At 67.8% G+C, this 56584-nt stretch carries 50 protein-coding genes and 1 pseudogene (2 of these 51 only partly in view); 24 read left to right on the forward strand and 27 right to left on the reverse strand.

Annotated elements, in window-relative coordinates; translation table 11 throughout:
- The 3 genes in view from G432_RS16450 to G432_RS16460 are tightly spaced (at most 20 nt apart) and all read right to left on the reverse strand, a layout consistent with a single transcriptional unit that may run on beyond the window.
- Positions 1-372, reverse strand: partial view of a spinster family MFS transporter gene (locus tag G432_RS16450; protein ID WP_015459947.1) — the start only. It extends 882 nt beyond the left edge of the window; 372 of the gene's 1254 nt are visible here — the first part of the coding sequence; its start codon is at positions 370-372; the stop codon falls past the left edge of the window.
- Positions 369-1253 (reverse strand): alpha/beta fold hydrolase, encoded by an 885-nt coding sequence (locus G432_RS16455; protein ID WP_015459948.1) that lies wholly within the window; start codon positions 1251-1253, stop codon positions 369-371. Before G432_RS16455 ends, G432_RS16450 begins: the two co-directional genes overlap by 4 nt.
- A 20-nt stretch (positions 1254-1273) precedes the next feature.
- A complete protein-coding gene (locus G432_RS16460; RefSeq protein ID WP_015459949.1) occupies positions 1274-3655 on the reverse strand; it encodes a TonB-dependent receptor in 2382 nt (793 codons plus the stop codon).
- Positions 3656-3765: 110 nt separating this feature from the next.
- Here G432_RS16460 and G432_RS16465 point away from each other — a divergent pair, with 110 nt between their 5' ends.
- The 7 genes and pseudogenes from G432_RS16465 to G432_RS16485 all read left to right on the forward strand — a co-directional run bounded on the left by G432_RS16465 (position 3766) and on the right by G432_RS16485 (position 11380).
- Complete coding sequence (locus G432_RS16465; protein ID WP_015459950.1) at positions 3766-4398, forward strand: TetR/AcrR family transcriptional regulator; 633 nt, start codon at positions 3766-3768, stop codon at positions 4396-4398.
- A 153-nt stretch (positions 4399-4551) separates the two neighbouring features.
- A complete protein-coding gene (locus G432_RS16470; RefSeq protein ID WP_015459951.1) occupies positions 4552-6870 on the forward strand; it encodes a membrane-bound PQQ-dependent dehydrogenase, glucose/quinate/shikimate family in 2319 nt (772 codons plus the stop codon).
- A 45-nt stretch (positions 6871-6915) separates the two neighbouring features.
- A pseudogene (locus G432_RS24135) lies at positions 6916-7127 on the forward strand (PA0069 family radical SAM protein); the annotation flags it as partial.
- Between the two features lie 66 nt (positions 7128-7193).
- Entirely contained in the window at positions 7194-7610 is a 417-nt protein-coding gene (locus G432_RS23370) for a hypothetical protein (RefSeq protein WP_144062068.1), read from the forward strand.
- 67 nt (positions 7611-7677) lie between these two features.
- A complete protein-coding gene (locus G432_RS16475; protein ID WP_041864967.1) occupies positions 7678-8745 on the forward strand; it encodes a PA0069 family radical SAM protein in 1068 nt (355 codons plus the stop codon).
- An 86-nt stretch (positions 8746-8831) separates the two neighbouring features.
- Positions 8832-10532: a tetratricopeptide repeat protein gene (locus tag G432_RS16480; protein ID WP_015459953.1), complete on the forward strand. Its 1701-nt coding sequence runs from the start codon at positions 8832-8834 to the stop codon at positions 10530-10532.
- On the forward strand, positions 10529-11380 hold the full coding sequence (locus G432_RS16485) for a 4-(cytidine 5'-diphospho)-2-C-methyl-D-erythritol kinase (RefSeq protein WP_187294065.1): 852 nt from the start codon (positions 10529-10531) through the stop codon (positions 11378-11380). The genes G432_RS16480 and G432_RS16485 overlap by 4 nt, the downstream gene beginning before the upstream one ends.
- Positions 11381-11611: 231 nt before the next feature.
- On the opposite strand, the gene G432_RS16490 is transcribed toward G432_RS16485, so the two are convergent.
- A complete protein-coding gene (locus G432_RS16490) occupies positions 11612-13447 on the reverse strand; it encodes a DUF885 domain-containing protein (protein WP_236626802.1) in 1836 nt (611 codons plus the stop codon).
- A gap of 95 nt (positions 13448-13542) precedes the next feature.
- Between G432_RS16490 and G432_RS16495 the strand changes: the two genes are divergently transcribed.
- Positions 13543-14289 (forward strand): enoyl-CoA hydratase/isomerase family protein, encoded by a 747-nt coding sequence (locus G432_RS16495; protein WP_015459956.1) that lies wholly within the window; start codon positions 13543-13545, stop codon positions 14287-14289.
- Complete coding sequence (locus G432_RS16500; protein WP_015459957.1) at positions 14286-15011, forward strand: N-formylglutamate amidohydrolase; 726 nt, start codon at positions 14286-14288, stop codon at positions 15009-15011. Before G432_RS16495 ends, G432_RS16500 begins: the two co-directional genes overlap by 4 nt.
- Here G432_RS16500 and G432_RS16505 read toward each other — a convergent pair.
- Positions 15001-15411: an EVE domain-containing protein gene (locus G432_RS16505; protein WP_015459958.1), complete on the reverse strand. Its 411-nt coding sequence runs from the start codon at positions 15409-15411 to the stop codon at positions 15001-15003. The genes G432_RS16500 and G432_RS16505 overlap by 11 nt on opposite strands.
- Positions 15412-15660: 249 nt before the next feature.
- Here G432_RS16505 and G432_RS16510 point away from each other — a divergent pair, with 249 nt between their 5' ends.
- Positions 15661-18030 (forward strand): TonB-dependent receptor, encoded by a 2370-nt coding sequence (locus G432_RS16510; protein WP_015459959.1) that lies wholly within the window; start codon positions 15661-15663, stop codon positions 18028-18030.
- A gap of 42 nt (positions 18031-18072) precedes the next feature.
- Here G432_RS16510 and G432_RS16515 read toward each other — a convergent pair whose 3' ends face one another.
- Positions 18073-18453: a nuclear transport factor 2 family protein gene (locus G432_RS16515; RefSeq protein ID WP_015459960.1), complete on the reverse strand. Its 381-nt coding sequence runs from the start codon at positions 18451-18453 to the stop codon at positions 18073-18075.
- Positions 18454-18551: 98 nt separating this feature from the next.
- Between G432_RS16515 and G432_RS16520 the strand changes: the two genes are divergently transcribed.
- Together G432_RS16520 and G432_RS16525 are read left to right on the forward strand one after the other, a co-directional pair.
- Positions 18552-19706 carry an acyl-CoA dehydrogenase family protein gene (locus G432_RS16520; protein ID WP_015459961.1) on the forward strand — a complete coding sequence of 385 codons (1155 nt, stop codon included), beginning with the start codon at positions 18552-18554 and terminating at the stop codon, positions 19704-19706.
- 3 nt (positions 19707-19709) lie between these two features.
- Positions 19710-20846 (forward strand): acyl-CoA dehydrogenase family protein, encoded by a 1137-nt coding sequence (locus tag G432_RS16525; protein WP_015459962.1) that lies wholly within the window; start codon positions 19710-19712, stop codon positions 20844-20846.
- A 152-nt stretch (positions 20847-20998) separates the two neighbouring features.
- Here G432_RS16525 and typA read toward each other — a convergent pair whose 3' ends face one another.
- Both typA and G432_RS16535 read right to left on the reverse strand, forming a co-directional pair.
- A complete protein-coding gene (gene typA / locus G432_RS16530; RefSeq protein ID WP_015459963.1) occupies positions 20999-22819 on the reverse strand; it encodes a translational GTPase TypA in 1821 nt (606 codons plus the stop codon).
- Positions 22820-22927: 108 nt separating this feature from the next.
- Positions 22928-24559, reverse strand: a complete 1632-nt coding sequence (locus G432_RS16535) for an alkaline phosphatase family protein (protein WP_015459964.1) — start codon at positions 24557-24559, stop codon at positions 22928-22930.
- A 95-nt stretch (positions 24560-24654) separates the two neighbouring features.
- On the opposite strand from G432_RS16535, the gene G432_RS16540 reads away from it, so the two are divergent.
- The 3 genes from G432_RS16540 to G432_RS16550 are packed head-to-tail and all read left to right on the forward strand — an operon-like array spanning position 24655 to position 28752.
- Entirely contained in the window at positions 24655-26724 is a 2070-nt protein-coding gene (locus tag G432_RS16540) for a protein-disulfide reductase DsbD family protein (protein ID WP_015459965.1), read from the forward strand.
- Positions 26725-26759: 35 nt separating this feature from the next.
- Positions 26760-27365, forward strand: coding sequence for a thioredoxin family protein (locus tag G432_RS16545; protein WP_015459966.1), 606 nt, complete (start codon positions 26760-26762; stop codon positions 27363-27365).
- 16 nt (positions 27366-27381) lie between these two features.
- Positions 27382-28752, forward strand: a complete 1371-nt coding sequence (locus G432_RS16550; RefSeq protein ID WP_015459967.1) for an amidohydrolase family protein — start codon at positions 27382-27384, stop codon at positions 28750-28752.
- A gap of 36 nt (positions 28753-28788) precedes the next feature.
- Here G432_RS16550 and G432_RS16555 read toward each other — a convergent pair whose 3' ends face one another.
- The 9 genes from G432_RS16555 to G432_RS16595 form a co-directional block, all read right to left on the reverse strand.
- Positions 28789-29166: a VOC family protein gene (locus G432_RS16555; RefSeq protein ID WP_015459968.1), complete on the reverse strand. Its 378-nt coding sequence runs from the start codon at positions 29164-29166 to the stop codon at positions 28789-28791.
- A 109-nt stretch (positions 29167-29275) separates the two neighbouring features.
- On the reverse strand, positions 29276-29878 hold the full coding sequence (locus tag G432_RS16560) for a DUF3800 domain-containing protein (RefSeq protein WP_015459969.1): 603 nt from the start codon (positions 29876-29878) through the stop codon (positions 29276-29278).
- Between the two features lie 84 nt (positions 29879-29962).
- Entirely contained in the window at positions 29963-31909 is a 1947-nt protein-coding gene (gene ftsH, locus G432_RS16565) for an ATP-dependent zinc metalloprotease FtsH (protein WP_015459970.1), read from the reverse strand.
- An 81-nt stretch (positions 31910-31990) separates the two neighbouring features.
- Positions 31991-32935, reverse strand: coding sequence for a tRNA lysidine(34) synthetase TilS (gene tilS, locus G432_RS16570; protein WP_015459971.1), 945 nt, complete (start codon positions 32933-32935; stop codon positions 31991-31993).
- 31 nt (positions 32936-32966) lie between these two features.
- A complete protein-coding gene (locus G432_RS16575) occupies positions 32967-33884 on the reverse strand; it encodes a YbgF trimerization domain-containing protein (RefSeq protein ID WP_015459972.1) in 918 nt (305 codons plus the stop codon).
- 132 nt (positions 33885-34016) lie between these two features.
- A complete protein-coding gene (locus G432_RS16580; protein ID WP_144062069.1) occupies positions 34017-34895 on the reverse strand; it encodes a helix-turn-helix domain-containing protein in 879 nt (292 codons plus the stop codon).
- A 123-nt stretch (positions 34896-35018) separates the two neighbouring features.
- Positions 35019-37295 carry a phosphoenolpyruvate--protein phosphotransferase gene (gene ptsP, locus G432_RS16585; RefSeq protein WP_015459974.1) on the reverse strand — a complete coding sequence of 759 codons (2277 nt, stop codon included), beginning with the start codon at positions 37293-37295 and terminating at the stop codon, positions 35019-35021.
- A gap of 82 nt (positions 37296-37377) precedes the next feature.
- The gene (locus tag G432_RS16590; protein ID WP_015459975.1) at positions 37378-38688 is read right to left on the reverse strand and encodes an ATP-binding protein; all 1311 of its coding nucleotides are present in this window, start codon (positions 38686-38688) and stop codon (positions 37378-37380) included.
- Between the two features lie 25 nt (positions 38689-38713).
- Entirely contained in the window at positions 38714-39427 is a 714-nt protein-coding gene (locus G432_RS16595) for a response regulator transcription factor (protein WP_202192052.1), read from the reverse strand.
- Between the two features lie 281 nt (positions 39428-39708).
- Here G432_RS16595 and G432_RS16600 point away from each other — a divergent pair, with 281 nt between their 5' ends.
- Positions 39709-39966 (forward strand): YjhX family toxin, encoded by a 258-nt coding sequence (locus G432_RS16600; RefSeq protein ID WP_041864968.1) that lies wholly within the window; start codon positions 39709-39711, stop codon positions 39964-39966.
- Positions 39967-39979: 13 nt separating this feature from the next.
- The gene (locus G432_RS16605) at positions 39980-40480 is read left to right on the forward strand and encodes a GNAT family N-acetyltransferase (RefSeq protein ID WP_015459978.1); all 501 of its coding nucleotides are present in this window, start codon (positions 39980-39982) and stop codon (positions 40478-40480) included.
- A gap of 97 nt (positions 40481-40577) precedes the next feature.
- Here the strand turns inward: G432_RS16605 and G432_RS16610 are convergent, their stop codons facing one another.
- From G432_RS16610 to G432_RS16620, 3 genes are read right to left on the reverse strand one after another with little or no spacing between them, the layout of a single operon-like run.
- The gene (locus G432_RS16610; protein WP_015459979.1) at positions 40578-41378 is read right to left on the reverse strand and encodes an SDR family NAD(P)-dependent oxidoreductase; all 801 of its coding nucleotides are present in this window, start codon (positions 41376-41378) and stop codon (positions 40578-40580) included.
- 4 nt (positions 41379-41382) lie between these two features.
- Positions 41383-42279, reverse strand: a complete 897-nt coding sequence (locus G432_RS16615; protein ID WP_015459980.1) for an NAD-dependent epimerase/dehydratase family protein — start codon at positions 42277-42279, stop codon at positions 41383-41385.
- 29 nt (positions 42280-42308) lie between these two features.
- On the reverse strand, positions 42309-43136 hold the full coding sequence (locus tag G432_RS16620; protein WP_015459981.1) for an SDR family NAD(P)-dependent oxidoreductase: 828 nt from the start codon (positions 43134-43136) through the stop codon (positions 42309-42311).
- Positions 43137-43258: 122 nt separating this feature from the next.
- On the opposite strand from G432_RS16620, the gene G432_RS16625 reads away from it, so the two are divergent.
- Positions 43259-43615 carry a winged helix-turn-helix transcriptional regulator gene (locus G432_RS16625; RefSeq protein ID WP_015459982.1) on the forward strand — a complete coding sequence of 119 codons (357 nt, stop codon included), beginning with the start codon at positions 43259-43261 and terminating at the stop codon, positions 43613-43615.
- Between the two features lie 21 nt (positions 43616-43636).
- Here G432_RS16625 and G432_RS16630 read toward each other — a convergent pair whose 3' ends face one another.
- From G432_RS16630 to G432_RS16640, 3 genes are all read right to left on the reverse strand, one after another.
- Complete coding sequence (locus G432_RS16630; RefSeq protein ID WP_015459983.1) at positions 43637-44578, reverse strand: SDR family oxidoreductase; 942 nt, start codon at positions 44576-44578, stop codon at positions 43637-43639.
- Positions 44579-44730: 152 nt separating this feature from the next.
- Positions 44731-46170, reverse strand: coding sequence for an AMP nucleosidase (locus tag G432_RS16635; RefSeq protein ID WP_041864969.1), 1440 nt, complete (start codon positions 46168-46170; stop codon positions 44731-44733).
- A gap of 78 nt (positions 46171-46248) precedes the next feature.
- Positions 46249-46731 carry a peroxiredoxin gene (locus G432_RS16640; protein WP_015459985.1) on the reverse strand — a complete coding sequence of 161 codons (483 nt, stop codon included), beginning with the start codon at positions 46729-46731 and terminating at the stop codon, positions 46249-46251.
- Between the two features lie 134 nt (positions 46732-46865).
- On the opposite strand from G432_RS16640, the gene G432_RS16645 reads away from it, so the two are divergent.
- The 3 genes from G432_RS16645 (at position 46866) to G432_RS16655 (ending at position 49773) form a co-directional block, all read left to right on the forward strand.
- Positions 46866-47426, forward strand: coding sequence for a YqgE/AlgH family protein (locus G432_RS16645; protein WP_015459986.1), 561 nt, complete (start codon positions 46866-46868; stop codon positions 47424-47426).
- A 138-nt stretch (positions 47427-47564) separates the two neighbouring features.
- A complete protein-coding gene (gene ahcY / locus G432_RS16650; protein WP_015459987.1) occupies positions 47565-48974 on the forward strand; it encodes an adenosylhomocysteinase in 1410 nt (469 codons plus the stop codon).
- Positions 48975-49146: 172 nt separating this feature from the next.
- A complete protein-coding gene (locus G432_RS16655; RefSeq protein ID WP_015459988.1) occupies positions 49147-49773 on the forward strand; it encodes a trimeric intracellular cation channel family protein in 627 nt (208 codons plus the stop codon).
- Between the two features lie 56 nt (positions 49774-49829).
- Here G432_RS16655 and sppA read toward each other — a convergent pair whose 3' ends face one another.
- Positions 49830-51716 carry a signal peptide peptidase SppA gene (gene sppA, locus G432_RS16660; protein WP_041865507.1) on the reverse strand — a complete coding sequence of 629 codons (1887 nt, stop codon included), beginning with the start codon at positions 51714-51716 and terminating at the stop codon, positions 49830-49832.
- Positions 51717-51977: 261 nt separating this feature from the next.
- Between sppA and groES the strand changes: the two genes are divergently transcribed.
- Positions 51978-52265, forward strand: coding sequence for a co-chaperone GroES (gene groES, locus G432_RS16665; RefSeq protein ID WP_015459990.1), 288 nt, complete (start codon positions 51978-51980; stop codon positions 52263-52265).
- A gap of 55 nt (positions 52266-52320) precedes the next feature.
- Positions 52321-53961, forward strand: coding sequence for a chaperonin GroEL (gene groL / locus G432_RS16670; protein ID WP_015459991.1), 1641 nt, complete (start codon positions 52321-52323; stop codon positions 53959-53961).
- 115 nt (positions 53962-54076) lie between these two features.
- Here the strand turns inward: groL and G432_RS16675 are convergent, their stop codons facing one another.
- The 3 genes from G432_RS16675 to G432_RS16685 all read right to left on the reverse strand — a co-directional run bounded on the left by G432_RS16675 (position 54077) and on the right by G432_RS16685 (position 55792).
- Positions 54077-54286: a hypothetical protein gene (locus tag G432_RS16675; protein ID WP_015459992.1), complete on the reverse strand. Its 210-nt coding sequence runs from the start codon at positions 54284-54286 to the stop codon at positions 54077-54079.
- Positions 54287-54480: 194 nt separating this feature from the next.
- The gene (locus G432_RS16680) at positions 54481-54723 is read right to left on the reverse strand and encodes a hypothetical protein (protein ID WP_015459993.1); all 243 of its coding nucleotides are present in this window, start codon (positions 54721-54723) and stop codon (positions 54481-54483) included.
- A 145-nt stretch (positions 54724-54868) separates the two neighbouring features.
- Positions 54869-55792, reverse strand: coding sequence for an MlaA family lipoprotein (locus G432_RS16685; RefSeq protein ID WP_015459994.1), 924 nt, complete (start codon positions 55790-55792; stop codon positions 54869-54871).
- 113 nt (positions 55793-55905) lie between these two features.
- Between G432_RS16685 and G432_RS16690 the strand changes: the two genes are divergently transcribed.
- A protein-coding gene (locus tag G432_RS16690; RefSeq protein ID WP_015459995.1) for an ArsR/SmtB family transcription factor crosses the window boundary here: on the forward strand, positions 55906-56584 show its 5' portion. Its footprint extends 284 nt past the window's final position; the window shows 679 of its 963 coding nt (coding positions 1-679); it begins with the start codon at positions 55906-55908; the stop codon falls past the right edge of the window.

Raw genomic sequence — 56584 nt, forward strand, 5'->3', positions numbered from 1 at the left:
GATGAGGGCGTAGGACGGGGCGACGCCGCCCGCCTCGCCGATGCCCACGCCCAGCCGGGCGATGAAGATGTGCCAGAAATTCTGCGCGAAGCCGCAGAGCGCGGTGAAGCCGCTCCAGCAGATCAGCGAAAGCGTGATGACCCAGCTGCGGCGCGTGCGATCCGCCAGCCAGGCGAGCGGCACGCCGAGGGTGGAGTAGAGGAGCGCGAAGGCGACGCCGCCGAGCAGACCCATCTGGCCATCGGACAGGCCGAGATCGTGCTGGATGGGGGCCGCCAGGATGGCCAATATCTGCCGGTCGACGAAATTGAAGATGTAGACGACCAGCAGCATCGCCAGCACGACATTGGGCCGGGACGGCTTGGCGTTCATATCGATCCGTCCGGCAGGCCGCGCAACCAATGTTCGATCGCATCGAGCGCGGCCGGCTCGTCGAGCAGGGGCGCATGCCCCCGCGACGGCACCTCGACATGGGCGAACGGCCCGTCGTGGCGGCGCGCCATCTCCGCGACGGTGGCGGGGGAAAGAAGGTCGGAAAGGGCGCCGCGCACCACGAGCACCGGCGTGGCGGACAGGGCATCCCAGAGCGGCCAGAGATCGGGCGGGATCGTGCCGGGCTCGTCGCCGCCGATGCTGCCGGCGATGGCGGGATCGTAGGCGAAGCGGACGGCGCCGTCCCCATCCTCGCGGCAGGTGCGGCGGGCGAAGGCGAGCCAGTCCTCCGCCGTGAAACCGGGAAAGGCCTCCGCATTGATCGCGGCGCAGCGCGCGGCCGCCTCGGCCCAGTCCGCGAAGGCCGCGCCCGGCCCGACATAGCCCTGGATGCGGGCGAGGCCCGCGGATTCCAGTCGGGGGCCGATATCGTTGAGGGCGATGGCCGATATGCGATCGGGCTGCATCGCGGCCATCATCATCGCCATCAGCCCCCCCATGGAGGTGCCGATCAGGGTCGCCTTATCCACGCTCAGCCCGTCCAGCAGCGCGAACATGTCCGCCGAATAGATATCGGGCCGGTAATTGCCCGGATCGGCATCATGATCCGAAAGGCCGCGCCCCCGCTGGTCCGGCACGATCAGGCGGTATCGCCCGGCGAGATGCGGGGCCAGCGGCTCGAAATCGGCGCTGTTGCGGGTCAGGCCGTGCATCAGCAGCAGCGTGGGCCCTTCGCCCGGGTAGATGCGGGCGAAGAGCTCCAGCCGGCCGCACGCGCTGCGATAGCGGTGCGGCACGAAGGCGGTGGGATCGATCGTCACGAAAGGGCGCCGCGACCGCGTCAGAAATTATAGGTCGCGGTCACGAAGACCTGGCGCGGACTGCCGTAAAAGGCGGTCAGCGTGCCCTCCTTGCCGAGCGTCGGGATAAGGTTGCCGTTCGGCGCCGTTCTGAGCGCCCCGGTGACAGGATCGGCATCGAGGAAGGTATAGCCCGACGTCTTATACTGCTTGTCGAGCAGGTTGCGGCCGTGCAGCCCGAGGCTCCAGCGATTGTCCGGCGCGGTATAGACCAGGCTCGCATCCCACAGCGCATAGCCCTTCTGGTCGATATAGGGGTTGGGGATTTCGAACTGGTAGGTCTTGCTGCGGTAGGACACGGTCGAGCTCAGGCTGATCTCGCCATCGGCCAGGGGCGCGGCATAGGTGAAGGTGCCGCTGCCGGTCCATTTGGGCGTGTTCTGCACCTTGCGGAAATCGGCGACGTCGACCGGGCCCTGCCCGGGAACCTGCGTCACATATTCCTTATATTTGGCATCGATGTAGCCGAGCGAGCCGGAGAAGGTGATCCTGTCCCCCGCCATCGCCAGATCGCGGCCGAGGCGGGCTGTCGTCTCAAGCTCCAGCCCCTGGAAGCGCGCCTTGCCGGCATTGGTGATGACGCCGCAGAAGGTGGGGACGCCGTTGACCACGCAGCCCGACGATCCGGGGATCTGCACGTCCTTGTAATCCATGCGGAAAGCCGCGAGCGCCACATAGAGCGCGCCATCGAGCAGGTTGCCCTTGTAGCCGACCTCGTAGCTGTCCACCGTTTCCGGGCGGAAGCTGAGATAGGCGGCGATTTCCGAATCCTCGAGCACGCCGTCGCGGTTGAGATCGGGCGCGTTCACGCCGACGCCGCGCGGATCGAAGCCGCCGCCCTTGAAGCCCTGCGAATAGCTCGCATAGATATTGTGATCGCGGCTAGGCTGGTAGCTTACCGAGACGCGCGGGGTGAATTTGTTGAATTTCCGGCTGCCGTCGAAATCGGTGCCCGGCGCGCCGAGCGGCAGGCCGATCCCGCCGAACACCGGCGATCCGCCGCCGAGATAATTCTGGCGGAGAATATAGGCGCTGCGCTTGTCCCAGGTGTAGCGGCCGCCGGCCGAAAGGCTGAGCTGTTCGGTGAACTTGAAGGTGAAATCGCCGAAGATCGCATAGGTATCGGTATCCACATCCGCCTGGGTGAAGGCGGTGAGGCCGGGGAGCAGTATCGGATCGGACGTGAACAGCCGCACGTCGAACTGGGTATCGGCCTTGGCGGACAGATAATAAGCGCCGATGAGGCCGGTCAGCGGGCCGCCATTGTCATATAGCAGCTGGAATTCCTGGCTGACCTGTTCGTTGCGGTAATAAGCCGGGACGTCCACGTCGACGGCGGCCAGCGCATCGAAATCGATCGGCGAGGCGCTGTCGTCCTTGCGCCAGCCACTGATCGACCGCAGCGTGAAGCCGGCGCCGAGATCGGCGGTGACGTTCATGGAGAGGCCATATGCCTCCACATCCTGCTTGGGATCGTTGAGCGCGCCTTCGCTGTCATACACGTCCGACAGGACCGGCGTGCCGGAAACCAGCCCCGGGATCAGGCGGTGCCCGCCGCGCGGGTTGCTCTTGTCCTTGGTATAGTCGCCGGAGATGCGGATCTCCACCGGCGCGCCATGGCCGCCCACTTCCAGCGTGCCGCGTGCGCCCCACACATCCTTGTTGTAATTGTCGAGGCCGGTGGTGAGGTTTTTTCCGAAGCCCCCGCGCGAAAGCCTTGCCAGCGAGGCGCCGACGCGGACGATCGAGCCGATCGGCGCCGAAGCCGTGACCACGCCGTCCGCCTGATCGTAGCTGCCGTAGCTGCCCTTAACCTTGAGCGAGAATTCCTCCGGCAGCGGCTTCGTAACATATTTGACCGCGCCGCCGATGGTGTTGCGGCCGTAGAGCGTGCCCTGCGGACCACGCAGCACCTCGATCCGCTCGACATCGTAGATATCGAGCACGGCTGCCTGCGGGCGGTTGAGATAGACATCGTCCAGATAGATGCCGACGCCCTGTTCGAAGCCGGAGACCGGGTCCTGCTGGCCGATGCCGCGGATGAAGGCGGACAGCGTGGAGTTGGTGCCGCGCGAGGTTTCCAGCGTGACGTTGGGCGTGGTGAGGCCGATATCGGTAAGATCGATGGCGCCCGCCTTTTCGAGCTGCGCGCCGCTGAAGCTGGTGACGGCGATCGGCACGTCGATCAGCCGTTCCTCCCGCCGCCGGGCGGTAACGATGATGGCGGCGTCGGCTTCGTCGATCGAGACGGTCGGTTCGATCGATTGCGCCTGGGCCGTGCCGCCGGAGGCGAGGCCCGACGCGACCAGCACCGCCGCAAGACCGATATTTGCGCCACGCACGAGAAAACGGGCCTTGCCCATCGCATCACTCTCCCTGGTTTCGTTCTATTTGAGGGAGCTATATTGATAGTTGAACCATCTTTCAATATGGCTCGTTGCCATAGCATCGGTCAGCGGGTAGCTGTGTCTTCATGACCACATCAGAACCGTCCTCCGGGCCCGTCGGAAACAAGGTTCCGCGCACGGAGCGGGGGCGGCAGACCCTGCGCAAGCTGCTGGACGCCGCGGCCATCGAATTTGGCGAGAAGGGGTTTCACGAAGCCTCGATCATCGGCATCACCGGCCGGGCCAAGACGGCGCTGGGAACCTTCTACACCTATTTCGATTCCAAGGACGAAATCTTCCGCGCGCTGGTGACGGACCTGAGCGATCGCGTGCGATCCACGGTGGGCGCGGCGCTGACCGGCAGGGCGGACGGCGGCGCCCTGGAGACCGAGCGCGAGGCGCTGGCGGCTTTCCTGCGCTTCGCCGGCGAGCATAAGGAAATCTACCGGATCATCGACGAGGCCGAGTTCGTCGACCCCGCAAGCTATCGCAGCCATTACGAATCGACCGCGCGGCGCATCTTCGAGCGATTGCAGGCCGGCGGCCGATCGGGCGAGCTGCGTACCGATCTTCAGGAAGCCCATGCCTGGGCGATCATGGGCATGAACGTGTTCCTGGGCCTGCGCTACAGTATCTGGTCCGAAGAATTGCCGGCGGATCAGGTCGCCGAAGTAGCCCGATCGATATTGCAGGACGGCATTACCCGGCCTTCATTCTGACCGGTTCTGCCCGTCATTTTCGGGCGTCCGCATTAATCGTTTGATATTTGGTGAACATCTTCACAAGATACTGCGCCCGATAGGGCATGTTGCGCGGCCAGATTTTGCGGGAGGCGTCGATCGCGTTCCCGCGCATGCTTCGGGAGCCCAGCCATGCGCCTGCTTGCCCGCCTGTTCGCCGCGATCCTCCTCCTGATCGGACTGGGCCTTGCGCTTGGCGGCGCATGGCTGGCCGCGCTGGGCGGATCGCCTTATTATCTGCTGGTCGGGCTGGCCTATATGGCGGCCGCCTTCCTGGCATGGCGCGGCCGCGCGGCCGCCCTGTGGCTGATGGCGGCGATCATGGCGGCGACGCTGGCCTGGGCCTTGTGGGAGGCGGGGCTGGATTATTGGGCGCTGTTCCCGCGCCTGATGGCGCCGCTGGCGCTGACGGGGCTCGGCCTCGCCTTCCTGCCTTCGCTGGTCCGCACGGGTGCGCGGAAGGCGGCTTATGCCGGCGCGGGGGCCTGCGGCATCGTCTTCGCCGCCCTGTTCGCCTTCGCCTTCGTGCCGCATGGCGCGATCATGCCCGCGGCCGGCGCGACCTATCCGGTGAGCAGCGGCAGCAACGGCCCGGACAATTGGATTTCCTACGGCAAGACGACCGAGGGGCTGCGCTACACCGCTTATACCCAGATCAACCGGGAGAATATCAGCAAGCTGCGCCCGGCATGGACGTTCCGCACGGGCGACAGCGGCCCCGGCATCGACCAGAACACCCCGCTCCAGATCGGCGACACGCTCTATACCTGCTCGCGCAACAACCGCATCGCCGCGATCGACGGCGACAGCGGCAAGCCGCGCTGGACCTTCGATCCCCAGGCCAGGTCGCCGATCTGGCAGCGCTGCCGGTCGCTGGCCTATTTCCACGACGATGCGAGCGCGGCGAACGCGCCCTGTGCCGACCGGATCATCGCCACCACCATCGATGCCCGCCTTTTCGCGCTGGATGCCCGCACCGGCGCGCGCTGCCCCGGCTTCGGGCAGGAGGGCATGGTCGCGCTCTCGCAAGGCATGGGGCCGATCAAGCCCGGCTATTATTTCCAGACGTCCGGGCCGCTGGTGGCGCGCAACCTCATCATCATCGGCGGCTGGGTGGTCGACAATCAGGAGGTGGGCGAGCCTTCCGGCGTGATCCGCGCCTTCGACGTGCGCAGCGGGGAACTGGCCTGGGCCTGGGATCTCGGCAATCCGGCCATCACCAAATTGCCGCCGCCGGGGCAGACCTATACGCGCGGCACGCCCAATATGTGGACCACCGCCGCCTATGATGACCGGCTGGGGCTGATCTACCTCCCGCTCGGCAACGCCACCCCCGATTATTACGGCGTCGGCCGCGCGCCCTGGGCGGATGCCTATAATGCGACGCTCGTGGCGCTCGACGTCGCCACCGGGCGGGAGCGGTGGAAGTTCCAGACCGTGCACCACGACATCTGGGATTATGATCTGCCGGCCCAGCCCGCGCTCATCGACGTGGCGGACGGCCGCGGCGGCAAGGTGCCCGCCTTGCTGCTGTCCACCAAGCGCGGCCAGCTCTTCCTGCTCAACCGCGCGACCGGCGCGCCGCTAGCGGAGGTGGCGGAAAAGCCGGTGACGCAGGTGGGCGCGGCGCCGGGCGAGCGGCTCTCGCCCACCCAGCCTTATTCCGTCGGCATGCCGGTGATCGGTGCCATGCGGCTCAGCGAGAAACGGGCGTGGGGCATGACGATGTTCGATCAGCTCGCCTGCCGCATATCCTTCCGCCAGCATCGCTATGATGGGGATTTCACCCCGATCGGGCTCAGGAAGGCGCTGGAGCAGCCGAGCAATGTCGGCGGGCTCAACTGGGGCAGCCTTTCGGTCGACGTCGCGACCAACCGGGTGTTCATGAACGATATCCGGACGCCCGCATCCTACCGGCTGGTGCCGCGCGCCGACTATCCCGCTTACTCGAAGAAGGTGCCGAGCGACGGCACCGGCCACGGCCCGTCGCCGCAGGCGGGCACGCCCTACGGCATGGGCACGATGCTGTGGATGAGCGGGCTGGGCGTCCCCTGCGTGCAGCCGCCCTTCGGCACCATCACCGCCATCGACCTCGACAGCCGCAGGATCGCCTGGCAGGTGCCGGCCGGCACGGCGGAGGAGCTCGGGCCGCTGGGCCTGAAGCTCGGCCTGCCGATGCCGATCGGCATGCCCACCTATGCCGGCACCTCGGTAACGGCCGGCGGCCTCCTCTTCTTCGCGGGCAGCCAGGATTTCTACCTGCGCGCCTATGACACCGCCACCGGACGCGAGCTGTGGAAGCATCCGCTGCCGGTGGGATCGAGCGCGACGCCGATGACCTACATCTCCCCCCGGACGGGGCGGCAATATGTGGTCGTGTCGGTGGGCGGCGCGGCCCATTCCGAGGCGGTGGGCGATTATGTGATGGCTTTCGCCCTGCCGCCGGGCTGATCGGCCTGGCTTGCATTTTTGTTCTCTTTATGTTCCATTCGACCCATGGCGATCAACGGGCGTGGAGCGACGGGCAACCGGACCAGCCGGCGTTTCGGCCTTCCCGAGCGGGAGGCCGACGGCGACTGGCTGGACGACCGTGAGGCGGTGGACGGGCCGCCGCCGCGGCGGTTGTGACGGCGCTGACCCCGCGCACGATCATTACCTACAATAAATCGCCCAACATCGGCTTCGATCGCTCCATCAACTGCGATCATCTTACATACACTTACAGATTTTAGACATTTATTGACGGTGGAACAGGAGAGCGGTAGGATAGGGATATGGCATTTTCTTCTCCTGACCAACAGCGTGCGATCCTGTCACTCAGCTTCGAGCAAGCATTGGATGGCTTTATCTATTATCCAAACGCTTGGTCCGGAGGAGTTCCAGTCACTGCCGAAGAACGAGAAGCCTACCTAAACACACCCATGATTGGGTCGCGTAGAGAATGGCGAAAATCGATCGAAGGCAGGCAAACTCTTCCTCGACGACCCTACTGGCCCACGCTACTCAAAATCCTTGCTGTGATGCCTATGAGCATGACGATATTTGGGTTGGCATTTGGAGCAATAATTACGCTGTTAGGTTTCAATGCGGAAAACAGGTTGGCTGGGGCAGCTTATGTGACGGGCGGCAGCGCTTTGATGATCTTCGGACTTTCCATCGTTGTAGCCCGCATTTTTGCTCGACGTTCTTAAGAGTGATATTTGGTCGCAAGGCATAATCCAGCTTGACCATTTGTTCTCTATATGTTCCAAATTCGCAATGCGTAGGGAACGTGGACGAGGCGCAACGCACAATCAGGCGAGCAGACGTTTCAATTTGCCTGAGCGAGAGGCAGATGGGGATTGGCTGGATGAGCAAGAAGTTGTGGATGGCGGAATTCCTAGGCTTCGCACGACTGTTACCATCCAGCATCCGCGTACGATCATCACGCGAAACAGCTCGCCAGATATCGGATTTACCCAGTCCATTAACTCTTTTTCGGGTTGTGAGCATGGCTGCATCTACTGTTTCGCGCGGCCGACGCATGCCTATCACGATCTGTCGCCGGGTCTGGATTTCGAATCGCGGTTGTTCGCCAAGCCCGATGCCCCGGCGCTGCTGCGGCGTGAGCTGATGAAGCCCGGCTATCGGGTGGGGCCGATCGCGATGGGGACGAATACTGATCCCTATCAGCCGATCGAGGGCGAATGGCGCATCACGCGCGGCATATTGGAGGTGCTGGCGGAGACAGGCCATCCGCTGACGATCACCACCAAATCCGATCGCGTGATGCGGGATATCGACCTGCTGGCGCCAATGGCCGAGAAGGGGCTGGCGGCTGTGGCGCTTTCGGTGACGTCGCTGACGCCGGAGATCGCGCGGACCATCGAGCCGCGCGCGCCGCGCCCCGAGCGGCGGCTGGCGGCGGTGCGGGCGCTGCGGGCGGCAGGCGTGCCGACCTTCGTATCGATCGCGCCCGTGATCCCGGCGATCACCGATCATGAGATGGAGCATCTGGTGGAGGCGGCGGCGGATGCAGGCGCGATCGGTTGCTTCTTCATCCCCGTGCGCCTGCCGCATGAGGTGGCGCCCCTGTTCCGCGCCTGGCTGGATGCGCATTTTCCCGACCGCGCGGCCAAGGTGATGGGGATCATCCGCGACATTCGCGGCGGGCGGGACAATGATCCCGGATTCCACAGCCGGATGAAGGGGGAGGGCGCCTGGGCAGAGCTGATGCGCACCCGTTTCCACATCGCCTGCCGCAGGCACGGCCTCGTCAATCGCCACGTCCCGCTCAGGACCGATCTGTTCCGCCCGCCGGAAGGCGACCAGTTGAGATTATTCTGACCGAAAAACGGTCGAAATCCCGCAACAAGGGCCTATGATCGGCAGGAATCGAAGAATTGAGGCCGCAAGGCCGGAATGAGGATGACATGAGCCCGCTTCGCCCGATCGCCGCCGCCCTGATCGCCGGCCTGCTGGCCAGCGGCGCGACCCTGCCGGCGCTGGCGGCCGCCCCGGCGCCCCAGCTCCGCGCGACGGTGAGCCCGGAGATTTCGCCGGTGCTGGAATATGTGCGCGCGCGGGCGGCGGATTCGGCGGGCCTGACGGAGCTTGCGGCGGTGGGCTATGGCGCCGCGCTCGCGGCTTCCCCCGATGACGAGCTGATCGCCACGCGCGCCTATCGCCAGGCGATGATGGCCGGCGATCGGGCGCTGGCGGTTCGCGCGGCGCGCATCCTGGATGCCAAGGACAGGCTGCCGCCCGATGGCGAGATGCTGCTGCTGGTCGAGGCGGTGGCCGCCAGGGACTGGGACGGCGCGGATGCGCTGGCCGACCGGATCGAAAAGGACCAGGTGTTCGCCTTCACCGTGCCGGTGCTGCGCGCCTGGATCGTGCGCGGCCGCGGCAAGGGCGATCCGCTGGAGCCGCTGGACGGCGCGCGCCGGGCCGGCGGCATCGCGGCGGCCTATGCGGCCGAGCATCGCGCGCTGCTGCTGATCGCGACCGGCCAGCGCGACGAGGGCGTGGCGGCGGTGAAATCGCTGACCGGGCCGGGCGGGCGCGGGGCGTTGCGGCTGCGCATCGCGGCGGCCGCGGCGCTGGTGAAGGCGGGCGATCGTGGGCAGGCCCTGGCCCTGCTGGATGGCGAGGAGCCGCTGCTGGCGGTGGCCCGCCGCCGGATCGCCGAGCGCAAGCCCCTGCCGCCCGGCGTTTCCACGGCGCCGGAAGGTTTGGCCGAGCTGTTCACCCGCGTGGCCGTGGACATCAACCGCGAGCGGGTGACGCCGATCGCGCTGACCTTCGCGCGGCTGGGCACCTTCATGGCGCCCAAGCATGCCGAAACCTGGCTGGTGGCGAGCGAGCTGCTGACCGCCCAGGAACATTATGGCACCGCGCTGAAGATATTGGACAATATCGGGCCGCGCGATCCGATGGCGGAAGCGGCGCGGGGCCAGCGGATGGAGCTTCTGGTGAAGCTGGGCGATCGCGAGACGGCGCTGGACGAGGCGCTGAAGACGGCGCGTCGATCCACCGAGCCGGCGGCGTGGACGCGGGTGGGCGGCATCTACAGCCAGCTCGACCGGCCGGCCGACGCGGCCGAAGCCTATCGCCGCGCGATCGATCTTGCCGGAAGCGGCGACGGCGCCGGGCCGCGCTGGACGCTGCTGCTGCTCCTGGGAAGCTCGCTCCACGAAGCGGGCGACTGGGCGGCGGCGCGCCCCGTGCTGGAGGAGGCGGCGAAGGCGGCGCCGGACGAGGCGGTGGTGCTCAACTATCTCGGCTATGCGCAGCTGGAGCGGCGGGAGAATCTGGCGGAGGCGCAGACCCTGATCGAGCGGGCGAGCGAGCTGCGGCCGGATGATTCCGCGATCACCGATTCGCTTGGCTGGACGCATTATGTGCGCGGCGACGTGCCCCGCGCCATCGAGCTGCTGGAGCGCGCGGTGGAAGGCGAGCCGGGCGAACCGACGATCAACGAGCATCTCGGTGACGCTTATTGGTCGGCCGGGCGGCGGCTGGAGGCGCGCTTTGCCTGGCGCGCCGCGCTGGTGCATGCCGACGACAAGGAAAAGCAGCGGATCGGCGCCAAGATCGACATGGGCTGGACGCCCGAAATGGCGGCTCCCTGAGCGCGATCGCCGATATCGGCCACGCCAAGATCAACCTTGCGCTGCATGTCCGCGCGCGGGGCGGCGACGGCTATCATGCGATCGAGACGATCTTCGCCTTCGCGCGGGATGGGGACGGGCTGGCGGTGGCGCCCGACGACGATCTGAGCCTTGCCATTGATGGGCCCTATGCTGCCTTTCTGGCGGCGGAGCCTGCGGAGACCAACCTGGTGATGCGCGCGGCGCGGGCGCTGCGGGGCGCATTCGGCGTTTCGGCGGGGGCCGCGATCCGGCTGGACAAAAGGCTGCCGGTGGCCTCGGGCATCGGCGGCGGATCGGCCGATGCTGCTGCCGCCTTGCGTGCGTTGGCGAGGCTGTGGGCGCTGCCGGCGGATGATGCCCGGATCATGGCGATCGCCGCGGAGCTGGGTGCGGACGTGCCGGCCTGCGTGGCGAGCCGGACGGCCTGGGCGGACGGGCGCGGCGACCGGCTGGTTGCGATGGCGGGGGCCGAGGCGCTGGCCGGAATGCCGCTGCTGCTGGTCAATCCCGGCGTCGCTTGCCCGACGGGGCCGGTGTTCCGGGGCTGGGACGGCGTGGATCGCGGGCCGCTGGAGCGGGGCGATCCCCTGCGGGCGGCGCTGGCCGGCCGGAACGATCTGGAGGCGCCGGCTAGGGCACTGGTGCCAGAGATAGGCGAGGCGATCGGGTTGATCGCCGGCATGCCGGGGGTGGTGCTGGCGCGCATGTCGGGATCGGGCGCCACCTGCTTCGCCCTTTTCGCCGAAGCGGTCGATCGCGATGCCGCGGCCGGCCGGCTGATGGCCGCGCGGCCGGGCTGGTGGTGTCTCGCAACGGCACTGATCTGACCCGACCGTCCCGAAACGGGACGGGGCGTTCCGCCGAAAGCCCCGGCTTTCCGCCCTCCGCCCATATGGCATGACGCTTGCTGATCGTTACGGCAGCGGATCGCTGCGCGCGCGGCGGTGCATCCATCCGCGGGCGGCCGGTCCATCCCCCATGATGCAACCCGCCGTCAGGGGGCGGCGGTTCCTTGCGGAGCCGCCGCCCTTCCCCTGCCGGACCCGGACCGGCGATATCTATCGGGACGGAAGCTGATCCGCCTGCCCGGCGACGAGATCGAGGGGCATGGGGCCGTTCGCCAGCACCAGCGCGTGGAATTGCCGCCGGTCGAAACGCCGGCCGCGCGCCTTGGCCATCGCGTCCCGTATCTCGAGCAGGCGAATCTGGCCGAGCTTGTAGCCCAGCGCCTGCGCCGGCCAGGCCATATAGCGTTCGATTTCCGCCACCACGCGGCTTTCCGCCACGCCGGTGACGTCGCGCATATAGGCGATGGCCTGTTCGCGGCTCCAGCGCATCGCATGCATGCCGGTATCGACGACGAGGCGGACGGCGCGGAACAATTCGTCCTGCAGGCGGCCGAGATTGCCGAGCGGGTCTTCGGCATAGGCGCCCATCTCGGCGGCGAGCTGCTCGGCATAGAGGCCCCAGCCTTCCTGATAGGCGTTGAAGCTGGCGATGCGCAGCAGCAGCGGCGCCTCGCCCAGCGCCAGCGCGATGCAGCTCTGCGTATGATGGCCGGGCACGCCTTCATGGTAGCTGAGCGTGGGCAGGCGGAAGCGGGCGACGGCGTTCATGTCGCGCAGGTTGATCCAGTAGGTGCCGGGGCGCGAGCCATCGAGCGACGGGCCATCGTAGAAGCCGCCTGGGGCGCCATCCTCCGTCGCCAGCGGGATGCGGCGGACCTCGAGCGGCTGGGTGGGGATCAGCGCGTTGGGCAGGATTTCGGCATAGCGCTCCTCCATCTGGTGGACGAGGCCGCGCACATAATCGAGCAGGTCGGCGCGGCCCCGATCGCTGTCGGCGAAGAGGTTGGCCGGATCATGGGCCAGCGCATCCATGCGCGCGCCGATGCTGCCCCGGGTAAGCCCCCGCGCGGCGAGCAGATCGCCCATGGCGGCGGAGATGCGCGCCACCTCGGACTGGCCGATCGCATGGATATCCTCCGCCGGCAGGTGCGAATCCGCCAGCGCCAGGACGTTGGCGGCATACAGCGCCTCGCCCTGCGGCTGCGCCCACAGCCCGGCCTCCGCCCGGCCGCGCGGCAGCATCGCAACCATCTGCCGGCGCAGCGCCTGGAAGGCGGGCCGCGCGCGCTTGCGGAGCGCGTTGATCGCGCGTTCCTCCGCCTTCGCGCGGAAGCTAGCGTCCAGCCGGGCGGCGTCGGTGCGGGTGCGCAAGGCCGCGATCAGGGGATGATCCGCCTCCGGCCCGGCCAGGAAGGCATCCAGCACCGGCAGCGTCCTGGCGATCAGCGCGGCGGGCGGGACGGCGCCGGCCGCCTCGTCCGCCCGCACCTTTTCGATCACGCCGGCGAAGGCCGTGGGGAAGCTGTCCAGCTTGGCGATCCAGGCGTCCACCGCCTGCGGCGTGGCGAGCGACTGCTGCGCCTGCATCGCGTTCGGCGTGTCGATGTGCGGGCCGGCGATCTGGGTGACGAGATAGGGCACATGGCCCGAAAAGTTGAAGGCGTTGATCCGGCCATAGGGAATGGCGGCCGACCGGTTGGCATTGGCGAGGATGTTGGCGGCGGTGGCGAGGCGCAGGCGGGCGAGATCATCGTCCTTGCCGCAGGCGACGGGCGCGAGATCGGCCGCCGCCTGGGCGAGCGCGGCCCGCCAGGCGGCCTCGCCGGCCGGGGAATAATCGTCCAGCCGGGTGGCGAGCGGGCCGCCGACATCGGCATCGGCGACGCCGTTATAGACGGCGGTTTCGGGCGTATGGGCCAGCAGCCGATCGGCGATCGCATCCAGCGGCGCACGGATCGGGCAGGGGGGCGGGGGCTTGGCGGCGGCGGGCGAAAGCAGCGAGGGCGCGGCCCAGGCGGCGATCGCGCCGCCGCCCAGCAACCTCATGGTTTCGCGCCTTGTTCCGCCCCGATCCATCCGATCATCCCCATGCCCGTGAATTGCAGTGGTGACATCCGCCGCGATCCACGGCAACTGGTCGCATGTTCCGATATGTTAGCGACGGGCCGTTCGGCCGCCTGATCATCGATCGCCCACGCCAGCGCAATGCCGTGCCGGTGGAAGGCTGGGGCGAGCTGGCGGCTGCCACGGTCGCGGCGGAGATGGCGGCACCGTGCGCGCTGATCGTGCAATCGGCGGCGGAAGGGGCCTTCTGCGCGGGCGCGGACCTGGGCCATCTCGCCACGCTGGGGCAGGATGTCGGCGGGCGCACCGCGTTCCGGCTGGCGATGCGCGGGGCGATCGACGCGCTGGCGGCCTTGCCCTTTCCGGTGATCGCGGCCGTGGACGGCGGCTGCTTCGGCGCGGGCGTGGCGCTGATGCTGGCCTGCGACGTGGCGGTGGCGGGCGAGGGCGCGCGGTTCGCCGTGCCGCCGGCGCGGCTGGGCATCGCCTATCCGCAGGAGGATATCGACCGGCTGGCCGCGCGGGTGGGGCGCGGGCAGGCGGGGCTGATGCTGCTGGGCATGGAGACGATCGACGCGGCGGAAGCGGCGCGGATCGGGCTGGTCGAGCGCGCCGTGCCCGTGGCGCTGGCCGAGGCCGAACGGCTGGCGGCGGCGATGGCGGAGGGCGCGCCTTCGAGCTTCGCGACCCTGAAGCGGATGATCGCGGGCGTGGGGCCGGGCGTGGATACCGACGCGCTGTTCGACGCGAGCTTCGGATCGGCGGATTTCCCCGAAGGGATCGCCGCCTATCGCGAGCGTCGCAAGCCGGAGTTCCGGCGATGAGCGAGGCGTGGATCGACATTCCCGGCAATCCGGCGTCGCGCCTGCTGCTGATCGGGGATCATGCCTCCAACCGCGTGCCGGCGGACATCGACCTGGGCATCGATCCGGCGCTGCTGAACGAGCATGTCGCCATCGACATCGGCGTCGATCCGCTCGGCCGGGCGCTCTGCGCCGCGCTGGATTGCCCCGGCATATTGGGCGGGGTGTCGCGGCTGGTGACGGACCTGAACCGGGAGGAGGACAAGCCCGGCCTGGTGCCGATCGCCAGCGACGGCCACGCCGTTCCGGGCAATGCGCTGGACCATGCCGGGCGCGAGGCGCGGATCGCCCGTTTCTGGCGGCCCTACCACGCCCGCGTGGCGGAATTGATCGCGTCCGGCCTGCCGGCGATGCTGATATCGCTCCACAGCTTCACGCCGAAGCTCGCCACGTCGGACGAGCCGCGCCCATGGTCGATCGGCATCCTCTACAATGAGGACGATCGCGCCGCGCGGATCGCGATCCCGCTGCTGGAGGCGGCCGGCGTGGCGACCGGCGACAACCAGCCTTATTCGGGCAAGGTGCTGAACGCGACGATGAACCTGCACGGGGAGGGCAGCGGCATCCCCTATCTGGGCATCGAGGTGCGGCAGGACCTGATCGGCGACGAGGCCGGCGTTGCCCGCTGGGCGGGGATATTGGCGCCCGTCATCCGCGCGACGGCGGACGCCCTTATCGGCTGAGGCCGCCCGCCAGATCGAGGATCGCCGCCCATTCGGCATCGCTGACGGGCGAGACGGACAGGCGCGACTGGCGCACCATCTCCATCCCCGCCAGCCGGGGATCGCCCTTGATCGCCGCCAGCGTCACGGGCTTGGCCAGCGGGGCGACGGGGGCCACCGCCACCGATGCCCATTTGCCATCCGGCCCATCCGGCCGGGCGGTGCGGGTGATCCGCATCACGCCCACGCACGCCTTGTCCGCGCCGCTATGGTAGAACAATGCTTCGTCGCCCACCTGCATGGCGCGCAGGTTGATGCGGGCGGTGGGGTTGCGCACGCCATCCCATTCGGTTGCGCCATCGCGGACCAGATCTTCCCACGCATAGCTTTCGCGTTCGGATTTCATCAGCCAGTGCGCCATGCGCTCTCCTTTCCCTCGATCGCGGCGATGCGATCCTAGATCATTTTCCGTTGCTTTAGATCGACAAACTCGAAAGCCGCCGGCCCGCATCCCTGGCGCCTTTCGAGGTGCATCGTCGCTCTTTCTTTTTTCATCCGAATTGCGTTATGAAAAGCGACAGCGGAAACGCATATGCGTTGTTGAATGCAATGATTAAGCCGATCCGCGTGAAAAACATAATAAGACATAACCATACAGGGGGGATCATAAATGGGTTCGTTCACCGCGCGCCGGCTGGCACTCGGCCTGGCTTATGCCGCTGTTTCCATTGGCGCTCTTTCTACGGCGACCGCCTTTGCGCAGGCCGAGCAGGGGGCATCGGCCGCCGCGCAGGCGCCGAACGGCGGGCTTGAGGATATCGTCGTCACGGCCCAGCGCCGTTCGGAAAATCTGCAGACCACGCCGATCGCCATCACCGCGCTGACCGATAGCGCGCTGACCTCCGCCGGCATCACCGACATCACCGGGGTCGTCCAGGCGACGCCCAGCCTCTATTTCGCGCCCTATCCCAATTCGTCGACCACGCTGATCCTCTACATGCGCGGGCAGGGCATCGGCGATCCGGGCATCATCACCAAGGATGGCGGCGTCGGCCTCTATGTCGACGGCATCTACCAGTCGCGTCCGCAGGCCTCCGCCTTCGACCTTGCCGATGTCGAGCGGGTCGAGGTGCTGCGCGGCCCGCAGGGCACGCTCTACGGCCGCAACACCACGGGCGGCGCGGTGAACATCATCAGCAAGAAGCCGACCGGCGAGGCTTCGGTCGACGGGCTGGTGACGATCGGCAACTACAACCATCAGCGCGTGCTGGTGAACGCCAACCTGCCGCAGCTCGGCGATTTCAAGATCAAGCTGACCGGCCTCTACAGCAACCGCGACGGCTGGGCGAAGAATGCCGACGATACCGGCGACACGCCCGACGCCAACGATTTCCAGAGCGACCGCAAATATGCGGTGCGCGGCGCGATCCGCTGGGAGCCGGCCGACAATGTGACGATCGACTATTCGGGCGATTACAGCAATGCGCGCACCACGCCGGTGCGCTACGTGACCGATCCGTCGGTCGCTTCCTATATCTTCCCTGGCTACACCGACAATCCCAAGGAAGCCTATCGCCCGGTATACCTGCCCTATAGCCGCGTGAAATCGGACGGGCAGACCCTGATCGCCGAATGGGAAGCGAATGACGGGCTGACGCTGAAGTCACTGTCCGCCTATCGCCACATCAACTACACCGCCTACCAGGATTATGTGGAATCCTTCCTGGCGCCATTCTACTCGATCGATTTCATCCATTCGAAGACCTACACGCAGGAATTCCAGGCGATCGGCGACATCGGCGACCGGATCAAATATGTCGGCGGCCTATACTATTTCCGCGAGAAGGCGGACCACCTGCTGCTGGTGGATGTCGGCACCGGAGTGCCGGGGCAGCTCGCCATGTCGGACCGCTATACCGAGGCCAAGTCCACGTCGAAGGCGATCTTCGGCCAGGCGACCTGGACGCCGCCGATCCTGGAAGACAATCTCGAGGTCACGGTCGGCGGGCGCTACACCTGGGACAAGCGTAGCGCGGATCGCACCCGCAGCGCCGAATTCTTCATCGGAGATACGCCGGAGGACGTATCTCCGCTGGTGAACCGCCGCTTCCTCGGCAACGGCACCTATTTGCCGCTGGGCGTGACGGTCGGCGATATCCGGGTGAAGAGCCACAAGTTCAATCCCTCGGTCATCCTGAACTATCGGGCGACGGACAATGTCTCCGTCTACGGCAAGGTGGTGACGGGCTATAAGGCCGGCGGATCGAACGAAGCCTCGCCCACCTTCACCCGCACCTTCGACCCGGAAACGGTGACGAGCTACGAAGTCGGCGTGAAGAGCGACCTGTTCGATCGTCGCGTCCGCCTGAACCTCAGCGGCTTCATCGCCATCTACAAGGACCTGCAGCTCGATATCTCGGCGGATGCGGCCGATGCGTCGCTTGCCGATACCTTCAACGTCGGCCGGGCGAACGTGAAGGGCCTCGAGGCGGACCTGACGGTGGTGCCGGTGCGCGGCCTCACCTTGGCGGCCAGCTATACCTACACCCATTCGAAGATCACCAAGGTGTTCGCGCCGGAAGGCTCGATCTTCGATCCCGTCGTCAACGCCGGGTCGCCGGTGCAGGTGGGCGATGACATCTCCGGCTATTTCGTGCTGCCCTTCACGCCCAAGCACAGCCTCCGCCTCTCCGGCGACTGGACGGTGGGCGATATTGGCCCCGGCAGCCTGGCGCTGCATGCCGATTACACCTGGAAGGACAAGATCTACACCACCGCGGGCGACGGCCCGTCCGTGCCGATGGGCCGCGACAAGCCGATCAACGCCAGCTACGGCCTGGTCGACGGGCGCATCACCTACACGATCGATCGCGGCGACGATCGCAGCATATCGCTGGCGCTGTGGGGCAAGAACATCTTCGACAAGCGCTATCCGGGCTTCGTCGTCGGTTCGGGATCGATCATCGACGGCTATTTCTCGCAGGCGGCGTCCTACGGCCAGCCGGCGACCTATGGCGTGGAGCTTGGCTTCCGCTTCTGATGCGAAGGGCCGCCCGGATCGCCATGATCCGGGCGGTGCCGATCAGTCGGGCGAACGGGGGCTGATCTCGATCCGGGCGATGCGATCGCCGGCAATCGTATAGCGCCCCGTCAGCGCCAGTTCGATCACGTCCCCCGCCCGGACGGATCGGCCGAGGAAATCCGGCACGTCGATGCGCGCCGTCAGCCTGTCGTGGATCGATACGGTGGCGCCAGCGGCATCGCTTTCGATATGTTCCGGCGTCATCCGGTCCTCGAACCGGTCGATCATCCAGCGATAGGTGGCAAGATAGGCGTCGCGGCCGATCTGCTCGCCCGCGGCGGACCGCAGCACCACGTCTTCGGCCAGCAGCGCCGACAGTTCCGCCGCATCCCCGCGATTATAGGCATCGTAATAACGGCGCATCAGTGCGGTCGCATCCATCCGTCTCTCCCCCCCCGTCGATGTTGCCCTTTACGTTAGCGTAAGGGGATGGCAGTCTCCCCAGCGGACGGGGATCATGGCCCGCCGGAGAGGATAGCATGGCAGACGAGGAAATCTTCCGCGCCGAAACCCGCGCCTGGCTGGAGGCGAATTGCCCGCCGGCGATGCGGGAGCCGGTGACGGGGCTGGACGATGTCTATTGGGGCGGCCGCAACGGCCGCTTTTCCAGCCCGGAGCAACAGGCATGGTTCGAGGCGATGGCCGCGCGCGGCTGGACCGTGCCCGATTGGCCGAAGGATTATGGCGGCGGCGGCCTCAGCCCTTCCGAGACCAAGATATTGCGCGAGGAGATGGCGGCGCTCGGCTGCCGCAGCCCGCTCCACAGCTTCGGCATCTGGATGCTCGGCCCCGCGCTCCTGAAATTCGGCACGGAGGAGCAGAAGCGCCGCTATCTGCCTGATATCGCGCAGGGCCGCATTCGCTGGTGCCAGGGCTATTCGGAACCGGGCGCCGGATCGGACCTCGCCGGCCTCCAGACGCGGGCCGAGGACAAGGGCGATCACTGGCTGGTCAACGGGCAGAAGATCTGGACCAGCTATGCCGACAAGGCGGACTGGATATTCTGCCTCGTCCGCACCGATCCCGCGCAGAAGCAGGGCGGCATCAGCTTCCTGCTGTTCGACATGGCCTCGCCCGGCGTCTCGACCAGGCCGATCCTGCTGATCTCCGGCTCCTCACCCTTCTGCGAGACCTTCTTCGACGATGTGAAGGTGCCCAAGGAGCAGATCGTCGGCGCGGTGAACCAGGGCTGGACCGTCGCCAAATATCTGCTGGGGCATGAGCGCGAGATGATCAGCGCGATGGGTTTCGGCAGCGGCGATCCCTCGCTGGGGCGGGACCTAGCGGAAAGGCTGGGCGCCTTCGCCAACCCGGTGCTGCGGGCCGAGGTGGCGCTGCACGACGTGGACATGCTGGCCTTCCGCGCCATGTCCGAGAAATTCCTGGACGAGTTCAAGGCGGGCCTAGCCCATCCCGCCCAGCCATCGATGATGAAATATGCGGGGACCGAGCTGAACAAGCGCAGGCTGGAACTGGAGATGGCGGCCGGCGGCACGGACGCGCTGGTCTGGGGCGACGACAATGCCGTTTCCCGCCACTGGCTGCGTTCCAAGGCCAATTCGATCGAGGGCGGCACGAGCGAGATCCAGCTTGGCATCATCGCCAAGCATATCCTCAACCTGCCGGGAGCCTGAGCAATGGCGTTGTTCCTTACCGAAGAGCAGGTGATGCTGAAGGACATGGCCGGGCCTTTCCTGGCCGATCAGGCGCCGGTGAAGCATCTCCGCCAGTTGCGCGATGCGAACGACGCCGCCGGCTTTTCCCGCGATCTGTGGCGGCGGTTCGGCGAGATGGGGCTGGCGGGCGTGCTGGTGCCGGAGGCGCAGGGCGGCGGCGGATTGGGCCATGTCGAGGCCGGGATCGTGCTGGAGGAGATCGGCCGCAACCTTTCGCCATCGCCCTTCCTGTCGACCGCCGTGGCGGCGGTGACGGCGATCGGCGGCGCGGATGCCGAGCTTCGCGCCCGGTGGCTGCCCGGCATCGCGGCGGGCGAGACGGTGGCGGCGATCGCCGTGGACGAGGGGCGCCGGCACGATCCGGCCAATGTCGCGCTGGCGGCCGAGCGTTCGGGCAACGGTTTCCGCCTCAACGGCGCCAAGCGCTTCGTGGTGCATGGCCATGTCGCGGACCTGCTGATCGTGGCAGCGCGCACCTCCAGCGACGTGGGCGAGATGCGGGGCATCACCCTGTTCGCGGTGGAAAGGGGCGCGGCCGGCCTTTCCGCCGATCCGGTGCGGATGGTGGACAGCTCGATCGCGGCGGAGATGCTGTTCGAGGACGTGGAGGTGGATGCCGGCGCGGTGATCGGCACCGTCGACGACGGCTGGAGCCTGCTCACCCGCACGCTGGATGCGGGGCGCGTGGGTGCTGCGGCCGAGATGCTGGGCGTGGGCGGCGCGGCGATGGCCATGACGATGGACTATCTGCGCCAGCGCAAGCAGTTCGGCCGGCTGATCGGCGAGTTCCAGGCGCTGCAGCACCGTGCCGCGCATCTTTATTCCGAACTGGAGATCGCCCGCGCCGCGACGCTGAAGGCCGCGCAGCTCATGGACGCGGACGACCCCAAGGCGGAGCTGATGGCGGCGGTGGCCAAGGCTAAGGCCGGCAAGGCGGCGATGCTGGCGGTGCAGGAAGGCGTGCAGATGCACGGCGGCATCGGCATGACCGACGAATATGACATCGGCCTCTACATGAAGCGGCATCGCCTGCTGGACGAGCTGTTCGGCGATACCGCCTTCCATGCGGAGCGGGTGGCCCGGCTCAACAATTATTAGGGCGGGGCGATATTCGGGGTGCCGGGCGCAGCTCGTGCCCGGAAAGCGCCGTCACCGCCCTGCAGGCGCCCGAAACAGAAAACCCCGCGCAACGATGGTTGCGCGGGGTTTCTTTCTTCCGGCCCCGATGAAGACGGGGCGATCAGGATGCCTCAGGCCGCTTCGGAAGCCCGCTTGGCGCGCTTGCGCTCGTGCGGGTCGAGGTGGCGCTTGCGCAGGCGGATGGTCTTGGGCGTCACCTCCACCATCTCGTCATCGTCGATATAGGCGATGGCCTGTTCCAGCGTCATCTTCTTCGGCGGGGTCAGGCGGATCGCGTCGTCCTTGCCGCCCGAAGCGCGGAAGTTGGTGAGCTGCTTCGCCTTCATCGGATTGACTTCGAGATCGTCATCCTTGGCGTTCTCGCCGATGATCATGCCCTCGTAGAGCGGCTCGCCGGGGCCGACCATCAGGATGCCGCGATCTTCCAGCGAGTTCAGGGCATAGGCATTGGCCTCGCCATTGCCGTTGGAGATGAGGACGCCGTTCTTCCGGCCCTCGATCGTGCCCTTATAGGGGCCATATTTCTCGAACAGCCGGTTCATGATGCCGGTGCCGCGCGTATCCGACAGGAATTCGCCATGATAGCCGATCAGGCCGCGCGACGGCGCCGAGAAGGTGATGCGGGTCTTGCCGCCGCCGGACGGGCGCATGTCCGTCATCTCGGCCTTGCGCTGGTTCATCTTGTCGACGACGGTGCCGGAGAATTCCTCGTCCACGTCGATCACGACGGTCTCATACGGTTCCTCGCGGCCGTTCTCGCCATCGCGGAACAGCACGCGCGGGCGGCTGATGCCGAGCTCGAAGCCCTCGCGGCGCATCGTCTCGATCAGCACGCCGAGCTGGAGCTCGCCGCGGCCCGCCACCTCGAAGCTGTCCTTGTCGGCGGCTTCCGTCACCTTGATGGCGACGTTCGATTCCGCCTCGCGGAACAGGCGGTCGCGGATCATGCGGCTGGTGACCTTCGATCCCTCGCGGCCCGCGAAGGGGGAATCGTTCACCGCGAAACGCATCGACAGCGTCGGCGGATCGATCGGCTGCGCCTTGATCGGCGTGCTGACGGAGGTATCGGCGATGGTGTTCGCCACGGTCGCCACGGCCAGGCCGGCCAGGCTGATGATGTCGCCCGCCTGCGCTTCCTCCACCGGCACGCGATCGAGGCCGCGGAAGGTCATCAGCTTGGACGCGCGGCCCGCCTCGATCACATTGCCGTCGGCATCGAGCGCGTGGATCGGCTGGTTGAGCTTGACCACGCCCGAATTGACGCGGCCGGTGAGGATGCGGCCGAGGAAATTGTCGCGATCGAGCAGCGTGACCAGGAAGGAGAAGGGCGCATCCAGATCGACGCTGGGCGGCGGCACATGGCTGATGATCTTTTCGAACATCGGGGTCAGCGTGCCTTCGCGCGCCTCGGGATCGTCGCTGGCATAGCCGTTGCGGCCCGAGGCGAAGAGCACGGGGAAGTCGAGCTGCTCGTCCGTCGCGTCGAGGCTGACGAACAGATCGAACACCTCGTCCAGCACTTCCTGCACGCGCGCGTCCGAACGATCGATCTTGTTGACCACCACGATGGGACGCAGGCCCAGCGCCAGCGCCTTGCCGGTGACGAACTTGGTCTGCGGCATCGCGCCTTCGGAGGAGTCGACCAGCAGGATCACGCCATCGACCATCGAGAGGATGCGTTCCACCTCACCGCCGAAATCGGCGTGGCCGGGCGTGTCGACGATGTTGATCCGCGTGCCCTGCCAGTCGATCGAGGTCGGCTTGGCGAGAATGGTGATCCCGCGTTCCTTTTCCAGATCGTTCGAGTCCATCGCGCGCTCTTCCACGCGCTGATTGTCGCGGAACGTGCCCGACTGGCGGAAAAGCTGGTCGACCAGCGTGGTCTTGCCATGATCGACGTGCGCGATGATGGCCACGTTGCGGAGGCTCATGAAAAAGGATCCTGCGGAGGAGAGGGAATTTGCCGGGCGCCATATCCGAATCGCCGCGCTGCAACAAGGCAACAATGCGTTTCGGCGGTCATGGCGCCCGGAAAACCATCAATCGGCGCAGCTGTCGGCCGCGCCCGCATCCAGATCGAGGCAGCGGCCGTCAATCTCGCCCGCCGGGATCTTGAGGCCGACCAGCGCGCCCAGCGTCGGCAGGATATCCACCGTCTCCACCGACAGCGGCTGTTCGAAGCCGGTGGCGCCGGGGCGATAGAAGAGGATCGGCACGCGCCGGTCATTCTGCCAGGGCGAGCCATGGGTGGCGACGAAGCCCCTGGTGGGATCGGCGATCGGCATCACCTTGGGCTTCAGGAGGACGATCAGGTCGCCCGAGCGTTCCGGATCGAAGGAGGCGCGGGTGCGCTCGGCCAGCGACCATTCCTCCACCGGCGGCTGCGGCATCGGCAGGCGGCGCATGTCGTCGGCGGTGAACACCTCCGCCACCTGGCGGTGCGCCAGCAGCCGCGCCTTGAGCGCCGCGAGCAGGCGCGGGCGGACGTCCGCCGGAATCTCGCGCGAGAGATACCAGTCGCCGAACGGCCCGTCGCCGTGGATCAGATCGTCCTTCAGCGAGAGGTTGAACTCCCTGGCCATGATCTCGGAATAGGCGGCCGGGTTCAGCTTCGGATCGACGCGCTCGGCATAAGCGAAGCCGCGCTGGCGGGTGCGCTCGGTCAGGTCGTGGCCGCCATGATCGGCGGTGAGGACGACGGCATAGGGCACCTTCGTCGCATCCAGGGCGGCGAGGATGCGGCCGACATTATTGTCGAGCGCCACCATCTGCGCGCACATCTCCGCGCCCTCGGTGCCGTAGGTGTGGCCGACATAGTCCGTCGCCGAAAGGCCGATGGTCAGCACGTCGGTGCCGGCGCCGCGGCCGAGCTTCAGCTCGTCGAGCAGGCCGATGGCGAGATCGGTGGTGGTGGCATCGAAATCGGCGGCGGCGCGGAAGCCCTTGAAATCCTCCGCCTTGCGATCGGCCAGCACGCCCACCTGCTTGCCCTGGCCGATCGGCACGGCCACCGAGCGCGAACGGCACATCGCCGGCAATTCCGCCTTGCCGGGCTTCGCCACCAGCGCGGCGACGCGGGCGTTGATCGGGCCGATCGCGGCCGGCACAGGGCGATCCTTGCGATCGGGCAGCGTCACATAGCTCTTGCCGCCCCAGAACCACATCTGGTCGGTCACATGGCCGCCCATCATCACGGCGGCGCGATCCTTGCCGGCGACGGCGACGACGCGGCTGCCGGGATCGGCGGCCTTCATCCGATCGCCCAGCGTCTGCGCCTTCAGATAGAGCGGCGAGACGACATAATGATCGGAATCGCTGCCCGGCGCGGACGGATCTTCCGAGCAATAGACCTTCTTGTCGGCGCGCGGCAGCGACAGATCATACCAGTTGTTGGCGACGATGCCGGTGCGGCCGGGGCGCGATCCGGTGAGGATCGTCGAATGGCCGGGGCAGGTTTCGGTGGCGGCGTGGCTCTGATAGCCGGCCGGGAAGACGATCGCATTGGCCAGCCGCTTCATGCCGCCGGTATAATGTTGCCGATATTCGGCGAAGAGATCGGCGGAGAACTGATCGACCGAGATCGCCACCAGCAGCTTCGGCCGGGAAGGCTGCGCCACCGCGCCGTCCGCCTGCGCCGCCGTCGGCAGCATGGCGGCCGTCGCCGCCGCCATCGTAACCTTTTGCCACAATTTCACTTGGATGCTCCCGGTATGCGTGCTGGCCCCGGCGGTGCTATAGCGGCGTGACCATGGAAATTGGAGCCCCGATGATCGCCTTCGGTTGCCGATTGATGACGATGCTTGGCCTGATGCTGATCGGCCTAGCGCCCGCATCCGCGCAGGGCCTGCACATCGCGCCCCGGCTGGTGGCGGAAAGCGCGGAGCCGGCGGCCGGCGGCGCGACCACGCTGGCGCTGGTGATGAAGCCCGCGCCCACCTGGCACGGCTATTGGAAGAATCCCGGCGACTCGGGGATCGAGACGCTCATCGACTGGAAGCTGCCCGATGGTGTCACGGCGGGCGAGCTTGCCTATCCGGTGCCGCACACGCTGATCGTCGCGGGGCTGATGAACTATGTCTATGAAGGCGAATATGCCCAGCTGATCCAGCTCAAGCTGCCCGCCGGCCTTGCGCCGGGCACGACGCTGCCGATCCGGGGCACGGCGAAATGGCTCGCCTGCACCAAGGAAATCTGCGTCCCGGAGAAAGCCGACATCGCCATCGACCTGAAGGTGGGCGACGGCCGCGCCGATGCGGCCCTGGCCGGGAATTTCGCGCGCTGGCGGGCCGCCATGCCCAAGCCGCTCGGCAGCGAGGGCCGCTTCGCCGTGAAGGGCGAAACCTTCCGCCTCGCCGTGCCGATCCCGGCCAAACTGGATGTGGCGGACGTCTATTTCTTCCCGCTGACGGACGGCGCGATCGATTATGCCGCACCGCAGGCGGTGAGCCGCAACGGCGACAATCTGATCGTCGAGGTGAAGGCCGGCGGCGGGGCGGCGGGCCTGAACGAGGTCGACGGCGTTCTCAGGATCGGCAGGGACAACGGGCTGGCGCTGTCGGCGAAGCCCGGCGAGGTGCCGGCGGCCGGCGCGCCGGTGACGGCTTCGTCGGAAGGCGCGGGGATCGGGGCCGGCGGCGTCCGCACCGCGCTTCTCGCGCTGGGCGGGGCGATCCTGGGCGGGTTGCTGCTGAACGTCATGCCCTGCGTATTCCCGATCCTCAGCCTCAAGGCCCTGAGCCTCGCCCGCGCCGGTGGCGACGGGCGCGGCGCGCGGCACGAAGCCCTGGCCTATGCGGCGGGCGCCGTCGCGACCTGCCTGGCGCTGGGTGGCGTGCTGCTGGCGCTGCGCGCCGGCGGGGAGGCGGCGGGCTGGGCCTTCCAGCTGCAGGACCCGCGCGTGATCCTGCTGCTGCTGCTGCTCACCGCCGCGATCGCGCTCAACCTCGCCGGTCTGTTCGAGCTTCCGGCCGTGGCCGGCGGCCAGGCGCTGGCGGCCAAGGGCGGCACGCACGGCGCCTTCTGGACGGGCGCGCTCGCCGCCTTCATCGCCACCCCCTGCACCGGCCCCTTCATGGGCGCGGCGCTGGGCGCGGCGCTGGTGCTTCCGGCGGCGGCCGCGCTGGCGGTGTTCGCGGGCCTGGGCCTGGGGCTTGCCTTGCCTTTCCTCGCGCTCGGCTTCGTGCCGGCGCTGCGCCGGCGGCTGCCGCGCCCCGGCCCGTGGATGGACCGGCTGCGCCGCATCCTCGCCATCCCGATGTTCCTGACGGCGCTTGGCCTCGCCTGGCTGCTGGGCCAGCAGGCGGGCGTGGACGGGATGACGCTGGGCCTGAGCGCCGCGCTGCTCACCGGCTTCGGCCTGTGGTGGGTCGGCCGCCGGCAGGCGACCGGGCGCGCCGCCGCCTGGTGGCCGCTGGCGCCCGCCGCCGCCGCCGCGCTGGCGCTGATGGTGGCGGTGCCGCGCGAGCCCGCGGTCGCCGCGGCATCCCAGGCGAGCGAAGGCGCGCTCGGCGCCCAGCCTTTCAGCGAGGAAAAGCTGGCCGCCCTGCAGGCGGAAGGCCGGCCGGTCTTCGTCTATTTCACCGCCGACTGGTGCCTGAGCTGCAAGGTGAACGAGAAGGTGGCGATCGACCGGGCCGAGGTGGCCAAGGCCTTCGCCGACGCCAATGTGGCGGTGCTGGTGGGGGATTGGACCAAGGGTGACGCCGCCATCGGCCGCTTCCTCAACCAGCAGGGCCGATCGGGCGTGCCGCTCTATCTCTTCTACCGCCCCGGCCGGCCGGTGGAGACGCTGCCGCAGGTGCTGACCCCCGGCACGCTCACCGCGCTCGCCGCCTGAATATCGAGAGTTGGAAGCAGAGGAAGGACCATCAGATGATCGGCAAAAGCATCGCATTCGCGGCCGCCATCGCCATCGCGGCGCCCGCCTTCGCCACCGCCACCGTCGGCCAGCCGGCGCCCGATTTCATCGCCGCCGATGCCAATGGCAAGCCGGTGAAGCTCTCCGGCTTCCGCGGCAAGACGGTGGTGCTGGAATGGAACAATCCCGGCTGCCCCTTCGTGCAGAAGCATTATGACAGCGGCAACATGCAGAAGACGCAGGCGGCCGCGAAGGCGCAGGGCGTGGTGTGGCTGACGATCAATTCGGGCGCGCCGGGCAAGCAGGGTTATATGACGGGCGCCGAGGCGCAGGCCTTCGAAAAGAAGGAAAAGGCGGAGGCGACGGCCTATCTGCTCGATCCCAAGGGCATCGTCGGCAAGCTCTACGACGCCAAGACGACGCCGCACATGTATGTGATCGATCCGGCAGGCACGCTCGTCTATGCCGGCGCGATCGACGACAAGCCCACCGCCGACCAGGCCGATATCACGACGGCGCGCAACCATGTGCTGGCGGCGCTGGCGGACGTGAAGGCCGGCAAGCCGGTCGCGGTGGCGACCAGCAAGCCCTATGGCTGCTCGGTGAAATACGCCGGCTGATCCGGGCGTGGCGGGGATGCGGGGGTGGACGCGCCGGCAGGCGCTGGCCGGTGGGCTGGCGCTCCTGGCGGCGGGCCGGCAGGTGCTTGCGGCGCCCGCCCCGGCATCGCCCGCCACCGCCTTCGTGAACGTCAACGTGCTGCCCATGGATCGGCAGCGCGTGCTGCGGGGCCAGACGGTGATCGTGGCGGACGGGCTGATCCGCGCGATCGGCCGGGGGATCGCCGTTCCGTCGGGCGCGCGCTGCATCGACGGCGGCGGCACCGCATTCCTGCTGCCCGGCCTTGCCGACATGCACAATCATTCGGACAGCCGGCAGGATCTGGCGGTGCAGCTCGCCTGCGGGATCACCACCAGCCTGAACATGGGCGAGGCGCGCAACAGCTTCGTCGGCCGCACCCGCGCCGCCGTGGCGCGGGGCGACGTGCCGGGGCCGCGCGTCTTCGCGGCGCTCGCCGTCGATGGATCGCCCCAATATGGCCATCTGGTGGTGCGCACGCCGGATGAGGTGCGCGCCGCGCTGATCGTGGCGCGCGCCAACGGCTACGACTTCATCAAGGTCTACAACAATCTCTCGGCCGAATGCTTCGCCGTGCTCGCGCGGGAAGGGCCGGCCATGGGCCTGCCGATCGTGGGCCATGGCGTGACGGCGGTGGGGCTGGCCGGGCAGATCGCGGCCGGCCAGGCGATGGTCGCCCATCTGGAGGAATTCTTCTACACCTTCTTCCCCCAGCCGCCGGAAAGCGCGCCCAACGCCGCGCCGGATGAAGCCGCCATCCCGGCGGCCGTGGCCCTGGCAAAGCAGGCGGGCACGTTCATCGTCGCCGATCTCGTCACCTACGGGACGATCGCCAGCCAGTGGGGAAAGCCCGAACAGGTGCAGGCCTTCCTCGCCGCGCCCGAGGCCCGCTATCTCGCGCCCGCCTATCGCTTTTCCTGGCCGCGCGAGGGCTATGCCCGCAAGGCCGGCAGCCTCGACGATCGCGTCCGCTTCCTGCGCGTCTTCGCCCGCGCGCTCGAACAGGCGGGCGTGCCGCTGCTTTCGGGCACGGATTCGCCGGATATTCCGGGGCTGGTGCCGGGCTTCGCGCTGCACGGCAATCTCGACCGGCTGGTCGCCGCCGGTTTCAGCCGCCATGCCGCGCTGGAAACGGCCACGCGCCGCGCCGGCGAATTCATCGCCAAGACCCATCCCGGCGGCATGCCGTTCGGCACCGTCACGCCGGGAAGCCGGGCGGACCTAATCCTGGCATCGGCCAACCCGCTCGACGACCTCGCCACGCTTCGCCGGCCGGCCGGCGTGATGGCGGGCGGGCGCTGGCACGATGCCCCCGCGCTCGCCGCGATGCTGGCCGATGTGGCGGCCGGCTACGCCATGCCGGGCTGAGACCGCCCGGAGCGGGGCCGCCATATCGATGGCGGATCAGCCGCCATAGGGCCGGGTGATGATTTCCAGCAGATGGCCGTTCGGATCCTCGAAATAGAGGCCACGGCCGCCGTCATGACGGTTGATCTCGCCCGGCCTGGAACGGGCGGGATCGGCCCACCAGGTGAGGCCGCGTTCGCGGATGCGGGCGAAGGCGGCGTCGAAATCCTCCTCGCCGACAAGGAAGGCGTAATGCTGCGGCGAGACATTGCCGTCCTTCGCCAGGAAATCCAGCGAAACGCCGTTGTCGAGCGCCACCACCCGGAAATGGCCGAAGGGGGTGGGCGCCGGGCGATCGAGGATATCCGCCAGGAAGCCGGCGGAGGCCGCCGTGTCGGCGCACCAGACGATGATGTGGTTCAGTTCCGCGACCATCTTGGCACCACCTTCCGTTGCCTCGGGTGGGGAGGTTGCATGTGGGGCCGGGGCAGGGTGGATTCAATCGCCGTCCCGGCGCGATGGCCGCGGACCGGGGGGAGACGCCTCAGGGAATTTTCACCTGCCGCATGCGGATCACGCCGTTGGCGATGAAGGGTTCGAGGATCACGGCGATGCGGGCGCTGCGCAGCGTGCCGGTGGCGACGTTCCAGGCGCTGTTGGCCAGGATGTCGGCGATCTGGATGCCGGCGGTGCGGCGGCTGTCGCGCAGTTCCGCGCGCGAGGCCGGATCGTGCCGGTCGATCAGCCTTTCCACTTCGTCGCGCACGCGGGCCAGCGTCGTATCGGAATAGCGGCCGTCGTCGATCAGCGCCGTCACCGGGCCGGGTGCGGCGTCCAGATGCGCGCCGATCGCATCGGCCAGCAGCGCCGAATAGGTCTTGAGATCGAGCGCGCCGCTATCCTCGCCCGGATGGCGGGCGGGCGTGGCGACGCTGATGATCGCCTCGCCGCCGAAGCGCTCGATCAGTTCCAGCACATAAGCGCGCTCGATCGGATCGATGCGGCTGCCCTTCAGTTCGCCGGTCAGCCCCGTTACCGCGCGATAGCGGGCGAGGAGGGCCGCCGCGCCTTCGTCGCTGATCGCCACGGCGGCAAGCGTCATCGCCCCCGTGGCGGGCGCCCCGCTTTCATCGCAGAAGATCGGCATCCTGCCCCCCATGTCCGGTCTGAAAGAAAGGGCCGCCCCGTCGCAACGGAGCGGCCCCTGGCAATTGGTTGATGGCGGGTGGGTTCAGGCCCCTTGCGGCGCCGGATCCCCCCAGCCGCCGCCGGGACGCTTGCTCTTGGGGATGGAGGAGCCGCCGACGCCGATCTGCACATGGCGGTGGCCGCCCGTCTCGTCGCGGCCGATTCGCTCGCCCTTGATCGCATGCTTGGCTTCCTCGCCGGTCAGCGTCTCATATTCCAGCAGCGCTTCGGCCAGGCGATGCAGCTCGTCCAGATTCTCGGTGAGCACCTGGCGGGCGGTCGCCTCGCCTTCCTCGACGAAGCGGCGGACCTCCTGATCGATCAGGCGCGCGGTCTCCTCCGACACGGTCTGCGAGCGGGCGACCGAATGGCCGAGGAACACCTCGTCCTGATTGTCGCGATAGCGCAGCCAGCCGAGCCGTTCGGACATGCCATATTCCATCACCATCGAACGGGCCATGTCGGTGGCCTGCTGGATGTCGTTGGAGGCGCCGGTGTTGAGCGCGTCCTTGCCGTAGATGAGCTGTTCGGCGATGCGGCCGCCAAAGCAGAGCGCGAGCCGCGCCTTCATCTGGTTCATCGACATGGAATAACGGTCGCGCTCGGGCAGGTTCCAGGTCACGCCCAGCGCGCGGCCGCGCGGGATGATCGTCACCTTGTGCAGCGGATCGCAGCCGGGGACGTGCAGCGAGACGAGCGCGTGGCCGGCCTCGTGATAGGCGGTCGCCTTCTTCTCGTCCTCGGTCATGACCATGGACTTGCGCTCGGCGCCCATCATCACCTTGTCCTTGGCTTCCTCGAACTCCTTCATCGCGACGAGGCGCTTGCCCTTGCGCGCGGCGAGCAAGGCGGCCTCGTTGACGAGGTTGGCGAGATCGGCGCCGGAAAAGCCCGGCGTGCCGCGCGCGATGGTGCGCGAATCGACATCGGGGGCGAGCGGCGTCTTCTTCATATGGACTTCGAGGATCTTCTGCCGGCCCTCGATGTCCGGGCGCGGCACCACGACCTGCCGGTCGAAGCGGCCGGGGCGCAGCAGCGCGGGATCGAGCACGTCGGGCCGGTTGGTGGCAGCGACGATGATGATGCCCTCGTTCGCTTCGAACCCGTCCATCTCGACGAGGAGCTGGTTCAGCGTCTGCTCGCGCTCGTCATTGCCGTTGCCGAGGCCGGCGCCGCGATGGCGGCCGACCGCGTCGATCTCGTCAATGAAGACGATGCAGGGCGCGTTCTTCTTCGCCTGCTCGAACATGTCGCGCACGCGGGATGCGCCGACGCCGACGAACATCTCGACGAAGTCGGAACCGGAAATGGTGAAGAAGGGCACGTTCGCCTCACCCGCGATGGCGCGGGCGAGCAGCGTCTTGCCGGTGCCGGGCGAACCGACCAGCAGCGCGCCCTTGGGGATCTTGCCGCCGAGCCGGGCGAACTTGGTCGGGTCCTTCAGGAAATCGACGATCTCCTGCAGTTCCTCGCGCGCCTCGTCGATGCCGGCGACGTCGTCGAAGGTGACGCGGCCATGCTTTTCGGTGAGCATCTTGGCGCGGCTCTTGCCGAAGCCCATCGCGCCCGAACCGGCATTCTTCTGCATCTGGCGCATCACGAAGAAGGCGATGCCCAGGATCAGGAGGAAGGGCAGGGACTGGTAGAGCAGGATCATCCAGAAGCTGGCCTGCTCCTCAGCCTTGGCGCGGAAGTTCACGCCCTTTTCGGCGAGCCGCTGCACAAGCTGCGGATCGGAGGGGGCGATGGTGCGGAAGCTCTGGTCGTTGTTGAGCTTGCCCGTGACCACGTCGCCCGCGATCTCGACATCCTTGACGGTGCCTTCCTCCACATGGTTGAGGAATTCCGAATAAGGGATGGCGCTGGCGTCCGCGCGGCGTGACGAGCTGTCGAACATCGAAACGAACGCGACGAGCGCGAGCAATATGCCCACCCAGATGAGAAGGCTTTTCATCCAGGGGTTGCCCTGCGGTTCCTTGTCGTCGTTCATGCGTTCCTGACCTTTCGAGGCCACCAAGATAGGGGGTCCCCGGTTAATGGCAATCCAACGCCGGGGGATGGGGCCGCTTTTTCAGCCGAATCTGCGGGGTGGGGCGGGAGCGAACGTCCAGATTGCGCCCGGCCGGGCCAGAATCGCGCCGATCGAGGCGGGCTGGCCGGCCTCGAGTCGCGCGATCAGCGGCGCGATTCGGTCGGCCCGGCCTTCCTCGCCGAGATTCGCGAGCGCGCGGCGGACGAGTCGGTGGACCAGCTCGGCGGGCAGGCCAGCGGGGTCGAGCGTCACCCCGTTCCCGGCCACGCCGGCGCGTTCGTTCCACAGCCTTTCGGCCGCCCAGTCGAGCGCGCGGGCGGCATCGGCGAGGTTGGCGGCGGCCTGGGCGAGGCCGGGCACGTCCAGCTCGGGATTGGCGGCCAGCAGCGCGCGCATCCGGCTGCGGTCGTAGCGGGGATCGCGGTTGGAAGGATCGTCGACGGGATCGATCCCGGCTTCGGCGACGATCGCCGCAAGCTCGGCGCGGCGCCAGCCGAGCAGCGGGCGGATGATCGCGCCGTTCGCTGCCCGGATGCCGGCCAGCCCGCCCACGCCCGCGCCCCGGCTGGCGCGCATCAGCAGCGTTTCGGCCTGGTCGTCGGCGTGATGGGCGGTGGCGACGAAGGCCAGCCCCGCGTCCGCGCGCCAGCCCTCCAGCGCGGCATAGCGGGCGGCGCGGGCGGCGGCCTGAACGCCCTCGCCCGTAGGCGCCACGGTTACGGCGAGCGTGGCATGCGGCACGCCGCGCGCGGCGCAGAGGCCGGCCACGAACGCGGCCTCGGCGGCGGCTTCCGGGCGCAGGCCGTGATCGACGGTGGCGGCCGCGATCCGGCCGGGCATCGCCTCGGCCGCCAGCAGCAGCAATGCAACGCTGTCCGGCCCGCCCGATACGGCCAGGCCGATACGGGCCTGATCGCCGGCCAGCCTGCCGATGTCGGACCGGAAGCGATCGATCCGATCGGCGGCGGGCGATCCGGCCGGCATCATCAACCTGTCGCGAAAGCCTGAAGGCCGGTCAGGACTTGCACTTGGCGTCGGCTCTGGCCTTGGTCACGCGGTCCTTGAGTGCGGCCGCGATCGTCGTGCCGTAGACGTCGTCCAGTTCGCGATAGACCTCGCACGCCTCGCTGGGCTTGGGCGGCTTCAGCGCCATCAGCGACTGGCCGAGATAATAGAGGCTGTCGGGCGCGCGCTCGCCACGCGGCAGCTTCTTGTAATTTTCCAGGAAGGTCTGGGCCGCCTTGGCCGGCTGGCCGCTGTCCAGCAAGGTCCGGCCCAGCAGGTTGCGGGCGAAGCTGGCGCGCTTGTGATCGGGATATTTGGCGATGAAGGCGCGCAGCGCGCTTTCCGCCTCGGGATATTTCTTGGCGGCCCACAGATCGTAGCCGGCAAGATAGGCATCCTCGCCCGCATCGCCCGATGCCGGGCGGTTGGAGGCGACGGCGGCAGGCGGGGGCGGGGCGACCTCCGGCGCGGGCTGGGCGGGACGGCCGGGGGCGGGCGGCGTCAGCACGGGGGCCGCGGCGCTGCCGCCCGGCTTGGCCGTGGGATTGCCTTCCAGCGCGTTCAGCCGGAATTCGGCATCGCCCTTGAATCGGCTCATCTGCTCTTCGATCTGGCGGATCTTGAAGCTGTTCTGTTCGATCTGGCCGGTCAGGCGCGCCAGCTCCTGCTCCAGCGAGCTGACCCGCGTGGTGAGATCGGCGAGCGGGTTGCTGGCGGGCACGCCGCCGGCCGCGGGCGCCGCCGGCTGGGGAGCGATCTCCGGCTCGAAATATTGCTGGTTGCCGCCGGGGAACACCTTGCGCTGCACCGCGCGCATCTCGCGCTCCAGCTTGTCGACGCGCTGGCCGACATCGGCGGGTTGGGGCGCCGCCGCCAGAGGCGCGGCCGTCGTCGCCAGCAGCAGGGCCGCGGTGATCGCGAAACGCATGATTAGTCCCTCAGCTCGGTTGATGGATAGGATGTCCATCCTCCATGGCGGCTGTCGCTGCGATGAAGCAAGCCCCGATCGCGCGAAAGCGCGCCGGATGCCGGCCGCGAACGGCCGAGCCGGTGGCAGGGATCAGGGGTTGATCGGCGCCGGGTTGGGCAGGACGGGCGCCGGATCGCCGGGAAGCGCCGCTGCCGGCGCCGGCACCGGGGCCGCGGAAGCGGTGGGCGGATTGAGCCGGGCGAGCAGGGCATCCGCCTTCAGGCTCACGTCGCGGATCGTGCGTTCCGGGGCGCCCAGCGGTGGGATCACCGCGCTGCCTACGGTGACGCGCAGGGCCTGCGGCCGTCCGGTGAGGATGCGGGGATCGGCGGCCGTGGCCGGCACTTCCCACGTCTCGCCGACGTTAAGCTGCTTTTCGATCAGACGGGTGCCGCCGTCCGAGACGCGCAGCCATACCGGCTCGAGCGCGGTCAGCACCACCGGTCCGCTCGACGGCGTGGGAGCCGGTGGCGCGATCGAGGCGGGCGGCGGCGTCGGTTCGGGCAGGCCCTGGGCCGGCGTGGCGCTGGCCACCCGTTCCTGGTCGCCCGATCCGGTGAAGGCGCCGCTCCGCCACAAGGCATAGGCGCCGCCGAGCACGATCGCGACGACGATCGCCACCGTCACAAGGAAGCGGGAGGGCACGCGGGCCGGATCGGCGGGCTCGAAGGGTTCGGGAATGATGCGTTCGGGCTGGCCGCCGCCCATCTCCTCGCGGAATTCGCGGGCCAGGGCGTTGGCGTCGAGCCCGACGATCTGGGCGAAGGCGCGGACGAAGCCGACGCTGTAGGGCACGGCCGGAAGCGCCGCGATGTCGCCCGCCTCGATCGCTTCCAGATGGCGCAGCGGCACGCGCGTCCGCGCGGCGATGTCCGCGAGGTCGAGCGCGTGCGCCTTGCGCGCCTCGGCCAGGCGTGCGCCTACAGTAAAGGGAGCCTCCACGGCGAATTCGCCGGTCGTGTCATTCATGCGACCTCCGGGGCGCTCCATCCCATTATCCCGAAAAAGCGCGCGCCACCTGTTGCCTTGTCACAAATGCAAACCGGGACGTCAAATCGAAACGATCGTCCCGGCCCATATTTACGCGAAAAATCAGCTTATAGCCACGCCTTGTTCATCGGCCCAGGCCGTCAGCCGGGCGCGCATGTCCGGCGCGCCTTCGGCAAGCCATCGCGCCATGTCCGCGCGCAGCCGCGCGGCATCCAGCGTGCGCACCATCGCCTTGACCGGCCCGATGGCAGCGGGCGTGATGGAAAGGCGTTCGATGCCCAGCCCGATCAGGGCCATGCTTTCCAGGCTGCGGCCGCCCATTTCCCCGCAAACCGCCGTCGGCACGCCGGCTGCGCGCGCCGTTTCGGCAACGCGCGCGACGAAGCGCAGGATGGCGGGGGAAAGCCAGTCGAACCGTTCGGCAAGCTTGGGATGCGATCGATCGGCGGCGAACAGAAACTGGGTGAGGTCGTTGGTGCCGATCGACAGGAAATCCAGCTTCGGCAGCAGCACGTCCAGCATCTCCGCCAGCGCCGGCACCTCCAGCATCGTGCCATATTGCACGGCGGTGGGGAGGGGCCGGTTGCGATCGGCGATCCAGCGGCGCTGGGTTTCGAACAGGGCCTGCGCCTGATCGAACTCCCACGGTTCGGAAACCATCGGGAACATCACGTGGAGCGTGCGACCGGCGGCGGCCTCCAGCAGGGCGCGCGCCTGCGCCTTCATCAGCGCATCGCGATCGAGCGCGAGGCGGATGGCGCGCCATCCCATGGCGGGATTTTCCTCCTGATGCGCGTCATGGTTCATGTAGGGCAGCGTCTTGTCGCCGCCGATATCGACGGTGCGGAAGATCACCGGCCGGTCGCCGGCGGCTTCCAGCACGTCGCGATAGAGCCGCTGCTGGCGCTCGCGCTGGGGGAGGGTGGCGGAAACCAGGAACTGGAATTCGGTGCGGAACAGGCCGATCCCGTCGGCGCCCGTCACGTCCAGCGCGGAAACGTCGTCGCGCAGGCCGGCATTCACCATCAGCGTGATCCGCCGGCCATCGAGGGTGACGGGCGGCAGATCGCGCATCGCCGCGAATTCGGCGCGGCGCTTCTGGCCCAGCGTCAGCTTGGCGTCGAACGCCTCCTCCATCGTGGCGGTCGGCCGGATGAACACGGCGCCCTGCGCGGTATCGAGCAGGACGAGATCGCCTTCCTGCACCATCTGGCGGATGTCGCGCACCCGGCCCAGCACCGGCACGCCCATGGCGCGGGCGACGATGGTGACGTGCGCCGTCAGCGATCCTTCCTCCAGGATCACACCCTTCAGCCGGCGGCGGTCATATTCCAGCAGCTCGGCCGGGCCGAGGTTGCGCGCCACCAGGATCGAATCCTGCCGCAGGCCCATCTGGGCCGCGGTGCCGAGCTGGCCGGAAACCGTGCGCAGCAGCCGGTTGGAAAGATCCTCCAGATCGTGCATCCGGTCCGCCAGCAGCGGATCGCTGATCTCGCGCATCCGCATCCGGGTGCGCTGCTGCACGCGCTCGATCGCCGCCTCGGCGGTCAGGCCGCTGTCGATCGCCTCGTTGATCCGGCGGGTCCAGCCTTCGTCATAGGCGAACATCTTGTAGGTCTCGAGCACGTCCTGATGCTCGCCCGCCGTGCCGAATTCGGCCTGGCTGGTCATCCGCTCGATCTGCTCGCGCATCTGGCGGAAGGCGGCATAGACGCGCTGGCGCTCGACCTCGATGTCCTCGGCCACGGTATATTCGATGTGCACGCGCGGCTGGTGGAACACCACATGGCCGCGCCCCATGCCCTCCACCAGCTTCAGCCCGCCGAGCCGCACGGGCCCGGCCTCGCGCGCGCCGCCGGTGCCGGGGGAAGCCTCGTCGATCAGGCCGGCGCCGGCAATCAGCTCGGCCAGCACCATCGCCACGGTCTGCAGCGCCTCTATCTCCACCTCGTCATAGCGGCGCGGCTCGGCATGCTGCACGGCCAGCACGCCCACCGCGCGCTCGCGCCGCACGATCGGCACGCCGGCGAAGCTGTGGAACAGGTCCTCGCCGGTTTCGGGCTTGTAGGCGAAATCGGGGTGGCTCGTCGCCTCGTCCAGGTTCAGCGTCTTCACCTCGGCGGCGATGTGGCCGACGAGGCCCTCGCCCAGCGCGAGGCGGGTGACGTGCACGGCCTCCTGCTTCAGGCCGCGCGTGGCGTAGAGCTCCAGCAGCCCGTCGCGCAGCAGGTAGATGGAGCAGACCTCGCTCGAAAGCGCCTCGCCGATGATGTTCACCACCTGGTTGAGCTTGGCCTGCGCATTGGTGCGCGCGGCCATCACGTCGTGCAGGCGGGTCAGTATCTCACGGGCGGCGGAGGTGGCGGTCGTTCCGGGCATGTGCCCCTGCTAACAGAGGAAGTGGCCGCCGCGCCACACAGTTATGCTTGGGGGCGGCGATGGCGGTGGACCGAACCGCATTCTAGCGCACCGACAGCCGTATCTCGGCGCGCAGGCCGCCTTCGGGGCGGTTGGCGAGCGTGACCGTGCCGATCCCCTCCAGTGCGCGGACGACGATGGCGAGGCCAAGCCCCGCCCCACCGCTTTCCCGACTGCGGGAGGCGTCGAGCCGGTGGAAGGGATCGAACACATGCGCCATGTCCGCCTCGGCGATGCCGGGGCCGTCATCGTCGATCGTGATGCGGATGGCATCGGCTTCGCGCGACAGGCGGACCCGCGCCTGCCCGGCATGGCGCAGCGCATTCTCGACGAGGTTGGCGACGGCGCGGCGGATGCGCAGCGGCGGCAGCACGGCCGGCAGCCGGTCCGGCCCGTCATAGCTGGCGTCGGCGCCGGTATCGGCGGCATCGTCCACGATCGTCATCAGCAGCGAGGCGAGATCGATCGGCTTGGCGGCCTCCGGCTCCGCGCCGCGCAGATAGCCGAGGATCGAGGTCATGAACGCCTGCATCTCGTCCAGATCGCGCAGGATCGCATCGCGCGTCTCGCCCGGTTCCAGCGCGCCGGCCCGCAGCCGCAGCCGGGCGATCGGCGTCAGCAGATCGTGGGAGACCGCCGCCAGCGCCTGGGTGCGATCCTCCACCAGCGCCATCAGCCGGGCCTGCATCGCGTTCACCGATCGGGCGAGGCTGATCACCTCGGGCGGGCCTTCCTCCGGCACGGTGATCGGCTCGCCCAGCCCGGCGCGGTCGGCGGCCCGGGCCAGGGTGCGCAGCGGCTCGGCCAGCGCGCGCAGCAGCAGCAGCGTCGCCAGCAGCACGCCGCCGGTCAGCAGCAGCAGCGACACCAGATGGCTGCCCAGCGTGGGCACGCGGGCGCTGCGCCCTTCGGCGCGGAAGATGATGCTTGATCCGTCGCCCAAGCGGAGCGCGCCGGCCACGCCGCCGCCGGCATCCTCGACGATGCGGATGTCGCGGTGGGCCAGCCCCGGCTCCAGCTCGGACATCCGCTTGCGGATATGGCCCACGGGCAGATGCGGCGATGGCTCCGCCATGGGCGGCGCGGCCCCGGCGGACCATCCCAGGGCGAGGCTGTCGGTCGAAAGCCGGCGGGCGGCCTCGCCCCGCTCCGCGCGGGGCAGGGGGGCGATCAATCGGTCTGCCAATGCCAGCCGGCCGGCGACCCGCTCCGCCTGGCTGGACGCGACAAGCTCGGTCTCGGCCCGCTTGTAGAGCAGCTCGCTGCCGAAGAAGGAAAGGCTGGTGGTGACGAGGATGACGAGCGCGATCTGGCCGGCAAGCCCGATCGAAAGCAGGCGCGATCCCTTCAGCATGGCGGTGGCGCCTCCGGTCAATGGCTCAGGATCGCGTCACGTCCGCCGCCAGCATATAGCCCCGGCCCCGCACGGTGCGGATCAGCGTGTCGCCCTGATCCGAATCGCCGAGCTTGCGGCGCAGGCGGCTGACGAGCACGTCGATGCTGCGGTCCGATGCCTGGGCGCGCCGCGCGCGGGAAAGCTCCAGCAGCCGCTCGCGGCCGATCACGCGATGGGGGTGCTGCACCAGGATCGCCAGCAAATCATGCTCCGCGCCGGAAAGCTCGACGGCGGTGCCGTCCGGCGCGGTGAGCGTGCGGCGGCGCAGGTCCAGCGTCCAGCCGGCGAAGCGGGCGATGTCGCCGCGCGGCATATCGGCGACCACGGGCGCCCGCGCCCGGCGGAGCGCGGCGCGAACGCGGGCGAGCAGCTCGCCCCGGCTGAACGGCTTGGCGACATAATCGTCGGCGCCGCGATCCAGCCCCGCGATCCGGTCCGCCTCGCCGCCCAGCGCGCTCACCATGATGACGGGCAGGATGGGATGGCGCGCGCGGATGTCGTCCAGCATGTCCAGCCCCGATCGGCCCGGCAGCATCACGTCCAGCATCACCAGATCGATGCCGCCGGCATCCAGCAGCGGCCAGGCCTCATTCTCGTCCCGCGCGCCGATCGCCTCGATCCCCTCGCCATGCAGCGCGCGCACCAGCAGCACGCGCATGCCGGCATCGTCCTCCACGATCAGCACCCGGGCGGGCATGTCGGCGGCGATATCGGCGGCGGGATGGGCGGAATGCATATCGGTTTCGGTCATGGCGGCGGACGATAGCGCGCGCCGCGCCCGCCGTCATGTCATCGGCGTGAGCCCGTCCTCCCTGCGTTTGACACGGCCGGAAACCACGTCGTATGGGCGGGTTTCATGTTGGAGCTTGTGCAAACCGCCTGACGTCTCGGCCGACCGAGACTGCCGACAACCATGGTCCGGGTGCGCCTTCGCGCGTCCGGGGTTGTCATCCGTGCGGTTCTATCCACGAGCTTATAATGAACATTTCACGATACGAGCAGCGCGTGCTTCACGTGCTGGCTCAAGGCGGCTTCATTCGTCATCGCCATGACGAACGGGGGCGGATCGCCGACGTCCTCTGCTTCACGCGGGACGGCCATGTTCTTTCCGATTGCACCCTGGGCATATTCAGGAAACTGCGGCGCAAGCGGCTGATCGAATCCAGGGAATCGAGCCCCTATCGCATTTCCGAACTGGGCAGGCGCTCGGTGCGATCGCAACCCGATAACCGATAGCAGGAGGCAGGGGATGATCATCCGCAAGGAACAGCCGCAGGATCATGCCGCGATCGCCCGGATCACCGCCGACGCCTTCGCCGGCGTGGATCATAGCGACGGGACCGAGCCCGCGATCATCTCCGCGCTGCGGGATGCGGGGGCACTCGCCCTGTCGTTGGTCGCGGTCGACGATGACGGCCGGATCGCGGGCCATGCCGCCTTTTCCCCCGTCACCATCGACGGGCGGGAAGGGGGCTGGTTCGGGCTCGGCCCCATGGCCGTCCGTCCCGATCGGCAAAGGGCCGGCATCGGCGGCGCCCTGATCCGCGCGGGGCTCGAAGAGCTTCGGCGGCAGGGCGCCGGCGGCTGCGTGGTGCTGGGCGAGCCCGCATATTATCGGCGCTTCGGCTTCGAAAGGGACGAAGCCCTATATTATGACGGCGCGCCCGCCGCTTATTTCATGCGGATCGCATTCGCCGATCCCGCGCCGGAGGGCCGGGTCGAATATCATCCCGGTTTCGGGGCGTCCTGAAGGATGAGCGGGTTGCCCCGGAGGCGGCCCGCTTATTCCTCCCGGCTTTTGCTTGCCGCCGGATTTCGGAGCGCGGCGCCGATCCGTCGCCCGCAGCCTAGTGTCCGCCGTCCGCCCGGATATCGATGCCGTTCACGAAATCGGATGCGGGATCGGCCAGGAAGGCGACGGCGTTGGCGATATCCTCCGGCTTGCCGAGGCGGCCGGCATGGTTGGGCACGAACTTGCGCGCGGCCCAGCGTTCCACCTCGCTCCAGTCGCCGGTGATGCCGCTGCGCTCGGCCATCGCCGCCACCCATTTGCGGTTGGTATCGGTCAGCACGAAGCCGGGGCTGATGCTGTTGGCGGTGATGCCGGTGCGGGCCAGCGCCTTGGAAAGGCTGACGGTCAGCGCCCGGATCGCGGCCTTGGCGCCCTGATAATCGGGGATCATCGGCATCGGCACGTCCACCACGCCGCTGGACATCTGGATCAGCCGGCCCCAGCCCTTGTCCCGCATCGCGGGGGTGAAGGCGTGGATCAGCCGCACCATCGAGGCGACGTTGGAATCGTAGGTCGCCAGCCAGTCCTCGGCGCTCGCCTCGAACCAGCCGGCCATGCCGCCGCCGGCCGATTCCCCGCCGGCATTGTTGACGAGGATGTCGACATCGCCCGCCGCCGCCCGCGTCGCATCGACGATCGCCGCCGCCTCGGCATCGCCGGTGAGCGTGCCGATCACGACATGGGCGGTGCCGCCGGCCTTGCGGATGGCATCCGCGGCGGCCGCGGTCCGCCCCTCGTCGCGGCCGTGGCAGACCACGACCGCCCCTTCGGCGGCGAGCCGGACGGCGCTGGCCGCCCCGATCCCGCCGCTGGCCCCGGTGACCAGCGCCACCTTGCCGGCGAACCGCCCCGCCATGGCCTTACATGTCCTTATATTGGGCGACGATCTGGTTGACCGTGCGCTGGATGTCGTTGCGGCGATAGCCGAGCGTCGCGGTCTCGGCGGCGTCGGGTTCGTAGAACAGGTCGTTGCCGCGGCCGGCGAAGATCGCGGCGTCGGGCAGCATCGGATGCTCCTGATCCAGCACCGGCGGCACATCCCGCCCGGCGGCCTGGAAGAAGAAGCCGAAATATTGCTGGTAGGAGAGGTTCTCGTCGCCGACCAGATAGGCCTTGCCGCCCTCGCCGCGTTCCAGCGCGCCTTCGACCGCTTCGGCCAGCGACTGGGTGGAGATGAAGTTGACGCCGCCGCCCGGCGCGAATTCCGGCATGGGCGCGAACTTGCCCTGCGCATATTGGGTATAGGCGACGAACATCGGCACGACGAGGCCGGGCACCGTGCCGACGACGAAGGGCGCGTTGACGCTCAGGGTGCGGAAGCCCGGCCCGTTGAGCGCGCGGATGCCTTCGCAGCTTTCCTTGCGCGATTCGACATAGCGGTTGCCGGCAACGAGGTGGGGCGCGGCCTGCGGATAGAAGCTGCCGACGTTGACGGCGACCTTCACGCCCGCATCCCTGGCGAGCTGGAAGAAGCGCGGCACCGCCACGGAGTTGACCTTCTTCCAATAGGTCTCGTTATCCTCGCCTTCCGGGATGTGGCGAACGTCCTGCCCGGCGCAGAACACCAGCGCGTCGAAGCCGGCCGGGAAGCTGGTGTCGTTGATATAGTCGACCTTGATGAACGGCAGCTCGCCCAGCGGGGTGCCGGGGGTCGGCGGGGTGCGGCCGGCGATGCTGACGTCATGGCCCTTGGACTTGAGGTGGAGCGCGGCGTGGCCGCCGATCATGCCGGCGCCGCCGACAACGAGGATCTTCATGGTCTTTCTCCGGGGATTTGTTCAGGAAATCAGAAAATCAGGCCGTCGGTGGGGATCACCGGCACGTTGGTCCACTTGCCCTCGGCCGTGCGATACCAGCCGGCCGCCGCCAGCGCCCCGCCATCGACGTTGAGCGCCGCGCCCGTCATCCAGGCGGCCATCGGGCTCGCCAGGAACAGGATGCCGCCCGCCATGTCCTCCGGCGTGCCGAAGCGGCCGAGCGGAATCCACTGCTTCAGATGATCCTTATATTCCGGCTTGATATACTGGCTGATCGCCACCTGCGGCGTATCGGTCGTCTCGGGCGCGATCAGGTTCACGCGGATGCCTTCGGGCGCGAGGTCGAGCGCCAGGCTCTTGGTGAAGCCGGTGATGCCCGTCTTGAACGCCGAATAGACGCTGTTGAACGGAATGCCGCGAAAGCCCTCGATCGAGGATACGCTGACGATGCTGCCGCCGGCCCCGCGCTTGCGGATCAGCGGGATCATCGCGCGCGTCACCGAGAAGATCTGCCGCATGTTGGTGGCGTAGAGGCGCTCGATATCCTCGTCGGTATGATCCTCGAAGCGCTTCACGATCATCAGGAAGTCGCCGACATTGTTGATCAGCACGTCCAGCCCGCCGAACCGGTCGTCGATCGCCCTGGCCAGCGCGTCGACATCGGCCTGGACCGTGACGTCGCCTTCCACCACCAGATGCCCGTCGCCCAGCGCCGCGCGCACGTCGGCCGCGCGGTCGGCATCCTTCTCGATCGTGACGACGGTGGCCCCCGCCTTGGCGAAGGCTTCCGCCGTGGCGCGGCCGATACCGACGCCGCCGCCCGTTACCAGCGCGATCTTTCCCGCAAAGTCGATCAAATGACCTCTCCAAACGCAATAGTTCGTATTTTTACGGAGGCTATGATACGAACAAACCAATGGCAACCACGCACCTTTGCGGCGCTTGGTATCCAAATGGAAACCATGGGGACGGATGAGCGATGCAGGATGATTTTCCCGCGCTGACGCTGGAGATCATGGATCTGGTGGGCGACAAATGGACGCTGCTGCTGGTCTATACGCTGGGTGAGGGCGCCATGCGCTTTTCCGAGCTGAAGCGGCGGGCCAGCCCGATCAGCCAGAAGATGCTGACCCAGACCCTGCGCGGATTGGAGCGGCACGGCATGGTCGACCGCAGCGTGCTGCCCACCGCCCCGCCGCAGGTGGAATATGCGCTGACCGGGCTGGGCCGCACCTTCCTTTCCGCCGCGAGCGTGATCTGCCAGTGGACCAAGGACAATCTGGAGGAATTGCAGGCCGCCCGGACCCATTTCGATTCGGCGCGGCTGGCGGCCTGAGGAGGCCGGGCCGCTGCCGGATCAGAGCTGGAAGCGGATGCCCGTCAGCTCCTCGGTAATGCCCCACAATTTTCCGGCGGCTGCCATGTCCTGCCCCGAAGGCTTGATCGTGGCCGGCGCGGGGGCGCCCTTCATCCCGCCGAAGCCGCCCGGCCCGTAGAATCCCCCGCCTTCGGCGTCTGGAGCGGTGGCGCCATAGAGCGTCGGCAGCGCGCCTGCCGATGCCGGTTGCCCGAGATAGGGCATCACCACCGACAGGATCGAGCTGATGAAATGATCGGCCAGCCGGAACTTGCCCAGCTGCTTGCGATTGGCGCCGATCGATGTCTGCGCCACGCCGGGATGCACGGCGATGCTTTTGATATTGCTGCCGGCCTGATCGATCCGGCGCTGGAATTCGCGCGCGAAAAGCAGGTTGGCGAGCTTGGTCTGGTTATAGGCGCGCTGGGCGCGGTAGCCGCGCTCGATCTGAAGGTCGTTCCAGTTGAACCGCCCCTGGCCGTGCACCAGGCTCGATACCGTTACCACGCGCGGGGCCGGGGCGGCGTTCAGCAGGGGGAGCAGCAGGCCCGTCAGGGTGAAATGGCCGAGATGGCCGATCGCGAAGGTCAGCTCGAATCCGTCGCCGCTCGTCCGCCGCTCGCTGATCGGCTGGATGCCCGCATTGTTGACGAGGATATCGATCGGCCTGCCTTCCGCCGCGAGCGACGCGGCGAAATCCTTCACGGCCTGAAGGCGGCTGAGATCGAGCATGCGGAATTCGAGCTTCGCATCGGCCTTCGATGCCCCGATGCGATCGGCGATCGTCCGGCCCAGTTGCTCGTTCCGGTCGACCGCCAGTATCTCGGCGCCGCGCTGGGCGAGCGCCCTGGCCGCTTCGAAGCCGATGCCGCTGGCGGCGCCGGTGATCAGCACCCGCTTGCCCGACAGATCGGGAATGTCGTTTTCGCCCCATTTGCGCATGCCGGCCTCTTCCCCCTTGTCCGGCCTCATGATCCGCGCCGGTGGACCATCGGCTAGATCGGCCGCCACCGGGTGGCAAGGGGATGGCGGGCATGAGAGGGCGAACGCGATTTCGCTTTCTCTCCCTCTCCCTTCCGGTGGCGATCCCGCGTTTAGCGGAACGGCGGCTCGTTGAACGCCCGCAGCTTGCGGCTGTGGAGGCGATCGCCGGTGCGGCGCAACTCGTCGATCGCGGCGATCCCGATCCGCAGATGCTCGCTGATCGCGCGCTCGTAGAAGCGGTTGGCCTGGCCGGGCAGCTTGATCTCGCCATGGATCGGCTTGTCCGACACGCAGAGCAGGGTGCCGTAGGGCACGCGGAAGCGATAGCCCTGGGCCGCGAGCGTGGCCGATTCCATGTCGATCGCCACCGCCCGGCTCTGGTTGAAGCGCAGCGCCGATCGCGTGTAGCGCAGTTCCCAGTTGCGATCGTCGGTGGTGACGACGGTGCCGGTGCGCAGGCGCCGCTTCAACTGCTCGGCCGGCTCGCCCGAAACCGTCTCGGCCGCCGCGCTCAGCGCCTGCTGCACCTCGGCAATGGCCGGGATCGGTATTTCCGGCGGCAGCACGTCGTCCAGCACATGATCGTCGCGCAGATAGGCGTGGGCCAGCACATAATCGCCGATCCGCTGCGACGGGCGCAGGCCGCCGCAATGGCCGATCATCAGCCAGGCCTCCGGCCGCATCACCGCGAGGTGATCGGTGATCGTCTTGGCGTTGGACGGGCCGACGCCGATATTGACCAGGGTGATGCCCGATCGGTTGGGGCCGACGAGGTGGTAGGCCGGCATCTGATGCCGCCGCCAGGCGCTGTCGGTGATCGCGCGATCGGGATCGGCATTGGCAGCCGTAAGCTCCAGCCCGCCCGAGCAGCTCAGCAGCCTATAGGGGCCGTCATCCGATAGCTGCGTGCAGGCCCAGCGCACGAATTCATCGACATAGCGGTGATAGTTGGTGAACAGGATGTAGTTCTGCACATGCTGCGTCGGCGTGCCGGTATAATGGCGCAGCCGGGCGATCGAGAAATCGACGCGCTGGGCATCGAACAGCGCCAGCGGGCGGGCCTCGCCGCCTTCGCCTTGCCACAGGCCGTCCACCACCTCGTCGCCGATATGGATGAGGTCGTTGGACGGGAACACGCGGGCAAGCTCGGCCGCCGCCGCATCGGCAAGGTCGACGCCGGCATCGAGCACGTAGGGATAGGGGATTTCCTGGCGCCCGCGCGAAACCTCGATCTCGGCGCCGAAATCGGCGACCAGCAGGTCGATCTGCTCGGCCAGATATTCCCGGAACATCATCGGCTGGGTGACGGAGACCGCATAATGGCCGGCGGCGGTCAGCCGGCCGAAGGCGCGCAGCGGATGATGGCGGGTCGATCCGTCATAGCGGAGGTGCAGTTCGGGATAGGTGAAGGCACCCGCCGCGCGGGCGGCCTCGTCGGGCCGTTCGCCGGTGGCGATATAGCGGCCGAGTGCCGCGCGCAGCGCTTCGACGGAGGATTGATAAAGGGTGTCGAGCTGGTCGACGATGGCGAGGCTGGCTTTGGTGGCGATGTGGGCTTCTCCTATGGTCTGCTGTGGTCGAATATAAGCGAAGGCCGCGCCGTGCGGGCGCGGCCCCCGGATGCGGCCTTAAAGCTGGCCGAGCATGTAATCGGCCGAGCTCACCTTGAACTCGCCCGGCGCCTCGACATTCAGGACGCTGACGACGCCGTCGTCCACGATCATCGAGAAGCGCTGCCCGCGCGTGCCGAGACCGAACTTGCTGCCGTCCATGGTGAGGCCCAGCGCCTTGGCGAAATCGCCATTGCCGTCCGCCAGCATGGTCACGGCTTCGCCCGCGCCGGCGCTCTTGCTCCAGGCGCCCATCACGAAGGCGTCGTTCACCGCGGTGCAGGCGATCTCGTCCACGCCCCTGGCCTTCAGCTCGGCCGCCTTCTCGATGAAGCCCGGCAGATGCTTGGCGGAGCAGGTGGGGGTGAAGGCGCCCGGCACGGAGAAGAGCGCGACCTTGCGGCCCTTGAAGAAATCCGCGCTCTGCACCGCTTCGGGGCCGCTTTCGGTCGGCTTGGTGAAGGTGGTTTCGGGAAGCGTGTCGCCCGCCTTGATCGTCATATCGGCATCCTTCTGTAGCCAGGAGTCGCGCTGGTCTACGCCAGCGCGATTGCAGTTTGAAGCATGGCGCATGTTCGGAACGCCTTGTGGAAAGCACACCTTCCATCCGCTCCAGCCATCTATAGATTGGGGATATGGATGCGCCAGCCTATCTCAGCGGCCAATTGCTGCTTGCCCTGCCCGGCATGGGCGACCCCCGATTCTCGCGCGCGGTGATCGCGATGTGCGCGCATGACGAGGAAGGGGCGCTGGGCATCGGCGTGGGCCAGCTGATGCCGCGCATCCGCCTGCACAGCCTGCTCGCCCAGCTCGATATCGATCCCGGCGAGGCGCCCGACGTGCCGATCCATGTGGGCGGGCCGGTGGAGCCGCAGCGCGGCTTCGTGCTGCATGGGCTGGACTGGGGCGGGCAGGATACGCTGCAGGTGGGCGAAAGCTGGGCGCTGACCTCCACGCTGGACGTGCTGCGCGCCATCGCCGAGGGCAGGGGGCCTTCGCGCTGGCTGGTCGCGCTGGGCTATGCCGGGTGGAGCCCCGGCCAGCTCGAGGACGAGATGACGGGCAATGCCTGGTTCGCGACCGGCGGCAGCCCCGGCGTTCTGTTCGATACCGCGGTGGACCAGCGCTGGACCTGCGCCTTCGCCAATGCCGGGATCGACGCGCGCCTGCTCGCGCCCGAAATCGGCCACGCCTGATCGCCGTTTCCACAGGACATAAAGAAATCTTTATATTTGGAATTGCGTTGCGCCGCCGGCCCGGCTAAGTGCCGCAGTCATGTTCCGCGCGCCATTTTCCCGCGCGGTAGTACCCGTGTCCCCCCAAGGAGAACCGACGTGGCGACCCTGCCTGCCGAAAGCTTCACCGATTATCTGGTCCACGACATCTCGCTCGCCGCATTCGGCCGCAAGGAGATCGAGATCGCCGAAACCGAGATGCCGGGCCTCATGGCGCTGCGCAAGGAATATGGCCCGTCGCAGCCGCTGAAGGGCGCGCGGATCACCGGTTCGCTGCACATGACGATCCAGACGGCGGTGCTGATCGAGACGCTGGTGCATCTGGGCGCCGAGGTCCGCTGGGCCTCGTGCAACATCTTCTCCACCCAGGATCACGCCGCCGCCGCCATCGCCGCGCAGGGCATCCCCGTCTTCGCCGTGAAGGGCGAGACGCTGGAGGAATATTGGGATTATGTGATCCGCATTTTCGACTGGGGCGATACCACCGCCAACATGATCCTGGACGATGGCGGCGACGCCACCATGTTCGCACTGTGGGGCGCGCGCGTCGAGGCCGGCGAGGCGCTGTTCACCCCGTCCAACGAGGAAGAGGAAATCTTCGTCGCGACGCTCAAGCGCTTCCTGGCGGAACGCCCCGGCTACCTGACCGAGACGGTGAAGGCCATCAAGGGCGTTTCGGAAGAGACCACCACCGGCGTCCACCGCCTTTATGAGCTGGCGAAGAAGGGCAAGCTGCCTTTCCCGGCGATCAACGTGAACGACAGCGTCACCAAGTCGAAGTTCGACAATCTCTACGGCTGCAAGGAATCGCTGGTCGACGCCATCCGCCGCGCCACCGACGTGATGCTGGCCGGCAAGGTCGCCTGCGTCGCCGGCTTCGGCGATGTCGGCAAGGGTTCGGCCGCCTCGCTCCGCAACGGCGGCGCGCGCGTGCTGGTGACCGAGATCGACCCGATCTGCGCGCTGCAGGCGGCGATGGAAGGCTATGAAGTCGTGACGATGGAGGAGGCCGCGACCCGCGCCGACATCTTCGTCACCGCGACGGGCAATGAGGACGTCATCACCGTCGATCACATGCGCGCGATGAAGAACATGGCGATCGTGTGCAACATCGGCCACTTCGACAGCGAGATCCAGATCGCCGGCCTCAACAACATGAAGTGGACGGAGATCAAGCCGCAGGTGGACGAGGTCCAGTTCGCCGACGGCAAGAAGATCATCGTGCTGGCCAAGGGGCGCCTGGTGAACCTGGGCTGCGCCACCGGCCATCCCAGCTTCGTCATGTCCTCCAGCTTCACCAACCAGGTGCTGGCCCAGATCGAGCTGTGGACCAAGTCTGACGAATATAAGAACGAGGTCTATGTGCTGCCGAAGCATCTCGACGAGAAGGTGGCCGCGCTCCACCTCGAGAAGCTGGGCGTGAAGCTTTCCAAGCTCACCCCGAAGCAGGCGGCCTATATCGGCGTGACGCCGGAAGGCCCGTTCAAGCCGGATCATTACCGCTACTGATCCGACCGGACATTTTCGGGAAAGGGGCCGTCGACCGGGAGGTGGGCGGCCCTTTTTCATATCGTCCCGCCGGGTGCCGGCAATCGCGGCATCGGGCGGGGAGGGGGCAAGTTCAGCATGACGGAATGCCCCCTGTTCGTCTAACGATCAGCCAGACCCATTCGGAGCCACCATGTCGATCCACGCCCCGATCCTCGACCAGGCGCCCGAGTGGCTGGACCTTGCCGGCATCGCGGTGTTCGCCGCTTCCGGCGCGCTGGCGGCGGCACGCGCGCGGCAGACGCTGGTGACCTTCGCCTTCTTCGCCGTCATCACCGGCACGGGCGGCGGCACGCTGCGCGATCTGCTGATCGGCGCGCCCGTCTTCTGGATGCAGGACAATCCGGCGCTGGCGGTGTGCCTGGTGATGGCTGGGCTGGTGTGGCTGACGCCATCGCGCTGGTGGCGCCCGCGCGCGCTGGACTGGTTCGACGCGGTGGGGCTGGCGGCCTATGCGGTCTATGGCGCGTCCAAGGCGCTGGCCTTCGGCGTCCCGCCGCTCGCCGCGGCGATGATGGGGGTGGTGACGGGCTGTTGCGGCGGCATCATCCGCGATGTGCTGGCCGGCGAGCCTTCCATCCTGCTCCGGCCCGAAATCTACGTGACCGCCGCCGCCTTGGCGGCGGGGCTGTTCGTCGTGCTCACCCTGCTCGGGGCATCACTGCCGATCGCCTGGGGCGCGGGCGCTGTCGCGGGCTTCGCGCTCCGTGCCCTCGCCATCGCCCGCGGGCTGGGGCTGCCCGCCTATCGCCGCGGCTAGAGAGGCTTTCCAAGAAAACGCGGCAAGCAAAAGCTGGAGCGGCCGATCCGGCGCAATCAGAGGGCGAGCCGTTCCAGACCGAGCTTCATGAGCAGCGCCTCCATCAGGCCGCCACGGGCGCGGGGCGCGGGGGTAACGGCAATGGGGCATTCGAGGCAGCGCACCTGGATGGCCGGCCCTTCCGCCATCGCCTTCAGATCATGGAAGGCGCGCAGCATCTGCTGTTCGGGCAGGCGAGCGATGCGGCTATAGGCATCGCGCGGCGCATCGGCCTGCTCCTCGCTCTGCACCAGTCCGGCGAGGAACTGGCTGATGAGGCTGGGCGCGCGTTCGATATAGAGCGGCCGGGCCTTGGCGGGATCGATCTTCGCCCGGCGCGCGGCCTCGGCAATGGCGTCGCTCAACCCGCCGGTCTTGTCGACGAGGCGAAGGCCCACCGCAGTGCTGCCGGACCAGACCCGGCCCTGGCCGATCTCGTCCACGCGGGCGACGGGCAGGTTGCGCGATTGCGCGACGAGGCCAGTGAAGCGGCGGTAGATATCGTCGATCCCGGCCTGCATCAGCCGATCGAATTCGGGCGAGGTGCCGCGCAGCAGATCGGGCTCGCCCGATAGCGGCGTCGTCTTCACCCCATCCACCGACAGGCCGACCTTGGAGAGCGTGCCCGCGAAATTGGGCAGCAGGCCGAACACGCCGATCGATCCGGTGACGGTGGCCGGTTCCGCGAAGATGAAGTCGCCCGGCGTGGAGACCCAATAGCCGCCGGATGCCGCATAGGTGCCCATCGAGACGACCACGGGCAGCTTCTTGCGCTTGGCCTCCAGGATCGCTTCCCGGATCCGTTCGGAGCCCGTGACCGATCCGCCGGGCGAATCGACGCGCACCACCAGCGCCTTGATCCGGTTCCTGGCGAGTTCGTTCAGGATCAGCTTGGCGATGGTATCGCCGCCGGCCCGGCCGGGTGCCGCCTCGCCGTCGACAATCTCGCCGGCGATGGTGACGACGCCGATCTGGCCGCTCGCATTTTCCGGGTTGGCCGCGAGCCAGCCTTCCAGCGGGATCGCCTTGAAGGCGCCCGCCTCGCGATCGCCGGCCTCGCCCGCGATCTGGGCGATCCGCCGGCCGAATTCCACGCGATCGCCCACCTTGTCCACCAGCCCGGCGCCCAGCGCCGCCTTGGCGATATCGCCGCCGGCCTTGGCCAGGGCCTGTTCGGGATCGGCGATATAGGTTGCGAGCTGCGCGCGGGGGCGTGCGCGCTGCACGTCCGCCTGCCAGGTCCCCCACAGGCTGTCGACCAGCGCCTGGTTGGCGGCCCGCGCCTCGGGCGACTGATCGGTGCGGGTATAGGGTTCGACCGCCGATTTGAACTGGCCGACGCGGTAGACCTTGGTCTGGACGCCGATCCTGTCGAGCAGCCCCTTATAATAGAGCCGCGATCCGCCGGGGCCGGTGAGCAGCACCGCGCCGAAGGGATCGACCCACACCTCGCTGGCATGGGCGGCAAGCTGGTAGCTGTCGTCGGTATAGCCTGTCGCATAAGCGAGCACGGGCTTGTTCGCGGCGCGGACGCCGTCGATCGCCTTGGCCGCGGCGGCAAGCGTCGCCTGTCCGCCGCCGGCGAAGCGATCTAGATCCAGCACCACCGCCTTGATCGAGGGATTGCGCGCCGCGCCATCCAGCGCGCGCACGATATCGCGCAGGCGGTATTCGCGGCTGGCGGGGTTGCCGCCGGTCAGCGTGTCGATCGTGCCGGGCTGGGCCGGCTGCTCGACCAGCGTGCCCCTGAGATCGAGGACCAGCGCGCCGCTGGTCGCCGTCGCGGGCTTGGGCGTGGCGGACAGGAGGGCATAGAGCCCGCCGAAGAAGATCAGCATGAAAAGCAGGACCAGCGCATCCTTCACGCCGACCAGGATTTTCCACAATCCGCGCAGCAACTGCATCATCGTCCCCATGCTGAAACATGCAGGGGCTATCCTGTTCGGCGGCCGCATGAAAGGGCGATCGTCGCGCCGCCGCCCCGGATCGCGGCGGAAAGCGAAAATTTCGTCCCGGCCACGCTTGACGGTTTTCGGGTCGGCTCCAATATGGCGGCTGGCACTCGCCAATGGGGAGTGCTAACAGATCATTCGTTCCCAGCGCGCCGCCGCTGTCCGACCACGGGGAGGATCGGCGAGCCGCAAGACTAGAAAGGGTGACGCGCAATGAATTTCCGTCCGCTGCACGATCGTGTGCTGGTTCGTCGTGTCGAGGCCGAGGAGAAGACGGCCGGTGGCATCATCATTCCCGATACCGCCAAGGAAAAGCCGCAGGAAGGCGAAGTCGTCGCCGCCGGCGCCGGTGCCAAGGCCGAGGACGGCAAGGTGACCCCGCTCGACGTGAAGGCCGGCGATCGCATCCTGTTCGGCAAGTGGTCGGGCACCGAGGTCCGCGTGAACGGCGAAGACCTGCTGATCATGAAGGAATCGGACATCCTGGGCATCATCGCCTGAGCCGATCGCCCGACCGACCAGAATTCCAATTCAGATAAGCTAGAGGAACAAGAACATGGCAGCGAAAGACGTCAAGTTTTCGCGCGACGCGCGTGAACGCATCCTGCGCGGTGTCGATATCCTTGCCGATGCGGTGAAGGTGACGCTGGGTCCGAAGGGCCGCAACGTCGTGATCGACAAGTCGTTCGGCGCGCCGCGCATCACCAAGGACGGCGTTTCTGTCGCCAAGGAAATCGAACTGAAGGACAAGTTCGAGAATATGGGCGCCCAGATGGTCCGCGAGGTCGCCTCGAAGACCAACGACGTCGCCGGCGACGGCACCACCACCGCCACCGTGCTCGCCCAGGCGATCGTGCGTGAAGGCATGAAGTCGGTCGCGGCCGGCATGAACCCGATGGATCTGAAGCGCGGCATCGATCTCGCCGTCGCCAAGGTCGTCGAGGATCTGGCCAAGCGTTCGAAGCCGGTCGCCGGATCGAACGAAGTCGCCCAGGTCGGCATCATCTCGGCCAATGGCGACACCGAAGTCGGCCAGAAGATCGCGGAAGCGATGGAGAAGGTCGGCAAGGAAGGCGTGATCACCGTCGAGGAAGCCAAGGGCCTCGAATTCGAGCTGGACGTCGTCGAAGGCATGCAGTTCGATCGCGGCTACCTCTCGCCCTACTTCATCACCAACCCGGAAAAGATGCAGGTCGAGCTTAACGACCCCTACATCCTGATCCATGAGAAGAAGCTGTCCAACCTGCAGTCGATGCTTCCGATCCTGGAAGCGGTGGTGCAGTCGGGCCGTCCGCTCCTCATCATCGCCGAGGACATCGAGGGCGAGGCTCTCGCCACGCTCGTCGTCAACAAGCTGCGCGGCGGCCTGAAGGTCGCGGCCGTCAAGGCGCCGGGCTTCGGCGATCGCCGCAAGGCGATGCTCGAGGACATCGCGATCCTCACCAAGGGCGAGCTGATCTCGGAAGATCTCGGCATCAAGCTCGAGAACGTCACCGTCGGCATGCTCGGCACCGCCAAGCGCGTCACGATCGACAAGGACAACACCACCATCGTCGATGGCGCCGGTGATGCCGATGCGATCAAGGGCCGCGTGGAAGCGATCCGCAAGCAGATCGAGATCACGACCTCCGACTATGATCGCGAGAAGCTCCAGGAGCGTCTGGCGAAGCTGGCCGGCGGCGTCGCCGTCATCAAGGTCGGCGGTGCGACCGAGGTCGAGGTGAAGGAGCGCAAGGATCGCGTCGACGACGCCCTCCACGCCACCCGCGCGGCTGTCGAGGAAGGCATTGTTCCCGGCGGCGGCACGGCTCTCCTCTACGCCACCAAGGCTCTCGAGGGCCTGAAGGGCGCGAATGACGACCAGACCCGTGGTGTGGACATCATCCGCAAGGCGATCCAGACCCCGCTTCGTCAGATCGCCCAGAATGCCGGCCATGACGGCGCCGTCGTCTCCGGCAACCTGCTCCGCGAGAATGACGAGACCAAGGGCTTCAACGCCGCGACCGACACCTACGAGAACCTCGTGGCTGCCGGCGTGATCGATCCCACCAAGGTGGTGCGCACGGCGCTCCAGGACGCGGCCTCGGTCGCCGGCCTGCTGATCACCACCGAGGCGACGATCGCCGAGCTGCCGGACGACAAGCCCGCCCCGGCGATGCCGGGTGGCATGGGCGGCATGGGTGGCATGGACTTCTAAGTCCACGCTTCCAGCCGAACGGCAAAGGAAAGGGCCGGGGAGCGATCCCCGGCCCTTTTTCTATGGCCTTAGAGCGTGGCGGCTGTCCGCCGGCCGGCTCGGCCAGCGCCGTTCCTCAATAGCCGTTGTCGGAAGATTGGCTGCTCTCGCTGTCCTCGGCCATGTTGGCGGGCGCGACGAGGCCGTCGGCGGGGACGCTCTCGATTTCGGTGGCGGCCGGATCGGTGTTGACCTGCGCGTTGTCGGGGGAGGGGCGCCCGCAGGCGCTGAGCGGGCCGATCGCGGCGATCGCCGCCAGCATCGACATCCACTTCGTCCGCATCATGGCGCCGGCTCCCGGAAAATGATCAGGAACCGGAATAGTATCGCGATTGGCGCCGGACGCAAAATCGGCGGCGGCCGGTGGCCGGGCCGGGATGTGGGAGGGGCAAAGAAAAGGGGCCGCAACCTCGTGCGAGGCGCGGCCCCTGATCCCGGAACCGTGCGCGCGTTATGGCGCGCGCAACGTCCCCAACGGCATTACTGCGCGTTGGTGGCGTTCTCGACGGCGTTCGTGGCGTTCTCGGCCGCGGCGTTGATGTCCGCAACGGCGTTCTCGGCGGTCGCGTTCACGTCGGTCACGGCTTCTTCGACAGTCGCGTTCACGTCGGCGACTTCGTTGGTGACTTCGGTCTCGTTCGAGGCAGCCGGCTCCTGCTTGCTGCAGGCGGCGAGGCCGAACGAAGCGACGGCGGCGAGCGAGAGAACAACGATCTTCTTCATGGGCTAAACCCTCCAGGTGGCAATAGCTGATGGATGCGTGGACGCCGCTTAATCACAGATCAAGGCGTGTTTCCCCCGAAACCAGCGATGCCCCCTTTATCGGGTTCGATGCGGCGGCGCAATCTCTCTTGTTCCGGTAGACTGATCATTTCAGGTTAAGATCGGACGAGGATGGCTGCGGCGGCGCGGCCGGCTCTTCCTGTGGTTGCTCCGTGGGTTGCGGGGCAGGGGTGGCGGCCGGTTCGTCCCCGGCCGGCGCGGAATCGGGATTCGGCGCGTCGGCTGTGGGCGTATCCGCATCCAGTTCCTTGATCGCGGCATCGACGTCCGCGTCGCTGGCCGATCCGGCATCGCCCGCCTGATCGGCGATTTCCGCCGCGCGGCGCTGGAAATAGGCCGAACGCGCGGTCGCATAGGGATCGAGGCTGGTGTTGAGCAGGGTATCGGCGCCCGTTTCCGTCAGGTTGGCGCGGATGCTCACCAGATTCACCACATCGGGAATCATCCGTTCGGTCCACGACAGGTCGGTGCATTCGCGCAGGCAGATGTTCACCGGATCGGCGAACATGCCGACGCCGGTGCCGATGCCGTCGCGGATCGTGGAGGGGCCGAACAGTGGCAGGACGATATAGGTGCTGCTCTTCACGCCCCACGCCGCCAGCGTCTGGCCGAAATCCTCCGGCGCGGGCTTGATGCCGAGGCTGGTGGCGTGATCGGCGAGGCCGCCGACGCCGATCGTGGTGTTCACGACGAAGCGGCCGAGATTGTTCACCGCCCGGCCGGGCTTGCCCTGCAGCAGGTTGTTGACGAAGGACCATGGCTCGGTGAGGTTATCGAAGACGTGCAGGATACCGCGCCGCGCCGCGCGCGGGGTGATGGTGCGATAGACGGTCGAAACCGGCTTCATCGCCACCTTGTCGAGCGTCTGGTTGAAGCCCCAGACGGCGCGGTTGAAGCCTTCCAGCGGATCGCGCGGCCCGGATGCTTCCAGATCGGTCGCGGCGCTTTTCTGCGTGGTGGCGCACCCTGCCAGCAGCGCGGCGGCGGCGATGGTGACGAAAATGCGCATCTAAACGGCCTCTTGCAACGATTCCACAGCCCCCTGTCCCGCGCCTGCCATAGGGGCAAAGCGCGAACAAGTTGCTTGACGGATATAAAGATATCTTTATATCCTTATCCATCATGACGCGCATGCTCGACACCTTCCGCGCATTGGCCGATCCGACGCGCCTGCGGATCGTGGCCTTGCTGCGTGCGATGGAGCTTTCGGTCGGAGAACTGGCACAGGTGCTGGGGCAGAGCCAGCCCCGCGTTTCGCGCCATGTGAAGATTCTGGCCGATGCCGGCCTTGCCGATCGCCGCAAGGAAGGAAGCTGGGTGTTCCTGACGCTGGGGGATGATGCGCGGGTCGCGCCGCTCCTCGCGGCGATGGATGCCTGGGCGGCGGGCGAGCCCGGCGATCATTGGGCCATCGCGGATATCGCCCGGCTGGCGGCGGTGCGCGCCGATCGCGCGGCGGCGGCGGAAGGCTATTTCGCGGCCCATGCCGATGAATGGGATGCCATCCGCTCGCTCCACGTTGCCGAAAGCGCGGTGGAGGATGCGATCCGGCGCCTGCTGGGGCGGGATGCGATCGGTCGGCTGGTCGATATCGGCACCGGCACCGGCCGGATGATCGAGCTGGTCGGCGGCACGGCGACGAGCGCGCTGGGCGTGGACCGCAGCCCGGAGATGCTGCGCATGGCGCGGGCCAAGCTGGCGGAGGCCGGGCTGGACAAGGCCGAGCTGCGCCAGGGCGACATGTATGCCCTGCCGCTGGCGAGCGGATCGGCGGATACGGTGATCCTGCACCAGGTGCTGC

This window comes from Sphingomonas sp. MM-1 (assembly GCF_000347675.2).
Taxonomy (GTDB): domain Bacteria; phylum Pseudomonadota; class Alphaproteobacteria; order Sphingomonadales; family Sphingomonadaceae; genus Sphingomonas_E; species Sphingomonas_E fennica.

Excerpts from the sequence above, each read along its gene's own strand:
- G432_RS16605 (WP_015459978.1), top strand. The coding sequence starts at position 39,980 with ATGATCATCCGCAAGGAACAGCCGCAGGATCATGCCGCGATCGCCCGG.
- ftsH (WP_015459970.1), bottom strand. The coding sequence starts at position 31,909 with ATGAACGACGACAAGGAACCGCAGGGCAACCCCTGGATGAAAAGCCTT.
- G432_RS16540 (WP_015459965.1), top strand. The coding sequence starts at position 24,655 with ATGATCGCCTTCGGTTGCCGATTGATGACGATGCTTGGCCTGATGCTG.
- G432_RS16580 (WP_144062069.1), bottom strand. The coding sequence starts at position 34,895 with ATGAATGACACGACCGGCGAATTCGCCGTGGAGGCTCCCTTTACTGTA.
- G432_RS16640 (WP_015459985.1), bottom strand. The coding sequence starts at position 46,731 with ATGACGATCAAGGCGGGCGACACGCTTCCCGAAACCACCTTCACCAAG.
- G432_RS23370 (WP_144062068.1), top strand. The coding sequence starts at position 7,194 with ATGGCATTTTCTTCTCCTGACCAACAGCGTGCGATCCTGTCACTCAGC.
- G432_RS16675 (WP_015459992.1), bottom strand. The coding sequence starts at position 54,286 with ATGATGCGGACGAAGTGGATGTCGATGCTGGCGGCGATCGCCGCGATC.
- groL (WP_015459991.1), top strand. The coding sequence starts at position 52,321 with ATGGCAGCGAAAGACGTCAAGTTTTCGCGCGACGCGCGTGAACGCATC.
- G432_RS16610 (WP_015459979.1), bottom strand. The coding sequence starts at position 41,378 with ATGGCGGGGCGGTTCGCCGGCAAGGTGGCGCTGGTCACCGGGGCCAGC.
- groES (WP_015459990.1), top strand. The coding sequence starts at position 51,978 with ATGAATTTCCGTCCGCTGCACGATCGTGTGCTGGTTCGTCGTGTCGAG.
- G432_RS16645 (WP_015459986.1), top strand. The coding sequence starts at position 46,866 with ATGGATGCGCCAGCCTATCTCAGCGGCCAATTGCTGCTTGCCCTGCCC.
- G432_RS16555 (WP_015459968.1), bottom strand. The coding sequence starts at position 29,166 with ATGGTCGCGGAACTGAACCACATCATCGTCTGGTGCGCCGACACGGCG.
- G432_RS16505 (WP_015459958.1), bottom strand. The coding sequence starts at position 15,411 with ATGGCGCACTGGCTGATGAAATCCGAACGCGAAAGCTATGCGTGGGAA.
- G432_RS16615 (WP_015459980.1), bottom strand. The coding sequence starts at position 42,279 with ATGAAGATCCTCGTTGTCGGCGGCGCCGGCATGATCGGCGGCCACGCC.
- sppA (WP_041865507.1), bottom strand. The coding sequence starts at position 51,716 with ATGCAGTTGCTGCGCGGATTGTGGAAAATCCTGGTCGGCGTGAAGGAT.
- G432_RS16470 (WP_015459951.1), top strand. The coding sequence starts at position 4,552 with ATGCGCCTGCTTGCCCGCCTGTTCGCCGCGATCCTCCTCCTGATCGGA.
- ptsP (WP_015459974.1), bottom strand. The coding sequence starts at position 37,295 with ATGCCCGGAACGACCGCCACCTCCGCCGCCCGTGAGATACTGACCCGC.
- G432_RS16480 (WP_015459953.1), top strand. The coding sequence starts at position 8,832 with ATGAGCCCGCTTCGCCCGATCGCCGCCGCCCTGATCGCCGGCCTGCTG.
- G432_RS16595 (WP_202192052.1), bottom strand. The coding sequence starts at position 39,427 with ATGCCCGCCCGGGTGCTGATCGTGGAGGACGATGCCGGCATGCGCGTG.
- G432_RS16525 (WP_015459962.1), top strand. The coding sequence starts at position 19,710 with ATGGCGTTGTTCCTTACCGAAGAGCAGGTGATGCTGAAGGACATGGCC.
- G432_RS16590 (WP_015459975.1), bottom strand. The coding sequence starts at position 38,688 with ATGCTGAAGGGATCGCGCCTGCTTTCGATCGGGCTTGCCGGCCAGATC.
- G432_RS16515 (WP_015459960.1), bottom strand. The coding sequence starts at position 18,453 with ATGGATGCGACCGCACTGATGCGCCGTTATTACGATGCCTATAATCGC.
- G432_RS16655 (WP_015459988.1), top strand. The coding sequence starts at position 49,147 with ATGTCGATCCACGCCCCGATCCTCGACCAGGCGCCCGAGTGGCTGGAC.
- tilS (WP_015459971.1), bottom strand. The coding sequence starts at position 32,935 with ATGCCGGCCGGATCGCCCGCCGCCGATCGGATCGATCGCTTCCGGTCC.
- G432_RS16625 (WP_015459982.1), top strand. The coding sequence starts at position 43,259 with ATGCAGGATGATTTTCCCGCGCTGACGCTGGAGATCATGGATCTGGTG.
- G432_RS16575 (WP_015459972.1), bottom strand. The coding sequence starts at position 33,884 with ATGCGTTTCGCGATCACCGCGGCCCTGCTGCTGGCGACGACGGCCGCG.
- G432_RS16545 (WP_015459966.1), top strand. The coding sequence starts at position 26,760 with ATGATCGGCAAAAGCATCGCATTCGCGGCCGCCATCGCCATCGCGGCG.
- G432_RS16520 (WP_015459961.1), top strand. The coding sequence starts at position 18,552 with ATGGCAGACGAGGAAATCTTCCGCGCCGAAACCCGCGCCTGGCTGGAG.
- typA (WP_015459963.1), bottom strand. The coding sequence starts at position 22,819 with ATGAGCCTCCGCAACGTGGCCATCATCGCGCACGTCGATCATGGCAAG.
- G432_RS16550 (WP_015459967.1), top strand. The coding sequence starts at position 27,382 with ATGCGGGGGTGGACGCGCCGGCAGGCGCTGGCCGGTGGGCTGGCGCTC.
- G432_RS16560 (WP_015459969.1), bottom strand. The coding sequence starts at position 29,878 with ATGCCGATCTTCTGCGATGAAAGCGGGGCGCCCGCCACGGGGGCGATG.
- G432_RS16475 (WP_041864967.1), top strand. The coding sequence starts at position 7,678 with ATGCGTAGGGAACGTGGACGAGGCGCAACGCACAATCAGGCGAGCAGA.
- G432_RS16490 (WP_236626802.1), bottom strand. The coding sequence starts at position 13,447 with ATGAGGTTGCTGGGCGGCGGCGCGATCGCCGCCTGGGCCGCGCCCTCG.
- G432_RS16535 (WP_015459964.1), bottom strand. The coding sequence starts at position 24,559 with ATGGCGGCGGCGACGGCCGCCATGCTGCCGACGGCGGCGCAGGCGGAC.
- G432_RS16600 (WP_041864968.1), top strand. The coding sequence starts at position 39,709 with ATGAACATTTCACGATACGAGCAGCGCGTGCTTCACGTGCTGGCTCAA.
- G432_RS16510 (WP_015459959.1), top strand. The coding sequence starts at position 15,661 with ATGGGTTCGTTCACCGCGCGCCGGCTGGCACTCGGCCTGGCTTATGCC.
- G432_RS16685 (WP_015459994.1), bottom strand. The coding sequence starts at position 55,792 with ATGCGCATTTTCGTCACCATCGCCGCCGCCGCGCTGCTGGCAGGGTGC.
- G432_RS16680 (WP_015459993.1), bottom strand. The coding sequence starts at position 54,723 with ATGAAGAAGATCGTTGTTCTCTCGCTCGCCGCCGTCGCTTCGTTCGGC.
- G432_RS16500 (WP_015459957.1), top strand. The coding sequence starts at position 14,286 with ATGAGCGAGGCGTGGATCGACATTCCCGGCAATCCGGCGTCGCGCCTG.
- G432_RS16465 (WP_015459950.1), top strand. The coding sequence starts at position 3,766 with ATGACCACATCAGAACCGTCCTCCGGGCCCGTCGGAAACAAGGTTCCG.
- G432_RS16495 (WP_015459956.1), top strand. The coding sequence starts at position 13,543 with ATGTTCCGATATGTTAGCGACGGGCCGTTCGGCCGCCTGATCATCGAT.
- G432_RS16630 (WP_015459983.1), bottom strand. The coding sequence starts at position 44,578 with ATGCGCAAATGGGGCGAAAACGACATTCCCGATCTGTCGGGCAAGCGG.
- G432_RS16460 (WP_015459949.1), bottom strand. The coding sequence starts at position 3,655 with ATGGGCAAGGCCCGTTTTCTCGTGCGTGGCGCAAATATCGGTCTTGCG.